47 protein-coding genes (2 of these 47 cut by a window edge) are annotated in these 57,094 nt (G+C 69.6%); 22 read left to right on the top strand and 25 right to left on the bottom strand.

The genetic code is table 11. The features are described 5' to 3' along the window. The 3 genes from F1643_RS02490 to F1643_RS02500 all read left to right on the top strand — a co-directional run. On the top strand, positions 1-192 hold the end of the coding sequence (locus F1643_RS02490) for a TylF/MycF/NovP-related O-methyltransferase (RefSeq protein ID WP_194910426.1). The gene continues 948 nt to the left of window position 1, outside the view; the window shows 192 of its 1,140 coding nt (coding positions 949-1,140); the start codon falls outside the window, past its left edge; the stop codon is at positions 190-192. 164 nt (positions 193-356) lie between these two features. Beyond that, positions 357-1,358, top strand: a complete 1,002-nt coding sequence (locus F1643_RS02495) for an SDR family oxidoreductase (protein WP_194910430.1) — start codon at positions 357-359, stop codon at positions 1,356-1,358. A 58-nt stretch (positions 1,359-1,416) separates the two neighbouring features. Continuing rightward, positions 1,417-3,003 (top strand): PfkB family carbohydrate kinase, encoded by a 1,587-nt coding sequence (locus F1643_RS02500; protein ID WP_255542323.1) that lies wholly within the window; start codon positions 1,417-1,419, stop codon positions 3,001-3,003. A 31-nt stretch (positions 3,004-3,034) separates the two neighbouring features. On the opposite strand, the gene F1643_RS02505 is transcribed toward F1643_RS02500, so the two are convergent. The 4 genes from F1643_RS02505 to F1643_RS02520 are packed head-to-tail and all read right to left on the bottom strand — an operon-like array spanning position 3,035 to position 8,614. After that, positions 3,035-5,299 (bottom strand): GSCFA domain-containing protein, encoded by a 2,265-nt coding sequence (locus F1643_RS02505; protein ID WP_194910431.1) that lies wholly within the window; start codon positions 5,297-5,299, stop codon positions 3,035-3,037. Next, positions 5,296-6,723: a hypothetical protein gene (locus tag F1643_RS02510; protein WP_194910432.1), complete on the bottom strand. Its 1,428-nt coding sequence runs from the start codon at positions 6,721-6,723 to the stop codon at positions 5,296-5,298. The genes F1643_RS02505 and F1643_RS02510 overlap by 4 nt, the downstream gene beginning before the upstream one ends. Then, the gene (locus tag F1643_RS02515; RefSeq protein ID WP_194910434.1) at positions 6,714-7,508 is read right to left on the bottom strand and encodes a hypothetical protein; all 795 of its coding nucleotides are present in this window, start codon (positions 7,506-7,508) and stop codon (positions 6,714-6,716) included. Before F1643_RS02515 ends, F1643_RS02510 begins: the two co-directional genes overlap by 10 nt. Before the next feature lie 11 nt (positions 7,509-7,519). Then, entirely contained in the window at positions 7,520-8,614 is a 1,095-nt protein-coding gene (locus F1643_RS02520; RefSeq protein ID WP_194910435.1) for a 3-oxoacyl-ACP synthase III family protein, read from the bottom strand. A gap of 255 nt (positions 8,615-8,869) precedes the next feature. Here F1643_RS02520 and F1643_RS02525 point away from each other — a divergent pair, with 255 nt between their 5' ends. From F1643_RS02525 to F1643_RS02550, 6 genes are all read left to right on the top strand, one after another. Further along, complete coding sequence (locus F1643_RS02525) at positions 8,870-9,634, top strand: SDR family NAD(P)-dependent oxidoreductase (protein ID WP_194910437.1); 765 nt, start codon at positions 8,870-8,872, stop codon at positions 9,632-9,634. Positions 9,635-9,642: 8 nt separating this feature from the next. Next, positions 9,643-10,284 carry a Rieske 2Fe-2S domain-containing protein gene (locus F1643_RS02530; RefSeq protein WP_194910444.1) on the top strand — a complete coding sequence of 214 codons (642 nt, stop codon included), beginning with the start codon at positions 9,643-9,645 and terminating at the stop codon, positions 10,282-10,284. Continuing rightward, positions 10,281-11,282 carry an RHO alpha subunit C-terminal catalytic domain-containing protein gene (locus F1643_RS02535; protein WP_194910446.1) on the top strand — a complete coding sequence of 334 codons (1,002 nt, stop codon included), beginning with the start codon at positions 10,281-10,283 and terminating at the stop codon, positions 11,280-11,282. Before F1643_RS02530 ends, F1643_RS02535 begins: the two co-directional genes overlap by 4 nt. Next, positions 11,282-11,845 (top strand): GNAT family N-acetyltransferase, encoded by a 564-nt coding sequence (locus tag F1643_RS02540; protein ID WP_194910448.1) that lies wholly within the window; start codon positions 11,282-11,284, stop codon positions 11,843-11,845. Before F1643_RS02535 ends, F1643_RS02540 begins: the two co-directional genes overlap by 1 nt. Positions 11,846-11,919: 74 nt before the next feature. Further along, a complete protein-coding gene (locus F1643_RS02545; RefSeq protein ID WP_194910450.1) occupies positions 11,920-12,165 on the top strand; it encodes a plasmid stabilization protein in 246 nt (81 codons plus the stop codon). After that, positions 12,165-12,584, top strand: a complete 420-nt coding sequence (locus F1643_RS02550; protein ID WP_194910452.1) for a type II toxin-antitoxin system VapC family toxin — start codon at positions 12,165-12,167, stop codon at positions 12,582-12,584. Before F1643_RS02545 ends, F1643_RS02550 begins: the two co-directional genes overlap by 1 nt. 180 nt (positions 12,585-12,764) lie before the next feature. Here F1643_RS02550 and F1643_RS02555 read toward each other — a convergent pair whose 3' ends face one another. The 3 genes from F1643_RS02555 to F1643_RS02565 all read right to left on the bottom strand — a co-directional run bounded on the left by F1643_RS02555 (position 12,765) and on the right by F1643_RS02565 (position 17,390). Further along, positions 12,765-13,913: a sialidase family protein gene (locus F1643_RS02555; RefSeq protein WP_194910453.1), complete on the bottom strand. Its 1,149-nt coding sequence runs from the start codon at positions 13,911-13,913 to the stop codon at positions 12,765-12,767. A gap of 98 nt (positions 13,914-14,011) precedes the next feature. Further along, positions 14,012-14,980, bottom strand: coding sequence for a glycosyltransferase family A protein (locus F1643_RS02560; protein ID WP_194910455.1), 969 nt, complete (start codon positions 14,978-14,980; stop codon positions 14,012-14,014). A 13-nt stretch (positions 14,981-14,993) separates the two neighbouring features. After that, positions 14,994-17,390 (bottom strand): glycosyltransferase, encoded by a 2,397-nt coding sequence (locus F1643_RS02565; protein ID WP_194910457.1) that lies wholly within the window; start codon positions 17,388-17,390, stop codon positions 14,994-14,996. 334 nt (positions 17,391-17,724) lie between these two features. Here F1643_RS02565 and F1643_RS02570 point away from each other — a divergent pair, with 334 nt between their 5' ends. The 9 genes from F1643_RS02570 (at position 17,725) to F1643_RS02610 (ending at position 24,499) form a co-directional block, all read left to right on the top strand. Beyond that, entirely contained in the window at positions 17,725-18,333 is a 609-nt protein-coding gene (locus F1643_RS02570) for an NUDIX hydrolase (protein ID WP_194910460.1), read from the top strand. Between the two features lie 11 nt (positions 18,334-18,344). Continuing rightward, positions 18,345-18,656, top strand: coding sequence for a hypothetical protein (locus F1643_RS02575; protein ID WP_194910462.1), 312 nt, complete (start codon positions 18,345-18,347; stop codon positions 18,654-18,656). Between the two features lie 174 nt (positions 18,657-18,830). Further along, the gene (locus F1643_RS02580; protein ID WP_194910470.1) at positions 18,831-20,759 is read left to right on the top strand and encodes a PhoX family phosphatase; all 1,929 of its coding nucleotides are present in this window, start codon (positions 18,831-18,833) and stop codon (positions 20,757-20,759) included. A 259-nt stretch (positions 20,760-21,018) separates the two neighbouring features. Then, the gene (locus F1643_RS02585; protein WP_194910472.1) at positions 21,019-21,240 is read left to right on the top strand and encodes a hypothetical protein; all 222 of its coding nucleotides are present in this window, start codon (positions 21,019-21,021) and stop codon (positions 21,238-21,240) included. 46 nt (positions 21,241-21,286) lie between these two features. Further along, entirely contained in the window at positions 21,287-21,493 is a 207-nt protein-coding gene (locus F1643_RS02590; protein ID WP_194910474.1) for a hypothetical protein, read from the top strand. A 137-nt stretch (positions 21,494-21,630) separates the two neighbouring features. Then, entirely contained in the window at positions 21,631-22,032 is a 402-nt protein-coding gene (locus tag F1643_RS02595) for a hypothetical protein (protein WP_194910477.1), read from the top strand. 3 nt (positions 22,033-22,035) lie between these two features. Then, positions 22,036-22,416 (top strand): hypothetical protein, encoded by a 381-nt coding sequence (locus tag F1643_RS02600; protein ID WP_194910478.1) that lies wholly within the window; start codon positions 22,036-22,038, stop codon positions 22,414-22,416. Beyond that, positions 22,413-23,354, top strand: coding sequence for a LysM domain-containing protein (locus F1643_RS02605; RefSeq protein ID WP_194910480.1), 942 nt, complete (start codon positions 22,413-22,415; stop codon positions 23,352-23,354). Before F1643_RS02600 ends, F1643_RS02605 begins: the two co-directional genes overlap by 4 nt. Before the next feature lie 32 nt (positions 23,355-23,386). Then, entirely contained in the window at positions 23,387-24,499 is a 1,113-nt protein-coding gene (locus F1643_RS02610) for a hypothetical protein (RefSeq protein ID WP_194910482.1), read from the top strand. 20 nt (positions 24,500-24,519) lie between these two features. On the opposite strand, the gene F1643_RS02615 is transcribed toward F1643_RS02610, so the two are convergent. The 8 genes from F1643_RS02615 to F1643_RS02650 all read right to left on the bottom strand — a co-directional run bounded on the left by F1643_RS02615 (position 24,520) and on the right by F1643_RS02650 (position 35,391). Beyond that, a complete protein-coding gene (locus F1643_RS02615) occupies positions 24,520-26,037 on the bottom strand; it encodes a bifunctional class I SAM-dependent methyltransferase/glycosyltransferase family 2 protein (RefSeq protein ID WP_194910484.1) in 1,518 nt (505 codons plus the stop codon). Then, on the bottom strand, positions 26,034-27,137 hold the full coding sequence (locus F1643_RS02620; protein WP_255542324.1) for a lysylphosphatidylglycerol synthase transmembrane domain-containing protein: 1,104 nt from the start codon (positions 27,135-27,137) through the stop codon (positions 26,034-26,036). Before F1643_RS02620 ends, F1643_RS02615 begins: the two co-directional genes overlap by 4 nt. Positions 27,138-27,480: 343 nt before the next feature. Continuing rightward, entirely contained in the window at positions 27,481-30,216 is a 2,736-nt protein-coding gene (locus F1643_RS02625; protein WP_194910486.1) for a right-handed parallel beta-helix repeat-containing protein, read from the bottom strand. Between the two features lie 158 nt (positions 30,217-30,374). Then, positions 30,375-32,369, bottom strand: coding sequence for a methyl-accepting chemotaxis protein (locus F1643_RS02630; RefSeq protein ID WP_255542325.1), 1,995 nt, complete (start codon positions 32,367-32,369; stop codon positions 30,375-30,377). A 267-nt stretch (positions 32,370-32,636) separates the two neighbouring features. Next, positions 32,637-33,716 (bottom strand): M23 family metallopeptidase, encoded by a 1,080-nt coding sequence (locus F1643_RS02635; protein ID WP_194910488.1) that lies wholly within the window; start codon positions 33,714-33,716, stop codon positions 32,637-32,639. Positions 33,717-33,848: 132 nt separating this feature from the next. After that, positions 33,849-34,475 (bottom strand): DNA-3-methyladenine glycosylase I, encoded by a 627-nt coding sequence (locus F1643_RS02640; protein WP_194910490.1) that lies wholly within the window; start codon positions 34,473-34,475, stop codon positions 33,849-33,851. Positions 34,476-34,478: 3 nt separating this feature from the next. Continuing rightward, positions 34,479-34,766: a YciI family protein gene (locus F1643_RS02645; protein ID WP_194910492.1), complete on the bottom strand. Its 288-nt coding sequence runs from the start codon at positions 34,764-34,766 to the stop codon at positions 34,479-34,481. Between the two features lie 16 nt (positions 34,767-34,782). Continuing rightward, on the bottom strand, positions 34,783-35,391 hold the full coding sequence (locus F1643_RS02650; protein ID WP_194910494.1) for a TetR/AcrR family transcriptional regulator: 609 nt from the start codon (positions 35,389-35,391) through the stop codon (positions 34,783-34,785). Positions 35,392-35,667: 276 nt separating this feature from the next. Between F1643_RS02650 and F1643_RS24305 the strand changes: the two genes are divergently transcribed. Further along, positions 35,668-37,098: a carbohydrate-binding domain-containing protein gene (locus F1643_RS24305; protein WP_194910496.1), complete on the top strand. Its 1,431-nt coding sequence runs from the start codon at positions 35,668-35,670 to the stop codon at positions 37,096-37,098. A 56-nt stretch (positions 37,099-37,154) separates the two neighbouring features. Here F1643_RS24305 and F1643_RS02660 read toward each other — a convergent pair whose 3' ends face one another. Both F1643_RS02660 and F1643_RS02665 read right to left on the bottom strand, forming a co-directional pair. Beyond that, positions 37,155-38,684 (bottom strand): HlyD family type I secretion periplasmic adaptor subunit, encoded by a 1,530-nt coding sequence (locus F1643_RS02660; RefSeq protein ID WP_194910498.1) that lies wholly within the window; start codon positions 38,682-38,684, stop codon positions 37,155-37,157. A gap of 15 nt (positions 38,685-38,699) precedes the next feature. After that, a complete protein-coding gene (locus F1643_RS02665; RefSeq protein ID WP_255542326.1) occupies positions 38,700-41,012 on the bottom strand; it encodes a type I secretion system permease/ATPase in 2,313 nt (770 codons plus the stop codon). Positions 41,013-41,274: 262 nt separating this feature from the next. Between F1643_RS02665 and F1643_RS02670 the strand changes: the two genes are divergently transcribed. Continuing rightward, on the top strand, positions 41,275-42,219 hold the full coding sequence (locus F1643_RS02670) for a hypothetical protein (RefSeq protein WP_194910500.1): 945 nt from the start codon (positions 41,275-41,277) through the stop codon (positions 42,217-42,219). Between the two features lie 85 nt (positions 42,220-42,304). Here the strand turns inward: F1643_RS02670 and F1643_RS22040 are convergent, their stop codons facing one another. From F1643_RS22040 to pseB, 7 genes are all read right to left on the bottom strand, one after another. Continuing rightward, positions 42,305-45,457, bottom strand: a complete 3,153-nt coding sequence (locus F1643_RS22040) for a DUF4347 domain-containing protein (protein ID WP_370540439.1) — start codon at positions 45,455-45,457, stop codon at positions 42,305-42,307. Between the two features lie 452 nt (positions 45,458-45,909). Further along, positions 45,910-46,509 (bottom strand): YigZ family protein, encoded by a 600-nt coding sequence (locus F1643_RS02680; protein WP_206692268.1) that lies wholly within the window; start codon positions 46,507-46,509, stop codon positions 45,910-45,912. Positions 46,510-46,530: 21 nt separating this feature from the next. Beyond that, positions 46,531-48,966, bottom strand: coding sequence for a calcium-binding protein (locus F1643_RS02685; RefSeq protein ID WP_194910502.1), 2,436 nt, complete (start codon positions 48,964-48,966; stop codon positions 46,531-46,533). Positions 48,967-49,021: 55 nt separating this feature from the next. Next, positions 49,022-49,318 (bottom strand): hypothetical protein, encoded by a 297-nt coding sequence (locus tag F1643_RS02690; RefSeq protein ID WP_044553747.1) that lies wholly within the window; start codon positions 49,316-49,318, stop codon positions 49,022-49,024. Between the two features lie 125 nt (positions 49,319-49,443). Further along, positions 49,444-50,940, bottom strand: coding sequence for a flippase (locus tag F1643_RS02695; protein WP_194910503.1), 1,497 nt, complete (start codon positions 50,938-50,940; stop codon positions 49,444-49,446). Positions 50,941-51,193: 253 nt separating this feature from the next. Next, complete coding sequence (locus F1643_RS02700) at positions 51,194-52,459, bottom strand: aminotransferase class I/II-fold pyridoxal phosphate-dependent enzyme (RefSeq protein ID WP_194910505.1); 1,266 nt, start codon at positions 52,457-52,459, stop codon at positions 51,194-51,196. Continuing rightward, positions 52,459-53,523, bottom strand: coding sequence for a UDP-N-acetylglucosamine 4,6-dehydratase (inverting) (pseB, locus tag F1643_RS02705; protein ID WP_206692270.1), 1,065 nt, complete (start codon positions 53,521-53,523; stop codon positions 52,459-52,461). Before pseB ends, F1643_RS02700 begins: the two co-directional genes overlap by 1 nt. Positions 53,524-53,868: 345 nt before the next feature. Here pseB and F1643_RS02710 point away from each other — a divergent pair, with 345 nt between their 5' ends. Then, complete coding sequence (locus tag F1643_RS02710; RefSeq protein WP_255542328.1) at positions 53,869-55,287, top strand: tetratricopeptide repeat protein; 1,419 nt, start codon at positions 53,869-53,871, stop codon at positions 55,285-55,287. Here F1643_RS02710 and F1643_RS02715 read toward each other — a convergent pair. After that, positions 55,284-56,537, bottom strand: coding sequence for a glycosyltransferase family 4 protein (locus tag F1643_RS02715; RefSeq protein WP_194910508.1), 1,254 nt, complete (start codon positions 56,535-56,537; stop codon positions 55,284-55,286). The genes F1643_RS02710 and F1643_RS02715 overlap by 4 nt on opposite strands. A 166-nt stretch (positions 56,538-56,703) precedes the next feature. Between F1643_RS02715 and F1643_RS02720 the strand changes: the two genes are divergently transcribed. Next, positions 56,704-57,094 carry the 5' portion of an aspartyl/asparaginyl beta-hydroxylase domain-containing protein gene (locus F1643_RS02720; protein ID WP_194910510.1) on the top strand. The gene runs 281 nt beyond the window's last position, so the window shows 391 of its 672 coding nt (coding positions 1-391); the start codon lies at positions 56,704-56,706; its stop codon lies off the right edge, out of view.

Raw genomic sequence — 57,094 nt, forward strand, 5'->3', positions numbered from 1 at the left:
TCCCCCGCCGCGGAGATCGGCGTGCTGGAGAAGCTGTTCGACCGGGTGGTGCCGGGCGGCTTCGTCATCTTCGACGATTACGGCTGGCGGTTTTTCCGTATGCAGAAGGAGGCGGAGGACGCCTTCATGGCCGAACGCGGCTACCGCATCCTGGAGCTGCCGACGGGGCAGGGGCTGGTCGTCAAGCGCTGATCCCGGAACGGGAGTGGTGGCGACGGGATGGGGACGGTCCAAACGTCGCAGGGCGCAGCCTCGCATCATTAACAGATGTTGAACGAGTTTCCTGCAGCGTGTCGGCGCACCCTGCGGGAAAGCTGCGGGTAATGATCGGGATTCAGCATGATCGGGAGACAGGAATGACGGTGTCCGGGTTCGATCTGGTGACCGGGGCCGCCGGCTTCATCGGCAGCCATCTGGTGGACGCCCTGCTGGCGTCCGGACGTACCGTCGTCGGGCTGGACAATCTGGCGGTCGGGCGGCTGGCCAACCTCCAGCAGCATCGCGAGAACCCCAATTTCCGCTTCATCCAGGCGGACGTCGCCGACCGGGCGGCGATGCGCGACGCCATCGCCGGAGCGGAGCGGGTGTTCCATCTGGCGGCCCTGGCCGACATCGTGCCTTCGGTGCAGAATCCGGACCGCTACCATGACGCCAACGTGAACGGCTCCTTCGCCGTCGCCGAGGCCGCGAAGGAAGCGGGGGTGCGCAAGCTGGTCTATGCCGCGTCCTCCTCCTGCTACGGCATCCCGGACGTCTACCCGACGCCGGAAACCGCGCCCATCGCCCCGCAATATCCCTACGCCCTGACCAAGTGGATGGGCGAACAGCTGCTGCTGCACTGGGCCAAGGTCTATCAGTTGCCGGTGGTCAGCCTGCGCTTCTTCAACGTCTATGGTCCGCGGGCCCGCACCAGCGGAACCTATGGCGCCGTGTTCGGCGTCTTCCTGGCCCAGAAGCTGGCCGGAAAGCCGCTGACGGTGGTCGGCGACGGCACCCAGACCCGCGACTTCACCTATGTCTCCGACGTCGTCGCCGCCATCGTCGCCGCCGCCGAGCGGGGGCGGACCGGCGAGATCTACAATGTCGGCAGCGGCGCCAGCGTGTCGGTCAACCGGCTGGTCGAGCTGATCGGCGCCGATGGGGTGGAGCATCTGCCCAAGCGTCCGGGCGAGCCGGACTGCACCTTCGCCGACATCGGCAAGATCACCGCCGAACTGGACTGGGCGCCGAAGGTCCCCATCGAGGAGGGCGTCGCCCGCATGATGGACAATCTCGACTACTGGCGAGACGCCCCGGTCTGGAGCAAGGACGGCATCGCGGACGCCACCCGCGACTGGTTCAAGTATCTGGGCCGCTGAAGAAACATCGTTGGAAGGAACCGGCACGCGAGGCGTGCCGCAGGACAGGGTGGGGGACATGACCGTGACTGACCTCGGCGGACTCGCAGAAGGGGCGATGGGAGCCGGACGGCATCGCCAGACCCGCGACAAGGTGAAGACCCTGGAGGATCTGGGCGCCATCGTCGCCGAGGCGCGCGCCGCCGGGCGGCAGGTCGTCCATTGCCACGGCGTGTTCGACCTGCTGCATCTGGGCCATGTCCGCCATCTGGAGGAGGCCTGCACCCACGGCGACATGCTGGTGGTCACCGTCACCGCCGACCGCTACGTCAACAAGGGGCCGGGGCGGCCGGTCTTCTCCGAACTGCTGCGGGCGCAGATGCTGGCCGCCCTGGAGCAGGTGGATTATGTCGCGGTGAACCATGCCCCCACCGCGGTCAACGCGCTGTCCGCCGTCAGGCCCAGCGTCTATGTGAAGGGCTCCGAATACGCCAACGCCGCCGACGACGTCACCGGCGGCATCGTGGACGAGCGGGAGGCGGTGGAGGCCCATGGCGGCCGCCTCGCCTTCACCGACGACATCACCTTCAGCAGCTCCAGCCTGATCAACAAGTATCTCGGCGTCTACGACGCCGAGCTGCACGCCTATCTTGAGGACGCGCGCGACCGCGACCTGCTGCCGGTCATGCTGCGGGCGGTGGAGGCCGTGCGCGACCTGAAGGTGCTGGTGGTGGGCGACACCATCATCGACGAGTACCGCTACGTCATTCCCCTGGCCAAGGCGCCCAAGGAGAACATGATCGCGACGCTCTACCGCGACCGCGAGCTGTTCGCCGGCGGCGTCATCGCCGCCGCCAACCACACGGCCGCGCTCTGCGCCAGGGTCGACGTCCTGACCGCCATCGGCGAGGATGCCGGCGACGAGGCGATGGTCAGGGCCAGCCTGAAGCCCGGCGTCGCCATGGACTTCGTCCGCCGCGCCGGCAAGCCGACCACGCGCAAGACCCGCTTCCTGGAGCCGGGCTACATGCGCAAGCTGTTCGAAGTCTACGAGATGGACGACACTCCCCTCGACCAGGAGGAGGAGGACGCCTTCTGCGCCATGATCGCCGAGCGGGCCGGGGACTATGATCTGGTGATCGCCACCGATTTCGGGCACGGGCTGATCACCGACCGGGTGGTGGAGACGCTGACCCGTCACGCCCGCTTCCTGGCGGTCAACACCCAGACCAATTCGGGGAACCTGGGCTACAACATGATCACCCGCTATCCGCGGGCGGATTTCGTCTGCATCGACGCGCCGGAGGCCCGGCTGGCGGTGGGGGACAAGTTCAGCGACATCGCCATCATCGCCTCGGAAAAGCTGCCGGCGCGGATCGACTGCTCCAACCTGATCGTCACCCAGGGCAAGCTGGGCTGCGTCAGCTACGGCAAGGACCGCGGCACCCACCGCATTCCCGCCTTCACCAACACGGTGGTGGACACGGTGGGCGCCGGCGACGCCTTCCTGGCGGTGACCTCGCCGCTGGCGGCGGCGGGGATCCCGATGGACGTCGCCGCCTTCATCGGCAACGCCGCCGGCGCCATCAAGGTCGGCATCGTCGGCCATCGCCGCAGCATCGAGAAGGCCCCGCTGGTCAAGTTCCTGACGGCGATCCTCAAATAGCCGTCAGGGCCGCCACCTCATCGCCCGCCGGTCATTGCCTGCTGAGCAGCAGGCCGGCGGCCTGCTCGCCGATCCACAACGACCCCGCTTGGGAATAATGATAGCAGTCGGGCTGGAAGAAGCCTTCGATGCCGGCCGCCTCGGTGCGGTGATAGAGGTCGTTGAGATCGACGAAACGGTCCGGCCGCTCCATCGCCTTCCCGCTCCATAGCTCCGTGATGAAGGGCACCGGAGCGGTGAAATCGAATATGATGTTGGTGCGGGCCTCCTCCGGGGGGATGAGGATCTGGTACTCGCCTGCATGCAGCGAGATGCGGTTCTCCTGCCTCCACCGGAAGAAATCCAGATTGCCGTCCGGGGAGGCCTGCCGGAATTTCCGCCTGGTCTGATGCGCCTGCGGGGAACGCTCCGGACAATAGGTCATCGGCTGCAGCATGTTCACCAGCGGAAAGCCGAGTTCTTCGGCAATGCGCTGCGTGACATCGACCGAAAACAGGAAACGCTGGACCATATCGACGGTCCACTCCGACAGCGGGCGGTAGATCCAAGGCGGATTGCGGCCATAATCCTCGCCGACGTCCAACTTGGACACGGTGACGCTCAGATCGAACGGCGGCGGCGGCAGCGTCCGCAGCTGATAGCCGTGCCGCCGCAGGAACTCTCCCTCGTCCTGGAGCAGGGCCGATTCCGGATCCGTCGCGACGAAATGCTTGTAGTGGAGATTGAGCCGGTAAAGAACGTCATTCGCACCGTCCAGTGACAGCGCCCGGTCGATCCGCAGCCCGCGGGTGCCCAGCGCTCCTTTCAGGATTGGCATGAAATCGGCAATCCGGAACACCGTCCAGCCACACACGCCGGCATTCACCACCACCCATTTGCCGGCGGCGGCGCTGTCCAGCCGCTGGGCCATGGGATAGGGCCAGTTGGGGATCATGCAGGTGTGCGACGCTCCGAAACAGGCGGCGATCCGCCGTCCGGCCGCGGCCTTGGCAAGGGCGTCCAGCCACTCTTCCAGCGATTCCAGGACCCGGTGCCGATCGGGCGCCAGGGTGGCAAGCAGATCGCGATAGATCGGGTTCAGCGGATGGCCGGCCGGCATGTAGCTGGTGATGAAGCCATCGAGATAGAAATCGCAAAGCGGTATGCCGAACCCCGACAAGGGATCGCTGCCCCGCCGCCCGTATGCCATGTCCTCCTCGCAGATGATCTCGGGCAGGTTTTCCACCGGAGGCGGAGCGGTGTCCGATGCAGCGGAGGAGGGAGCGGAAGGAACGGTGGAAGAAGGAACAGCGGAAACGGCGGCTTCCGCCGGACCATCCCCCTTCGCTTCGTCCCCGGCCACGAACAGGCTGGAAAAGGCGCGCATGACATGGGCCACGCCCTCCGGCGTCACGCTGCGCCGGTCGGCGGCATAGTAGCGGTCGGTCTGGAAGGTGCCGGTGATGATCTCGTAGGAGGCGAAATAATCGACCTGCGGACGGCGGGCAGCGATGTCGCCGGCGGCCACGCGCAGCACCGACTTGGAATGGACCGTGCTTTGCAGCACGTCGCGCGGCTCCATCGTCGCCACCAGCGGCACCGGCGACACGGTCAGGATGACGCGGGCCCGGGGATTGACCTCCTCCAGACGGTCGAGGAAAGCCTCCAGATGCGCAACGACCTCGCCCACCCCGAAATTGACGAAGGCATGGCGGGCGGGATCGAAACGGCCGCAGCCCCGGCTCCCCGGACAGACCGGGAAGACCGCGCCGTCCTCCAGCGACCGCCAGGCCTCGGTCAGGCCGAGGGTGAAGACGAAGACGTCCATCTCTTCGAACATGCGCCGGGCCGCGGCCAGATGCGCCTCGCGGTCGGCCGCCAGTTCGGCGGGGGTGGCGAAGGCCGCCGGCTGGATGAAGGGGCGGAACGGATCGACCCAGCCGGGGCCGTAGCTCCCCTCCGACCGCCAGACATCCTCGCGCGGGGAAAAACGCCCATAGGCCCGCTCGATCAGCTGGAGCAGTTGCAGGGCGGTGTAGATGTTGGCGAAGCGGGCCGGATAGACACCCCAGCCCGCCGCCCGCCGCTCCTCCTCCGCCAAACCATCGGGACCGGGTTCGGTGACGAGGTAGGTGAAGCCGTTCTCCCTCAGCCAGCGGGCGATGTTCTGGGCGAAGCAGCTTCCGGCACTGGCGACACGGGTGTCGCGGCGGATCGCCGTTCCGACGTCGCTGGCAGGCAGATAGTCGCCGGGCACCGTATCGACGAGCGCACGCTTCCAATAGGCCTGCGGCGGAAGGGCGTCATAGGGGGTCATTCCAGGCACTCTCCTGAAAGCGTTTGCTCGACATCGGCAAGAATGGCGGCCGGACTGTAGAGTCGCAGGCCGCCGGGCAGGTCGAGCGGCGTCAGGTGCACCCCGCCGACCGTCACCCCGCCCCCCGCATGCGGATACACGTCCAGCACCCCGCCGGCCAGGGTCGGAAGCCGCACCGGTCCCGGCCAGTCCCGTCTGGTGACCACCCGTCCGGCGACCAGACGCCCGGCGACCGCCGTCCGCAGATCGGCGCCCGACAGTTCCAGCCACTCCGCCAGAACCGGCTCGGGAGGCGCGAAGAAGCTCGCCTGTTCCGGAAGCGCCAGCCGGCGGTGGGCATGGTCGTCGCGCAGCAGGCGCCCGAGCAGGGCCGCGAGCAGCGGCCGTTCCGCGGCAAGCACCGTCTGGGCCTCGTAGAGCGCGTGGCTGCGGCGCAGCGCGGCCTCGATGCGGCCGGAAAAACGCTCCATCCGCTGCCAGCGATGCTCCGGCGTATCGTCGGCCTGGAAGCGGATCGGCGTGCTGAAGACGTCCATCTGGCGGTCGGTGATCCAGCGCCGCGTCCAGGCGGCCAGATAGGGGACGGTCAGCGGATAGGGGGTGTGCTCCCGGAACTGGTAGCGGCCGCTCACCTCGACGACCAGGAAATCGCGGCTGTTGGCGATGGTGGACAGCTCCTCCGGCGCATAGGCCCGTTCCACATAGTCGAGATCGACGGAGCGCTGCGGCTCCACCGCCTCCTTCGGCGGCGCCAGCAGGAAGGGCTGGGCGAAGAACACCCGCCGCAGGAAGGAATGGGAACCGACACGCCAGCTGACATTGTGGGCGCCGATGGTGCTGAAGCGCGGCCCCCAGAAGCGGATCTGGTCATGGACGTGCATGTGCTCGATCGCCAGCCGCAGCAGCGGCTCGTTGCCGATGGCCATGACCGGTCCGGTTCCCGTCGCGTCGCCGCGCCAGTTCTCCAGGATGGGGACCATCTGCTCCCGGTTGGTGCGGATGCCGGCGAACAGGACGCAGCGCGCCCCCCGCAGGGCCAATGTCGCCAGATGGTCGAGCGAACCGTCGCCCCAGACATGATCGGGCTGGTCGAAGACCCAGGTGGCGCCCCGTGCCCGGCAATCGGCCAGGATCTGTCGGTGGGCCAGATTCATCTGGTTGATCTGGCCCATATAGTCCGGGGTGGCGGCCATCTCCTGCAGCGGCTCGATCCGGCAGGGGATCAGGCGCGTCAGGGCCTGATAGGCCGGATGGGCTTCGATGACCGCGCGGTCGGCCGGCGTGGTGACCAGCAGATGCTCCAGCGGCAGGCGGGCTGCGGCGGCCGGCACGTTGCCGGGCGCCAGCAGGCTGGGCAAATTGACGTCCAGCATGGTCCGGACATAGCGCGCGCCCCAGACGCATTTGGCGATGCTCAGGCGCATGGGACCTCCTCCGCCGGATCGATCATCGACGGCAGCACGCGCCACCAATGCTGGCTGAAGACGGCCGTCCGCCGCCATTCGCCCGGTTCCGGCGGCTGCGCCAGGGCGCCGACGCGGTCCTCGGCCGCAACCTCTGCCAGGCATTCCGGCAGCCGCACCGGCAGCCGGTTCCGGTCCAGATAGTCGCGCAGCCGCTCCGCCTGCCCGGTTGCCAGCAGGGCGACGGCGTAATTGGCCATCGCATGGCGCTGTCCGGGATCGAAGCCCAGGGCGGTCTCGAAGGCCTCCGCCGCCAAGTCGAACCGTCCGCCGGCGGCATGGACGGCGCCGACGTCGTTCCACACCTCCGCTCCCGGCGCCAGGGCCAACGCCATCTGCGCCGCGTCCAGCGCCTCGTGGAACCAGTCCTCGTCCGGCCGGCGCCGGCTGCGCCGGCCATGCCGCCAGGTCTCGGAGAAATCCCCGTGGATCAACTCCATCTCGCGGATCTCGCAGAGCAGATGAGCCTCGGCCAAGTGAGCCGGCCAGAAGCCGGGGGCAATGGTCCGCGCCGCCTGCGCCTCGCTCAACGCGAAGGCACGGTCCATGCCGGTGACGTACCAAGCGAGAGCGGACAGCAGGCGCCACCGCGGGTCATTGGGGAAGCGGGCGGGAAAGCGGACGGACTGGCGGCGCAGGATACCGCCGAGCTTGGCCGCCTGATTGTCGCGGATCAGGCGCGCCGCCAGGGTAAGCTGTGCGTCGAGACCCGCAGGCTCCGCCGCGAATGCCGGATCGAAGGACATCGGGCGTTCCCTCAAACAGCCAGCACCGGATAGCCTTCCGGCAAATCCACCACCTGCGGCTCCGGCATCGGCCCCAGCTCCGCCACCATCGCCCCCCAGGACCAGCCGACCCCGAAGCCGGCCATCAGCGTCTTCACCGGCCCGGCCGCCAATTGCGCCCCCATGCTGTGGCATATCGCCAGCGGGATGGAGGCGGAGCTGGTGTTGCCGAAGCCCTGCATGTCGATGACGAAACGGTCGGCCGGCGCCTTCACCCTTTTCCGCAGATGCTCCAGCATGAAGGCGTTGGCCTGGTGCAGGACGAAACGGTCGATGCCCTCGACGTCGGTGCCGGCATGCTCCATCGCCTCGCGCAGCAGCGGCGGCACGGCGCGCAGCGTGAAGGAGAACACCTCCGCCCCGTTCAGCGTCAGCCGGGAGTCGCGCTCCAGCTGGGCGGCGGCCTCCTCGTCGGCGATCCGACCGGCGGTGCCGACCGGCGGGATCAGGCAATGGCGCTTGCCGCCGGCCTTGACGAAGATGTGCGGCGCGCCGGCGCCGTCGGTGCCGATCACCACCGGGATGGGCGGAGCAGCGGCATCCACCTCCAGGGCGGTGGCCGATCCAGCATCGCCGAACAGCGGCAGGGTGGCGCGGTCTTCGGGGTGCAGGTAACGGGTCGGGTTGTCGCCGCACAGGACCAGCGCCCGCTTGGCCGTCGATCCGCCCAGCAGCTTTGCCGCGATCCACAGGCCGTAGACATAGCCCGAGCAGCCCAGCGGCACGTCGAAGGCCGCGGCACTGGTCGGCAGCCCCAGCCGGTGCTGCATGATGCAGGCGGTGGCCGGCAGCACGTAATCGGCATCCTGCGAGACGAAGACCAGCACCTCCACCGTCGCCGGGTCCCAGTCCAGCTGCTGCATCAGCCCTTCCGCCGCGGCGAGGCAGAGGTCGGACGCGCAATAGGGCGGCGGCAGCACGCGGCGTTCCTGGACGCCGATGGTGGCAGCCAGCTTCTTCATCTCCTCCACCGTGAACATGCCCGGATCCTCGACGAAGGAATGGCGCTGGGGCGGCACCACCGCGCGCAGGCCGGCGATCCGGATGCCGTCGATGATGGCTTTCATGGCAGTCCTGTCCTTCGCGTGTTCAAGGGCCCGGCGGGGGCCTCTTCGGAAATCGGTGGTCGGCACCATAGCCCAAACCATAGCGCACAGTGGCCCCGGATTGGTTTCCGGAAGATTGATTGCGGACAATTGCAGCAGACGGCACCTCCGGCCAGGCACCATCCGCCGTTCAATCGAAAAAGCCGCAGCGGGGAGCGTGTCGCCCCTGTGCTATGGTCCGCGTCCCGACACGCCACCAACCAGGATTCTCCCGCCATGACAGCCGCCTACAACCCCATGGACCTGACCGGCCGCCGCATCCTGGTGACCGGGGCGTCGGCCGGGATCGGCCGGGCGACGGCGGTGGTGCTGGCGAAGCTCGGCGCAAGGCTGGTGCTGAACGGCCGCGACGAGGAACGGCTGGCCGGGACCGCCGACCGGCTGGAAGGGGACGACCATGCCATCGCCCCCTTCGACCTGTCGGATCTGGAAGCCGTGCCGGGCTGGGTGAAGGGGCTGTGCGCCGACGATTCACCCTTCGACGGCATCGCGCATTGCGCCGGCATCCAGACGCTGCGGCCGATCCGCATCTTCTCCGCCGCCTTCTTCGACGAGGTGATGCGGGCCAACCTGGGCAGCGCGCTCGCGCTCGCCCGCGGGCTGCGGCAGAAGGGCTGCCATGCCGAGCGGGCGGCGATTGCACTGATCTCCTCCACCGCTGCGACGGCGGCCTCGCCGGGCAACGTCGTCTATGCCGCCAGCAAGGGCGGCATCATCGCCGCCACCAAGGGGCTGGCGGTGGAGCTGCTGAGCGACGGCATCCGCGTCAACTGCGTCGTCCCCTCCATCGTCGAGACCGAGCTGATCGAGCGCGGCAAGCAGAAGCTGACCGCCGAGCAGTACGAGCATCTGCGCACGCTGCAGCCGCTGGGCTTCGGCCATCCCGACGACATCGCCCACATGATCGCCTATCTGCTCGCCGACACCAGCCGCTGGATGACCGGGTCCATCGTCACGGTGGACGGCGGCCGCACCGCCTGAGGCCCGCCATGCAGAACGGATCTCCCAAAATCTGCCCTGAAAGCCGCTGGTTCCACCTCTGCATGGAGGACGACCTCGCCAGCCCCAACGCCTTCGTCACCACGCGGGTGGGGGCGGTGCCGCTGGTGGCCCAGAACATCAAGAAACGGGTGGTCGCCTTCCGCAACGTCTGCACCCACCGCTTCGCCGTGATCCATGGCGAGCCGTCGGGCTGCAGCCCATTGCGCTGCCCCTATCACGGCTGGAGCTTCGACGCCGACGGCGTGCCGGTGGGGCTGCCCTTCAACCCGACCGACTTCCAGCTGGAGGCCGAGGGGCGCCGGCGGCTGGCCCTGCACCCGGCCTCGCTGGCCCGCTGCGGCCGGCTGGTCTTCGTCCGGGTGGCGGCCGAGGGTCCCTCGCTGGAGGAGGAACTGGGAAGCGGCCCCTTCGCCCGGCTGGCCGCCCTCTCCGACGCCTTCCCCCGGCGCGGCGACGCGCTGGAGCCGGCCGGGGATTGGGAGCGCATCGAGGCGGCCAACCTGCGCCTCCATCTGGCCCCGGACGGCGCCCTGGTGCTGCACAGCGCCGCGCCAGCCGGCGCAGATAGCCGCTTTTCCCGCACCGTCACCCTTTATCCCATCACCGCCGATGCGGAGCTGCCGGCATGAGCGCGCATCCCGTCCAGAGCATCGCCCCCGAGGACGGCACCTTCCTGCCCCACAACCATTTCTGGACCGACGAGGCCTTCGCCCAGGAGCGCGAGCGGGTCTTCGGCCGCTGCTGGCTCTACATGGGCGTGTTCGACGACACGAATGTCCTGACCGCGGAAATGGCCGGGCTGCGCTTCGAGCTGCAGCGCCGCGGCGGGGCGATGGAGGGCGTGTGCCGCGACGGGGAGCGGGTGCGGCCCCTGCAGATCGACCGCTGCGGCGCGCTGGTCTTCGCCCGCGTGGCGCCAAAGGAAGGCGGGGACGGCGGGCCGACCCTGGCCCAGCATCTGGCGCCCTATGGCGAGCGGCTGGCCATGATGTCGGCCAACTGCCTGAACCCGCAGCCACCAGTCGGCATTGCGTTCCAGGCCAACTGGAAGGCGCTGGTCGAGAACACGATGGACGATTTCCACGGCTCCACCGTCCATCCCGACACCATCCACCCCGCGGTCCATCCCGACTGGCAGACCCACCTCGTCACCGAACGCCACGGCGCCAACAGCGATTCCCGCTGGCTGCTGGCCGACGGCACCGTCGGCTGGTGGGCGAAGCTGGACGCCAAGCTGCGCATGCGCCGCTTCGCCGACGAGTCGTTCTACCGCCACACCTTCATCTTCCCGAACTTCTATCTGGCGACCTTCTACGGGGCCACGGTGATCCCGCACCGGATCGACCCGGTCGCCGCCGACGCCTCGGTGCTGCGGTGGCAGCTGTTCCTGCCCACCACCCGGCTGGAGACGGCGCGCGAGCAGGCCTTCCACCGCTCCACCGCCACCTATCTGATCGACTCCGCCGGCGCCGTGATCGCCGAGGATTGTCCTGTCTGCGAGGCGGTGCAGCAGGGCCGGCCCGGCATCGCCGATCTTCCCCACATCACCGGCATCTACGGCTGGCGCGAGCGCCGCATCCTCGACTTCCATCAGGCGATGCTGCGGCAATTGGGAGAGGTTGCCTGATGAGCGGCGCCCTGACCTTCATCGAGCCGACGGAGGAGCACGCCCAGTTGCTGCTCGACTGGCGCACCCGGCCCGACATCGCCAGCCAGATGCTGACCAGCGTGGCTTACGACGTGGAGCGGCAGAAGACGTGGCTGCGGCGCTGTGCGGAACGGGACGACTATGTCCACCGCATCCTCTGCGTCGATGGCGTGCCGGCCGGCCATGTCTCCATCACCGTGACCGAGCGGGAATGGAAGATCGCCACCGTCGGCGTGCTGATGGGCGAGCGGGCAGGGCGGATGGGGGCGGCCCCGCTGAACTTCGCCTACATGCTGAACCACGTCTTCTTCACGCTGGGGCTGCGCAAGGTGGTGAACCACATCCTGGGCACCAACAGCCCCCGCCTGCTGAGAGGCCAGCCGATGATCGGCTACCGCCCGGTCGGCGTGCTGAAGCGCCAGGTGGTGAAGGACGGGCAGGAGATCGACCTGCACATCTTCGAGATGCTGGCCGAGGACTGGCTGGCGGTGCGCGGCCGGTTCGGGGTGTACCAGGATATGGACGGGCGAGAGTGGCGGTAGAGAGGGCAGGACGCTATCATTGAAATCAATGCAATCACTGTCTAACCTTCTCCCGACATGCTCAGGAGCGACCGATGGCCAGCATCACGATCCGGAACCTCGAGGATCCCTTGAAGGCCCGGCTGCGGATCCGGGCCGCCCATCACGGCCGCTCCATGGAGGATGAGGCCCGCCACATCCTGCGCGCGGCACTCACGGAAGAGAACCAGCCGGCGCCGGATCTTGGGGAAGCCATCCACCAGCGGTTCGCGCGGCTCGACGGTGTCGATTTGGCGGAGGTGGAGCGCGCGCCCCTGCGGACACCGCCGAACTTCGACTGATGATCGTCCTCGACACGAACGTGCTCTCGGAACTGATGCGCCCAACCCCGTCCGAAGCCGTACTCCGCTGGTTCGCCGGGCGCTCCGCCGCCACCCTGTTCACGACAACGATCACCCAGGCGGAAATCCTGTTCGGCCTCGCCCTGCTGCCGGAGGGGCGACGTCGGAGCGATCTCCTGATGGCGGCAGAGCAGATGTTTGCCGAAGACTTCGCCGGCCGGGTGCTGCCCTTCGACAGCATGGCGGCAAAAGCCTTTGCGCCCATTGCGGCAGGACGGCGGCAACAGGGCCGACCGACCGGAGCCTTCGATGCGCAGATCGCCGCCATCGCGACATCCCGTGGCGCTGCCTTGGCAACCAGGAACGTGGCGGATTTCCTGGATTGCGGGGTTCCCATCGTCAACCCGTGGGAAAGTTAAGGCCGCTGCCCTGCCGGATCGCTGCCGCCTGCTGACAGTCGCGGTGCAGCAGGGCGATGTTGAGGTCGCGCGCGCCCTACTCGATCAGGAGGCGGAGGAAGGAGGCTTCCCATGGTTGCGAAGGGTAGCCCGCGCCCCGCCGGCCGGTCAGGGCACGGCAGGGCGCAGGTCCCCTCCCCATCACGGCCGGAACAGCGTCGCCTCGATCCCGCGCAGGCCCGTGGCGTCGCAGATGTAATAAGCCACCATGGCGCGGTCGTCCGGCAGCACCGCAGCCCAGGGATAGCCCAGGTCAGGCGCCGGCCCGTCGTCGCGCAGCACCAGGTCCGGCACTTCGTCCGGCTGCTGGCGGCGCGGGTCGTAGAGGCGGGCGCGCACGCCGTAGGGCGCATGGCGGTAGCCGCCGACCAGCAGCAGCCGGCCGTCCGGCAGCGGGCAGGCGTCATAGGGATGGCCGACCACCGCATGGCGCCGCCACGGCTCCCAGTTTTGGCCGAGGTCGGTCGAGCGAGAGGTCGCCAGATGGTCGTCCAGCCCGGTGGTGCGGTGGAAGGCGTGCAGCACGCCGTCGGCATCCAGATAGAGCGCCGTCTCGCAGAAGCCGGCCTTGGCCTCGGGATCGAGAGCGATGATCGCCCGGTGCACCCAGTTCTCCCCCCGGTCGGTGGAGGCGAAGAGGTGGCTGGCATAGGTGCCGGTGGAGGGGTGGTGGGTGTAGCCGGTCTGCAGGATGGTGCCGTCCGGCGCCTCCACCGCCCGGCCGCGCACCGCCCCGCCATGGAAGGGCCGCTGGCCCGGCACGATGTCGGGATGGCCGGGCAGGGGGGGCAGGTCGCGGTGCGGGGTCCAACTCCGCCCGTCATCGTCGCTGTGCCGGCTGTAGCCGCCCCAGAACAGGTAGAGGTCGCCGGTCTTCTGCGGGCTTCCCGCCAGCCCGAAGCCCAGCGCCCGCAGCGCCTCTCCGTCGGCCGCCGGCACCGGGTACCAGCGGAAGCCGGTCAAAAGGATGCGGCCATCGCGCAAGGTGAGCAGGCTGGCATCCTGGTCGGCCGCCTGCGGATCGGGGGGCAGGGCGGTTGCCTCCCCCAGCGGTTCCGCATCGGGGCCGAGCCGCAGCAGGACGGTCTGGGAGCGGGAATCGAGATGGTCGACATGGTTGAACCCGGCCTCTCCCGCCCGGAACGTAGCCCCGCGCAGCCAGCGATGGTCCCGCGCCCGCCGGAAGGCGAGCAGCACCGAACCGTCCCGCCCCGCGGTCAGCGACGGGAAGGACGCGTAGAAACGCGGGTCGCGGTACAGCACGCGATGCTCGACACCGTCCATGGCCATCGGCTTTCCCCTGCCTCCCTACGTCCTTGTGTTCAGGGCAACAATGCAAACGACGTCGTCGTGCCCCGGCAGCATAACGGGACCGGAGCCCGGTTGCCTCAGTTCATCGCCAGGGCCGTGGCATAGCCGAGCTGGTAATACAGCCGGATCATCGCCCGCAGGCTTTCCCCCTCCAGGCTTTCGACGTCGAGGTCGGCCAGCTTGGCCAGATTGACGTTGAAGTCCCAGCGCTGCTCCGCCACCCCATAGTGCCGTTGCGTCAGGCGGTTGGAGACCCCCTGATAGAACATCCGCCGCATCAGCCAGCGTCGGTTCAGCCGGTCCGGATGGATGAAATGGGACACCGTGGCGGACGGCACATAGTAGGCGGCGGCTCCGGCGCTGCGCATCTCCATGAAGACGATGCCTTCATTCGTCAGCAGCCCATCCCCCTTGCGGCCGAGATCGGTCGGGAAGGAACGCCCGTCCATCAGCCGCTTGCGGAAGGCGCAGTTCCCTTCCCCGAACCATTCCTTCTCGCGCAGGAAGCGGGAGTCGCTGTCCCACCCCCAGCGGCACGAGAAGAAATGCATCATGTCGTCGGCCAGCCAGCCGGGCCTGGGCAGGGCGCCGAAATCCGGCTCGACCTCGCCGGCAACGATGCCGACGGCATCACCCAGCCGGTGGAACGGCTCCAGCAACCGCTCCAGCCACCCGTCGCAGGCCCGCTCGTCGTCGTCGATGAAGACGATCAGTTCCCCGGCCGCCTCGGCCACGCCGCGGTTGCGGGCGAAGCTGACGCCGGGCCTTTCCTCCAGGACATGGCGCAACGGCACGCCCCGCAGGGCGAAGGCGGCTTGCCGGCTCTCGACGACCGGCCGTCCCTCCGCCAGGGCGGAATTGTCGATCACCAGGATCTCGTGGGCTCCTGGACTTCCATGAAGAAGATCCGGAGAACCGCCGCCCACCCGCTGCCCTATCAGGCTGTCCAGGCAGGCGCCGAGCAGCTCCGGCCGCCGATGGGTGCAGACGACGATGCTGGCCGCGATCTCCAGGCTGTCGGCGACGGGATGTTGGGTGGTCGGCATGATGCTTCGCCTGTCAGTGATCGGCATGGACGATGCGCAGGCCCGGCAGACCCCAGGCGGTGATGCCCATGTCGCGCGCCATCGCCGCCAGCCCTTCCGTCTCGATGTAGCCGCGATGGCTGTAGGGTGGGAAACACAGCCCCTCGCGGTGAAGGTCCGCGCGCACCAGCAAGGCCGTGCCGCCCACCCCGTGCAGCGGCACGGCCTCCTCTCCCGGAAAATCGCCGAGATAGCGCCGTCCGGCGCCGCGCGGCGGCTGGAAGATGCCGTCGGCCAGATGGCGCGGGTCCTCCGTCTCCCCCTCCAGCCGGAAGCTGTTGAGGTCGAAGGTCCGCCCGTCGGGCAGGACACAATGGGGGACGACGATGTCGCGCCCGGCGGCGAGCAGCCGGGCCGGCAGGTCCGGCGGGTAATCGACCAGATCGGCATCGAGCCACAGCACCCAGTCCTCGTCCCCCAGCGCGCCGGACAGCAGCCGGTTGCGCGAGCGCGCCAGCACCTCCCGCCGCCGCCGCTGGATCTCCGGCGCCCAGCGCGGCCCCTCGGGCCGGAAGCCGTGGTCATGGCGCAGCAGGGTCACCCGGCGGTAGCGCTCCCGCAGCTCCGGCAGCCGGCCGGCCAGCCAGTCATGGGTCCCGTCGCGGCTGTCCCCCTCCAGAAAGCCCAGCGACAGGCGGGACGGATCATGGTCGAGCCGGCCGAGCAGCTCCAGGTAGCGCGGCAGATGGGCGACAGCGTCCTTCACCGGGGTCAGCACCAGCACGCGGTCCTGCCGCGCCGCAACGGTGGCGGGGACAGGGGTGGGGACAGGGGTGGGGACAGGGGTGGGGACAGGGACGGCCCGGCGGTAGGCCTCCACCGGCAGGCGCTTTCCCATCTCCTCCAGCACGGCCCGGCAGCGCCCGCCGTCAAAACGGGCGGTGGCCGTCTGCCAGTGGACCTCGAAATGGAAAGCGGTGAAGGTGTTGCCGCCATGGACGACGTAGGTGTAGAGCCGCGGCAGGTCCATGCGGACGACGCGGGCACTGCGGCGCAGCTGCTCGACCACCGGCGTGTCCTCGCCGCAGCGGAGGGCGGGGTAGCGGGGCATCGCCGCCTTCTCGCACAGGAGCGAGCCTTCCCAGTCCCGTTCGGGGGACACCGCCAGCCGGTCTTCCGCCGGCCACCAGATCATCCAGCGGCCGAGCAGGCAGGCCTGGGCGCCGGCGGCGGCCAGAACCCGCTGCTGCATCTCCAGCCGGCAGGGGTCGTAGAGGTCGTCGTCGTCCCACTGGCAGACATAGCGGCCGGCCGCCTGGTCGACGGCGATGTTGCGCAGCTCGCCCAGCGTCAAGCTGCCGGGCTGGGAGCCGGATGGGGAGGCGGCCTCCACCCGGATCAGGCGGATGTTCGGGCACCCCGCATCGCGGATGGCGCGCTCCAGCGGGTCGTCCTGCGGCAGCGCCGGGCTGTCGCAGACGACGACCAGTTCGCGGTTGGGATAGGTCTGGCGCGCAAAGCCCTCGATGGCGAACTTCAGCAAGCTGCTCCGCCCCCTGGTGACCATCAGGCAGGAGATCAGCGGCTGCCCTTCCGCCCCGGTGATGGGTGAATGAGCCACGGCCGCCCGCTCGCCTTCCGGCCGCCCGTCGGTCACCACCGCCGCGACCTGCCGGGGCAATCCGGCGCCAAGCCCGGCGCCGCGCTCCGCCGCCCCGCGGAACCATGTCCCCTCCCAGTGATGGACGGCATAGGCGTCGCGCGTCGCCCGCTCCCAGAAGACCGGGTCGAACAGGCGGCCGCTCCAGCAATCGTCCTTGGTGACGGGGTAGAGCAGCTCCGGCGGCAGCACCGTCACCGCGGCCGGGCCATCCTCATACCGGGCCCCCTCATAGGCGGCGTGGGCGCGGGTCAGCAGGAAGGGGCCGGTGGCGTCCAGCACGTCCCCGCACTGCCGCGCCTCGACCAGCCGGGACAGCAGATGGTCCCAGAAGGGATGGCCGGGGACGGAGGCGAGGAAGGACGGGCAGAGAATCCGCGGCAGCCCGCGCTCCGCCGCCTTTGCCAGCCGGCCATGCTCCTCCGGCTCCAGCCCGACGATGAAGCTCCGGCCCTCCAGCAGCCCGTCGATCGGGCGCAGGCATTCGAAGTCGAGATCGGCATAGACCCCGCCGAAACGGCGCAGGATCAGGTAGCGGGCCAGGTCGATGCGCGCGATGGGGTCGGCATAGCCGTGGAAGACCGGCAGCAATGCCGGATGCTCCTCCGCCACGAAGCGCCCGATGTCGTCGTCGGTCCAGAACCGGTAGGCGAAGCCGGGATTGCATCCGGTCCAGCTGCGCTGAAAGCCCTGGAGTTCCGGCGGGACGTCACTGGTCTTCCAGGTCTGATGGATCAGGCGCGGAATGGGGGAATTGGATTCGGTCTGCATGGCTCTTGATGGAAATGGACGCAAACCGATAAGCATTTTGCCAAACCGGCTCAATGCAAATAGGCAGTCAGCAAAAATTCATCACATCTCGTTTCATTTTATACACGCATAAGGGAGGTCTATTAACGGATATTCTCTCATTTGACGCTCTGGTGCTTGGTATTTGCAAAATATTATGCCCTGCGCTGGAGAATGTTCTTTCCTGCATCGCGTTCCTAGCCCTTTGCCCCCTCTCCGAGAGGGAGACTGGACGGAAGTGGACGGCTGCTGGTAGGCCTCTCCCCGGCGATCGCGTCGCCGCGGAACGTGCTCCCGTCACAGAACAGGCCCTCCCATGCCCGGACACCGCCCTTACCGCCTCCACCACCCCTGGACCGTGCTGGGCAGCCGCGAGCTGCTCGACGCCGATCCCTTCCTGAAGGTGCGGGTGGAGACGGTGGAACTGCCGGACGGGCGGCGGATCGACGACTATTACCAGTTCGACCAGCCCTCCTTCGCCTGCATCTTCGCCGAGACCGCGGACAGACGGATCGTCACCTACCGCCAATACCGCCACGGGCCGCGTAAGGTCGGTCTGGTCTTTCCCGGCGGCCACCTGTCCCCCGACGAGGCCCCGCTGGCCGCGGCCAAGCGCGAGCTGATGGAGGAGACGGGGATGGAGGCGGAGGCATGGACCGATCTCGGCGCCTACATCGTCAACGCCAACCAGGGCGGGGCCTGGTCGCACATGTTCCACGCCACCGGCTGCCGCCGCGTCGCCGAACCGGTCGCCGACGATCTGGAGGACACCGAGATCCTGTTCCTGACGCAGGCGGAGCTGCTGGAGGCCATCGGCCGCGGCGAGATGCACCTCCTGACCCAGATCGCGCTGGTCAGCATGATCTGGCAGGCCGACATCGCGCGGGTGCTGTCCCGACCCCAATCCCCGGACAAAGCCAGTTGAGGAGGATCCCGATGACCCGTTTCGCCCTGTCCGCTCCGATGGCCGCCCTTCTGTTGACCGGCGCCCTTGCATCCACAGCGGTTTCCCCGGCCGCCGCCGAGCCGATGAAGGGCCGGTACGAGCTGCGCTGCCAGGACCCGCAGACCCGGCAATGGACCGTCGCCGGGCAGGTCGCGGACCCGGAGATCGTCGATCTGCCCGCCACCGGCGGCCAAGCCGGCGGAAAACCCGGAGGACGCGAGGTGCGCGGCACCGGGGCCGACGGCAAGCCGGTGGTCCTGCCCATGCCGTCCGACCGCACCTGCATGCTCAGCGCGCGCTGACCGACGGATGGTCGGCACCCCATCGAACGGGGGGCGACCGTCAAATTGTAACATCCCCGCGGTAGCCTCCCGCCGCTCGCCAATAACAAGGCTGCGTCGTCCGGCACCCCAAACGGCCCGGCGGCGCGGCCACGCCAGCCGCTTGCCCTGATGAGGGTTCGGGAGAGACCAGTCATGACCAATCCGTCCGCCAATCTTCCTGAGACGTCGCGCCGCTCCGTGCTGCGCGCCCTTGCCGGGCTGCCGCTGCTGCCGGTCGCCGGCATCGGCGCCGGGGAGCTGCTGTTCGCCTCGGGCGCCGATGCAGCCGCCGCCAAGGGCGCGCCGGTCGCCGTCGAGTTCGTCGGCATGGCCGCTCCCACCACCGCCGCCGCGCAGGCCAAGACCATGGTCGAGTCCAGCATGGTCGTGACCTGGGCCGACGGCACGAAGCAGAGCTTCGCTCTCGGCTACCAGCCGCTGTTCATCACCGGCGATCAGGTTCCGGACGGCAAGGGCGGCACGATCCTGGCCGGCGGCTATACCGACATCGACGGCAAGCCGATCCTCGACCGGTCGATGGCGACCCCGGCGCAGTTCTTCTCCGACTGCCCGGACGGCTGCAACCTTTTGGCTCCGATCCCCGGCGCCAAGGTGGCCGGCGTCACCGGCAACACCCTGTTCGCCGTCGTCCAGTTCGAATATGCGAGCCGCGATTCCAAGGACGCCTCGATGTACGGCAAGCTGCCGTCGCCGATCGCCGTCCTGACGCTGGACCAGAACAAGGAAACCGGCGCGCTGAAGCTGGTGCAGTACCACAACGTCGACACCAGCCCGGCGCACGGTCTGTGGATCACCTGCGGCGCCAGCCTGTCGCCCTGGAACACCCACCTGTCGAGCGAGGAGTACGAGCCGGACGCGACCGCCCTCGACGACCAGTTCCGCGCCTACAGCAAGAACCTGTTCGGCGACGAGACCAAGGCCAACCCCTATCACTACGGCCACATGCCGGAAGTGTTCGTGAACCCCGACGGCACCGGCACCATCAGGAAGCACTACAATCTCGGCCGCATCTCGCACGAGCTGGTGCAGGTGATGCCGGACGAGCGCACCGTGCTGATGGGCGACGACACCACCAACGGCGGCCTGTTCATGTTCATCGCCGACAAGGCCAAGGATCTGTCGGCCGGCACCCTCTATGCCGCCAGGATGGAGCAGGAAGAGGGCAAGGACATCGACAAGGGCGGCGCCTTCGCGCTGAAGTGGGTCAAGCTGGGCCACGCCACCAGCGCCGAGATCGAGAAGCTGGCCGACAGCCTGAAGGCCGCCGACATCGTCGAGGTGAAAAAGGAGGATCCGAAGGACCCGTCCTTCACCGCCATCGGCTTCAACGGCAAGCCCCAGTGGGTCAGGTTCAAGCCGGGCATGGAGAAGGCCGCCGCCTTCCTGGAAACCCACCGCTACGCCCCGACCGTCGGCGCCACGCTGGCCCTGTCGAAGCTGGAAGGCGTCACCGTCAACGCCAAGGACAAGACCGCCTACATGGCGGTGTCCTACATCTACAAGTCGATGAGCGACGGCAAGAGCGGCATCAAGGTGAAGGCGATCAACGCCGGCGCCGTCTACCAGCTGCCGATGAAGGCCGGCCAGACCGACCTCGCCGGCGCCGCCATCGCCAGCGACTGGGTGCCGGTGCATTTCAGCCCGGTCCCCGCCCTGGTCGGCCGCGACCTCGCCACCCCGGACGCGCTCGGCAACACCGCCGACGCCGACCTGATCGCCAACCCGGACAACCTGAAGTTCTCCGAGAAGCTGCGCACCCTGTTCATCGGCGAGGACAGCGGCAACCACGTCAACAACTTCCTGTGGGCCTACAACGTCGACACTAGGCAGCTGGCCCGCCTGCTGTCCTGCCCGGCGGGGGCCGAATCGACCGGCCTGCAGGCGGTCGACGACGTCAACGGCTTCTCCTACATCATGAGCAACTTCCAGCACCCCGGCGACTGGGAGAAGGGCCTGCACGACAAGGTCAAGGACAGCGTCGCCAGCCTGATCGACGATGCCTACCGCAACCGCCGCAGCGGCGGCGTCGGCTACATCCACGGGCTGCCGCAGGCGGTCTGATGGGGTTGGCCCGATCGGGGCCAACCGACAGTGAAGGACGCGGCTGGGCAACCGGCCGCGTTTTTTCATGTCCAATCTAAAGAAGTAATCCTACCGCAAAATCGTAAAGCGGCGTTCGGCGGCGTTTTTCTTGGAAGTGGTAATCACCAATCGACCTGGGACCAATCGGTGATCTTAACACCTCGTTAACTGGCCGGATGTCTCAATAAGCTCATCAGAACGGGCAAAAGCCTCCGCCACGAATACAGGGATCGCCGCCATGTCCAAGACCGATTGCGCTGCCGAGATCTTCAATTCCTCCGCTCTGCACCTGGATGTTGTCGATGAATTCATTGCCATCGCCCAGTCGAAGCTGAACGGCGCCACCAGCGAATTCACCCGCGACAGCCTGACCGACCTGCTTGCGGGCCTGACCGAGCAGCGCGAGACCTACCGCGCCGTGCTCGCGACTGTTCAGCCCGTCACCGCGCTCGCCGCCTGATCCTGCCGTTCCTTCCGCCTTCTCTCTCACGCGAAAGACCGCCATCATGACCGCCCCGATCGCCAAGGACGTCCTCGCCTCCGCCACACTGCACCTGGAAGTGCTGGAGGAGTTCATCGGCGTCGTGCGCCGCAAGCTGGCGGAGACCTCCGACACCTTCGCCCGCGACAGCCTGACCGACCTGCTGCTGAGCCTGACCGAGCAGCGCGACAGCTACCAGGCCCTCGCCATGCCGGCGATCGTCAACGCCTGACGGCTGGGCGTTGCCGCCTGACGGCGTTGCGATGCCGAATGATATGGACGGTGAACGGAGTGGACAGGCGCGGTTGCTTTTGTGAATCTCCCGCTTGCCCGTTTTCACCCCGACCGGCCAAAGGGTTCCAAAGGGTTATGGATCCGCTTCCGTCCTCGACCGAAGGACGCCTGCTCCTCGCGGCGTTTCTCCTTCTCCTGACCCTGATCGGCCTTTCCGTGCTGGGAGAGCGCACCCTGCCGCTGTTCGGCGGCAACCGCGATCTTGCCGCCCGGGCCTACAAGACGCTGTTCGTCGGGCTGGGCGGCGGCATGCTCGCCCTCGCGGCCCCGGCGCTCGTCACCGGCTTTGTCGGCCGCTTGCGCGCCCTCTTCACCCGGATCGAGGCCAAGGGCGCCATCGCCGACGCCATCCTGCGCGACCGTGCGCCGGATCTGGCGCAGACCGCCGGCTTCACCCTGATGGCGCTGTTCCTTCTCGCCGGCGGCGTCGCCGCGCTGCTGGTCTGGACCGGCATCCTGTGGCCGGGCGAGCGCTGAGCCATGCTGCGCATCTCCGACCGCCAGCAGGGGCAGCTCCACGCCGCGCGCGCCGACGCCTTCCATGACCGCTTGCGTGCCGCCGCGGCGGCGATGATGGCGCGGGAGGCCCCCGAAATCCCGGCCGGGGAGGTCGCCGCCCGGATCGAGGCGGCGCTCGCCGCTGCTTCCGCCCACGGCATGGAGACCGAGCGGCAGATCACCCGCTACGTCCACATCCTGGCGGCCTTCCCGGCCGACCATGCCCGGCGGGAGGAGTTCGCCTGGCTCGGCGCCCTGTTGGAAGGACCGGGGCTGGACGGGCCGGGCGACGCCGACGCGCGGCTCGACCAGATCACCGCCGCGCTGACGGCGGCTCCTCGCATGGCGGGGGCCACACGATGACCGTCCATACCGTCCAGCGCGGCGAGACGCTGTCCGCCATCGCCCGGCGCAACGGCACCACCGTGGCCGAGCTGCAGCGGCTGAACGGCATCTCCAACCCCAACATGATCGCGTCGGGCCAGCGGCTGGTCGTGGCGCCGCCGCCGGCCCCGCCGGCGGCCCCCGCCGCGGCCCGTGCAGGACAGGCGGCGGCGCAGACGGCGGCGCCTGCGCCGCCCGGCGCGCCGGTCGCCCCCTGCCCGAAGAAGCCGCTCTTCCTGAAGCGGGCGGGCGGCGACGACAATGTCAGCGCGCTCTACGCCATGGCCGACGGCGAGGCGAAGCGCCAGGGCCTGCTGGGACAGGCCAAGGGCGAGGTCGGCGTCGGCATGGTGAAGATGGAACATGCCGGCCATCTGGGGAACCGCTATGTCGGCGGCTCCCACAAGATGGAGAACCTGACCGCTGAAGCGAAGGCCGCCGGCGGCATCGTCCATGGCATCGGCGGCACCGCATCGGCCAAGGCGGTGATGGTCTCGCAGGAAGGCACGCTGTTCGCCGGCACCGACAAGAACAACCCCTGGGCCGAGGGCGGCGGCGAATATTCGCTGATGCAGGCCGAAGCCAAGGCCGACGGGTTGATCGGCTCCGACGGGCGGCGCGCCGGCATCGCGCTGGGCGCCAAGGCCGGTGCGGCGGCGGCCTCCGGCGACCTCAAGGGCGAGATCAACATCCCGATCCCCTTCACCGACTACACGATCAGCCTGCGCGGGAAGGGCGGCGCGTCCGCCGGCTCGGTCGGGGCCGGGGCGTCCGCCCATGCCTTCAAGGATCTGGAGACCGGGCGCTACCATATGGGTCTGGCGGGCGAGGCCGCGGCCTTGCTGGGCCTGAAGGCCGATGTGGACCTCAGCGTCGGCCCCCGCTACACCGGCCGGGAACGGAGCGCCGGGCCATGAGTCCGGCCGGCCTCGCGACGGGAGAGTAGACCATGGACCCCAGACTGCCGACCCTGCTGACGGCGCCGCTGTCGCCGCGCCCGGTGATCGAAGCCACCTATCTGGACGTCCTGGTCCGCGACGGCCTGCCGGCGGGAACCGGCTTCTCCATCGCCCTGCCGCGAGGCTGGGCGGTGGAACGGACGGCCACCGCCGCTCCCGGCCCGGAGGCACCCCTCGTCCCGCTGGCACGCTTTTATCCGGGGGAGCCGGATGCGACGGGAGCGGCGGAGGGGGTGGAACTGGTGGTCTGGGCCGCCTTCCTGCCGCGCGAGATTCACGGGGCGGATTGGCTGCGCGCCTGGATGCGCTCGCAGGGCTACCGCGAGCTGGATTTCCGCCAGGCGCCTTCGCCGACCGGCATGATGGGCGACGCGCTCGCCGCCGGCCGCCATGACGGCGGCTTGCGCCTGCACCGGCTGCTGACGGTCAAGGACGGCGACCTGCTGTTCCTGATCGACGGGCGCATGATGCAGGGGGGACCGTCGCGGGGCGGGCAGGCCGACCATCGGGTGATGCAGGAGATCGTCCTGCTCGCCACCATGCGCTTCCGGCTGGCCGAGCCGACCGGCCAGACCTTCGCCGAGGGGTTCGAATGGACGGAGCTGAAGGGGGCACACGCCGTCCGCTTCCTCGCCTCTGGCCTGTGGCGGGAGACGCCGGGCGGCGACGCCCCGCCGGACGGCGCCTCCCTGGTGCTGGACCATGTCGGGCCGGACGGCTCCACCGGCCGCGGCAGCCTGATCGCGGTGCTCGGCGCCGCGGAAGCGACCGCCGCCGCCGCCCTCGCCGCCGCCGCGGAGATCGAACGGACCACGCTCGCCAAGCTGGCCAACCAGGGCTTCACCCTGTCCGCCGATGCCGAGCGCATCGCCGAGGAACGGACGGCGGAGCGCAGCCTCCTTCTCCACCGCCGCAAGGCCCGCCGGAGCGGGACCTCCATGACCATCCTCGCAGCCCAAGTCGCGCTCAGCGAGACCGGGGGGGCGGATGCGCACAGCCTGCCGGTCTGCCTGATCCTGCTCTCCCCCGACGAGGACTCGTCGTTCGAAGCCTGGGCGATCAACCGGCGGGCCTTCGAGATCGCCCTGTCGACGGTGCGGTAGGGCGACGGTGCGCTGAAGGCTTAGAACGCCTTCAGCTTCTTCCAGGCGAAGACCACCATGCGGGCCAGCAGCCAGCCATGGGTGAAGCGGGAGATCTGGGTCTCGCCATAGCTGCGGTCGGCGTAGCGCACCGGCACCTCGACGATCTTCAGGTTCTGCTTGGCGGCGCCGAAGATCAGGTCGAAATCGCCGAAGGGATCGAAGTCGCCGAAGTAGTGGCGGTTGGCGACGATGGTCTCGTAATCCTCGCGCCACAGCACCTTGGTGCCGCACAGCGTGTCGGTGAAGCGCTGGTTCAGCAGGAAGGAGAAGATGCGCGCGAAGGCCCGGTTGGCCAGGAAGTTCAGGAAGCGCATCGCCTCCGGCGCCATCGGGTAAACGAGCCGCGTGCCGTTCACGAACTCGCCGCGCCCCGACACCATGGCCTGGTAGAATTTCCCCATCGTCTCCGGCGGCACCGTCAGGTCGGCGTCGAGGATGATCAGGATGTCGCCGCGCGCCACGGCGAAGCCGGCGCGCACCGCGTCGCCCTTGCCCTTGCCGGGCTGCTTCATGACCTTGATGTCCCAGTCGGGATAGGCGTCGCGGACGCGCAGGCATTCATCAAAGGTGTTGTCCTGGCTGTTGCCCTCGACATAGATCACCTCGATGTCGGGGGCGAAGCGGGGCAGGCGGCGGATGGCGTTCTCGATGTTGCCGCGCTCGTTGCGGCAGGGGATCAGGATGGTGACCGAGGCCGGCTTGCCGTCGACGGTGACCTCCTCCACGGTGGGCTGCGGCCGGGCCACGACATAGTTGCGCACGCACAGCCGGCGGATGCCGGGCAGGGGCGCGATGTAGCGGTTGACCAGCGTGCCCAGCCCGAACAGCCGCTTCGGGATCAGCTGGCGCCATTCGCGGCGCACCGGCTCCCAGCCGGCCAGATCGAGCAGGTTGACGATGTCGCTGGTCGACAGCCAGTTCTGCTGGCCCTGCGGCATGCGCATTCCCAGCTTCTCCGCCGCCCACAGGATCGGCTCCCAGACGCGGGAATGGTAGCTGACGATGATGCGGGTCTTGGGATTGGCGACCCGGCGCAGCAGGCGCAGCGTCTCCTCGATGTCGTCGAGGAAGCCGATGGTGCCCGACAGCAGGATGTGGCTGAACGGACCCTCCACGGCGTCGATGGTCGCCGGGTTCTCGGCGTCGGCGGCGATCAGTTCCAGCTGCGGGTGGCGGGCCTTCGCCGCCTCGATCGTCGCCGGGCTGAGGTCGATGCCGACGCCGCGCGACGGCTTGAGCGCCGCCAGCGTGTCGCCGACGCCGCAGCCGATCTCCAGCACGGTCGCCCCTTCCGGGATCAGGAAGCGCAGATAGGCGCGGTCGGCCTCGTGGAAGGCGCGGTTGCGCTCGGCCCAACGGTCGCGCAGGGGGGCCATGGCGTCGAACAGCCCGCGGATGCGCTCCTGCCGGGGGGAGAGCGCACGCGGCGTTGCGGCATCCGGGGCGGCCTTCGGAGCAATGGTCCGGTCGAGCGTCGGAAGGGGCTGGTCGGTCATCGGGTGGAATCCGTGGAAAGGGCAGCGGGCACTGCGATGCCCGGCTGGACAGGATCGGGCCGGGAGGCGGTCTCGTTGCGCAGCAGCAGCCAGAACAGGCCGCCGGGCAGCGACAGGACGGCGATCGACAGCCCGATCAGCAGCGAGACCAGAAGCGCCGCGCCGGCATCGAAGCCGAGCAGCGCGAAGCCGGCGACCATCGCCCCCTCGCGCACGCCCCAGCCGCCGAGCGAGACGGGCAGGGCTGCGGCGACGATGGCGGCCGGCACGATGGCCAGCCCGTCCAGCCAGCCGAGCGGCAGGCCGACGGAGCGGGCGAACAGGATGGTGGCGCCGATGGTGGCGAGATGGACGCCGACGCTGTGGCCCAGCGCCGCCCAGGCGGCAGGGTTGCCGGCCATGGCGCGCAGTTGCGCCACCGCCCCCCAGGCGGTCCGCACCAACCCACCGTCGCGCAGCCGCTTCGGGATCGGCAGCCGGTCGCGCGGGATGCGGCCGGCCAGCAGAAGCAGCCCCATGGCCACGGCCAGGACAAGCGCGCCGGCCAGGACGGTGCCGGCGACGGCGGGCGGCGCCACCGCCGCCAGATGCGGCAGCCCGACCAGCCCGATCAGCACCACGCCCAGCAGCGCCATCAGCCGGTCGACCAGCAGGGCCAGCATCACCGGGCCGGCCGGATGGCCGAGCCGCCAGGTGAACCAGCCGCGCAGCAGGTCGGCCCCCACCGATCCCGGCAGGATCTGCCCCAGGAAGCCGCTGGCCATCTGCAGGCGGAAGGCGGTCCAGCGGGTCAGCCGGAAACCGGCGGCCCGTCCGACCGCCCGCCACCGCTGCGAGGCGAAGGGCAGGGTCAGCGCCTTCACGGCGAAGCCGGCGGCGAACAGCCACGGGTCGGCGGCCGACAGGCGCGCGACGATGCCCTGCCAGTCGGCTCCCGCGGCGAGCGCGCCCAGGATCGCGACCGTCACCGCCAGCTTGACCAGCAGCGGCCACCGCCGTCCGGCCGGTTTGCCGGGCCCCTTTCCCAGCGGGTCCGTTCCCAACGGATTGGGCTCGGCCGGCTGGGCGAAGGGGGTGTCGAGAAGAGCCTGAGCCATCATCCCCGCATGGAAATCCGGGTGCCGCGGGACAGCGGCGCCGAACGGGCCGTTTTAACGGCTCACGCCCGGCTTGTCACCCAATCAGGCGGGAGATGCTCGGTCAGCGCATTTGGAGGTGGTCCGCCGCGAAAGCCCCTCTCCCCCTGCGGGGCGGGATCGGCCAAACGCCGAAGGCGTTTTGCCGACCCGCGGGTTGGGGTGAGGGGTCACAAGCCATTAATTTCCCCGGCCGTCGGCCGGCCCCCCTCATCCCGCCCCGCAAGGGGAGAAGGGCATCCGAAGAGCAACGTCGTCGTTCGATTTCCCATATGCAATCTCCGCGGGAGAGGGGCCGGCTCCCCGCTCACCCCATCCCGGATGCGGCCAGCATCGCGCTTTCCGGCAGCATCCCCGCCGAACGGGCCGACGAGGAGGCGGGACTCAGCGTCCGGCCCTCCAGCCGGCCGTTCTGGATGTAATGCCGCATCGCCGCCGTCAGGTCGCCGCCGGTGGCCGCGGCGACGTCGCCGTTGGCCGCCAGATAGGCCGACGCGTTGAAGCCGGTGCTCCGCCCCTCCGTCCGGCCGGCGCCCAGGTAATGCAGCCCGGCCCGGGTGGTGTCGGTGCCGAAGGCGGCGGCAAGGTCGGCGTTGGCCGCCAGATAGGACAGCGGGTTGAAGGTGACCGTCCGCCCCTCGGCCCGGCCGCCGGTGATGTAATGCATCGCCGCCGCCGTGCGGTCGGTGCCGAAGATCGCCGACAGGTCGCCGTAGGAGGCGAGGTAGGCCAGCGGGTCGAAGCTGACCGTCCGCCCCTCGGCCCGGCCGCTGGCGATGTAGTGCATCGCCGCCGCCGTCCGGTCGGTGCCGAAGATCGCCGACAGGTCGCCGTAGGAGGCGAGGTAGGCCAGCGGATCGAAACTGACCGCCCGGCCCTCCGTCCGGCCGCTGGTGATGTAATGGGCGGCGCCCGCATCGCCGTTGGTGCCGAAGACCGCCGACAGGTCGCCATGGGAGGCGATGTAGGCCAAGGGATCGAAGCTGACCGTCCGTCCCTCCGCCCGGCCGCTGGCGGCGTAATGCGCCGCACCGGCGGCGGCGTTGGCGCCGAAGAGCGCCGACAGGTCGGCGTAGGAGGCGATGTAGGCCAGCGGCGAGAAGGCCGGTCCAGCCGCGGCGGGCGCGCCGCCCGTGCCGGTCGACGGCGAGTCACCGCCTCCGGATCCGCCGCCGGCACCGGGGGCGGGGATCCCCGGCACCGTCAGCGGCGCGCTGCCCATCCGCGCCCAATCCAGGTCGCGGATGCCCAGGGAAAGACCGAGCTCCGCCGCGGTGCCGCTGCCGAGCCGGAAGTCGCCGGCCGACGGGTCGACGAACAGGCCGGACGACACCCTGTCGCCGCCGTTCAGCCCGCGCGTCCCCTGCAGCAGGTTGCCGGTGACGCTGTAGGCGCCGGGGGTCCAGAACTCCCAGTAATCGGTCCCGGTGGAGGAGGAGATGACGTTGCCGGTGACGCTGTTGTTGGCCAGCAGTCCGATGTTGCCGGCGCTCGGCACCCATTCCAGCCGGATGAAGCGCTCGCGCGGGTTGGACAGGACGGCGAAGTTGTTGGTGACGCTGTTGGAATCACCGCCATGGATGAAGACGCCGGCCCAGCCGGTGTTCTGGATGAAGTTGTCCTGGACGGTGACGCCGTTGGCCATGTCGTCCAGATAGATGCCGAAGCTCTTGTGGCGGTCGAGCCAGCCCGACCCGTCGGTCGCCAGCCCGCCGACGTTGCGGATGTCGTTGCCGCGGATGATCGTGCGGGTATCGACGTTGGACCGCCCCAGCATCTCGATGGCGCCGCCGTCGGCGGTCTCGGTCATCGTGTTGTAGATGCGGTTGTATTCCACCACCGTATCGGTGTTGACGGTGGCACCGTCCCAGTTCTTGATCGAGATGCCGTAGCGCGTGCTGTTGCGGATGTCGTTGCCGGAGATCAGCGTGCCGCTGGTGCCGTAGAGCTGGATGCCGGCCACGTCCTTCAGAACCTCGCCGATGCCGTCGATGCTGTTGGCGCTGATGCGGTTGCCGTTGCTGCCGTAGGCGAGCTTGATGCCGCCGGCCCCCAGATGCTCCATCCGGTTGGCCTCGATCGCGTTGCCGGACGACCCGGCCAGCGTCATCGCGGTGCCGGCATTGACGAAGCGGTTGCCGGCGATGCTGTTGCCGGACGCATTCGTCAGCGTCAGGGCCGAGCCGTCCCAGGTGGTGTCGGCGAAGGTCAGCCCCTGCAGGGTGACGCCGCTCGCCCCGTTCAGCGACAAAAGCGTGCCCAGCCGCGCCACCACCGCCCCCTGGGCCAGCAGCGCGCCGGGGTCCTGCGGCTTCACCACCAGCCGGCCGGTCTCGGCCTGCCAGGCGAATTCGCCGGCATCGCGGATGAAGGCGTCGTCGTTCAGCAGGCGATAGGTACCGCCGCTGCGCAGGGCGTATTTCGCGCTCTGGGTAAAGGTGACGGTCCGGCTGCCGGCATCGGTGGAGGCGACGCCGACGATGTTGTCGGACAGCCGCTCGGTGTCGAAGGTCTGGACCATCGTGCCGGGCTGGACCCCGGCGGCCAGCACCGCCGCCATCGCCCCATCGCCAGCCCCGACGCGCAGGCTGGTCCGGCTGGCGCCGCCGGCCGCCGCCTCCAGCACCGACCAGCCGGATTTGGCATCGCCGCTGTTCCAGTCGCCGGTCTGCGCCACCTTCTGCCGGACCCCGCCGATGAAGAGGTCGAGGCCGGTGGCGGATGTCGGCGCGGCATAGAGCCCGCCGCCGATGGCGGTGAAGCCGCCGACCCGCTCGCCGCCGCTGAAGACCGGCGTCTCGCCCGGATAGGCCATGATGCGGACGCCGTTGTCGGCCCCGGTCAGCGTCACCGTGCGCGCCATCGCATAGGTGCCGCCGCGCACATAGGTGTCGCGGATGCCGGTTGCCCGCATCGCGCCCTGCGCGCGCTCCAGCGTGGCGAAGGGACCGTCGGTCCTGTCGGCATTGGGTGCCGCCAAACGCCCCGACCAGGAATCGTTGCCGTTGGTCGCGACGTAGAAAGCCTGCTGAGTGTCTGTCATTGCCGGATTGCCTTGCCCATACGAGGCAATCACACGGCAGAAAGGCTTAACGTTTCTCCTTTCGAGCATCCTCTTTTGTGGGAAGAACGCGTGTTAATTTTATGATAACTTCCGCCGGGGCCGATTTGACTCTTGCGCTTCTTCTGACACCTTCCCGATCAGGCCGCGCGGATGCCGGCCAGGAAGCTTTCGACTTCGCGGCGCAGTTCCACCGCCTGCCGGGACAGCGCATCGGACGCGGTCAGCACCTGGTCCGCCGAGGTGCCGGTCCGGCCGGCCATGTCGTTCACCTCGACGATGGTGCCGCTGACCTCCTCGGTGCCGCGCGCCGCCTGCTGGACGTTGCGGGTGATCTCGCCGGTGGTGGCGTTCTGCTCCTCGATGGCGGCGGCGATGGTCGAGGCGATCTCGTTCATGCTGGCGATGGTCCTGCCGATGTCCTCGATGGCGGTCACCGCCCCCTGGGTGGCGCCCTGGACCCCGGCGATCTGGGCGGCGATCTCCTCCGTCGCCCGGGCGGTCTGGTTGGCGAGCGTCTTCACCTCCGACGCGACGACGGCGAAGCCCTTGCCGGCCTCCCCCGCGCGCGCCGCCTCGATGGTGGCGTTCAGCGCCAGCAGGTTGGTCTGTTCGGCGATGCCCTGGATCAGCTTGACGACGTCGCCGATCCGTCCGGCGGCATCGGCCAGTCCGCGCACCGATGCGGTCGTCTCGCCGGCTTCCTGCACGGCTTGCGACGCGACCGCGTTGGAGCGGGATACCTGACGGCTGATCTCCTGGATGGAGGCGGCCATCTCTTCGGTGGCGGCGGCGACCGTCTGCACGTTGGCCGATGTCTGTTCGGCGGCCGAGGCGGAGGACGCCGCCTGCCGGGTGGTCTCGGCGGCGATGTCCGCCATGCCGCGGGCAGTATCGCCGAGGGTGGCCGATGCGGCCGACACCCCATCCAGCACGTCCGTCACCTTCCGGTCGAAGGTGCGGATCAGGCCCTCCACCACATGGCTGCGCAACTCCTTCGCAGCCTGCTCGCGCGCCTGCTCCTCCTCCAGCCGCACGCGCTCCACGGCGTTGTCCTTGAAGATCTGCACGGCCTTGGCCATGTCGCCGATCTCGTCACGGCTGGCGCGGGCCGGAATGTCGACCGTCAGGTCGCCGCCGGCCAAGCCACGCATGGCGGCGGTCATCGCCCGGACCGGACGGGCGATGCTGCGGCCGACAACCCAGGCCGCCAGCAGCCCGACCAGCAGCGCCACGCCGGCGAAGCCCAGGTTCAGCGTCATCGTCCGCGTCATCGCATGTTCGGTTCCGCTGAGCAGGTCGGCCCGCGCCTCGGCCTGCATCCGGACCGTCCGCATGGCCAGATCCTTGAACTCGTTGGCTTCCTTGGTCATAACCCCGTTGACGAGCCGGTCGACCTCGATCGCCGCCGACCGCAACTCCTCGAACTGGTTGCGGTAGCGCTTCGCCAGTTCCGCCGTCTCGACCGCCAGACGCCGCCGCTCCGGATTCTGGAGATGCCCGTCCAGAACGGCTGCGGCCTTCTCGAACCCCTCGGCGTTCCGGCGGAAGCGGTCCGCCACCTCGTCGCGCGGGTCGGCGAGGAAACGGGTGGCCTCCAGCCGGGCCAGCATCAGGGACTCCTGGGCGATGCCGGCATAGGCGGCCGCTTCGAGATCGCCGTCCGCCATGGCCGAGCGGATGATCCGCGACAGGTTTTCCCGCGCCGTCCGTCCGGTCGGGTCCATTTCCTTCTCGACCAGATCGTCGCGGCGTTCCCGCACCGGCTCCATCCTGTCGAAATTGGCCCGGTAGGAGGCCAGCAGCACGCTCATCCGTTCCAGATTGGCCCGCCGTTCGGGATGCGCGTTGGCCTGGATGACCTGGGGAAGAAGCTCCGCCAACTGCTTCTGGATCTGCCGCGCCGTCTCCTTGGCGTCGTCATTGCCGGTGTAGATGTAGGAGATCACGTTGCGGCGCATTTCGGACAGGTCGCCCTTGACCGTCTCGATGTTCAGCGAGTTGCTGCTGATGGCAGCATATTGATCGAACCCGCTCCTTGCCGACAGCAGGCCGGATGCGGCCAGTCCGGAAATGGCGGCAATGATGACGAGAAGCACAAGAAAGCCGGCTGCAATACGGGTCGCCACTTTCATCCGGTCAAAAATCCCGATATTCTTCATGGATATCCCCATATTGCTTCAGACGCTTTACAGTCTGGAGGGAGAATTCGGCAAATTCTCCGAAGCCGCCCATTCGCGAGCGGCAGCAACATAGGCCAAAGTCATATATCAATCATCAGTTTTAAAATTTTTCTTTTATAGAAGAATATTTGTTTAACGGTTATACGAACTTATACTTAAGAAACGTGAAGATCATTGCCTGAGTTCAACAGAACTCTTCGGTTGATTATCTGCCGCGATTCATCGCACCTCCACCCGCCTCTCCTCCCGCAGCACCGTCTCGTCGCCATGGCGGAGCGTCACCGTCACCCGGTAGGGGCCGGGCGCCCAGGGACCGGGGGCGGGCTTCTTCACCTCGGTGCCGAAGAACAGCACGGCCAGCGGGCGCGGCACCGCTCCTTCGCTGCGGAACAGGCGGCGGCCGTCGGGGCCGGTCACCTCCAGGGTCACGCGGTCGCCCTGCCGCCCGCCCATCAGCTCCGCCCAGACGCCCAGCGTCGGCGTGCCGGCCGGCAGGGGTTTGCCGTCATTCCCCCCGCCATAGCCGCCGTCCCGCGCCACCTCCGCCTTCGGCGCCTCGGGCGCCAGACCGGCGCCGAGCAGGGCGCTCGGCCGGTAGGCGAGCGTCCGGCGCGCGTCGCCGCTCCACAGCGTCTCTGGAGGAAGGGCGGCAGCGCCCTTCCCGGCGGCACCCTGGTCGGCGGCGCAGGACGGCGCCTCGCCGCTGCCCACCTCCTTGCCCGTATAGGGATCGAGCGTGCGGCCGTCATGACGGATGCCGAAATCGACATGGGGAAACTCGGTCTTGCCGGACAGCCCGATCTGGCCCAGCGGCGTGCCCGCCTCCACCCGGTCGCCCGGCTTGACGATGACGCTGCCACGCTTCAGGTGGCTGTACTGGGTTTCCCAGCCGTCGCCATGGTCGACCACCACCGCATTGCCCGCATCATAGCCGGCCGGCGCGCCGCCGCTCTGCCGGATGCTGACATCCTCCATCCCGTCGCGCACGCGGGCGACCGTGCCGGGAGCGGCGGCCACCACCGCCACCCCGCGCCGCATCGCCTCCAGGTCGGGCAGGCGGAAATCCGTCCCCTTGTGCCCGTCATAGGTCAGCCGGCCGCAGGCGAAGTCCCGCATCCCCGGTCCCGGATCGGCATCGACATAGTTCTGGACGAAGCAGTCCGTCCCGATCCGGCAGCGCACCGGGAGTTCCAGCCTGGGCGCGTCGCGAAGAGGGATGGCAGGGGACTGAGCAGTTCCGGCGGACGGCAGGAACACCAGGGCGGCGAATCCCCAGCGATAATGGACCGGCACCCTCATCCACCCCCCTCGCACAGCACTGCTCCCTCTTGCCCGACCGTCCTTCAACAGGTGGGGCGCTGGAGGGAGAGGGCCAGCCCCACCTCCATTCCACATGCCCCACTTATGCGCCGTCGCATAAGTGGGGGAGATTCAGACTCCGCCGGTCTTCCAGCCCGGTCGCTGAAATCCGGCCCTGGCCCGTTCCACCTCGCCATGGATCGCACAGTCTTCGACATGATCGTTGATCAGCCCCATCGCCTGCATGAAGGAATAGACCGTCGTCGGACCGACGAAAGACCAGCCGCGCTTCTTCAGATCCTTCGACAGGGCGATCGACGCCCGGGAGGCGGAAGCGGTCTGCGCCGGCGCGCATTCGTCAGGCGACGGCTCGAAGCGCCAGACATAGGCCGCCAGCGACCCTTCCCGCTCCACCAATTCCCGCGCGCGCCGGGCGTTGTTGACGACCGCTTCGATCTTGCCGCGGTGACGGACGATGCCTTCGTTCGTCATCAGGCGCTCGACGTCGGCCTGCGTGAGGGCGGCCACCCGCTCGTAATCGAACCCCTCGAACGCAGCCCGGAAATTCTCCCGCTTGGCAAGGATGGTGCGCCAGCTCAAGCCCGACTGGAAGCCTTCCAGACACAGCTTCTCGAACAGGCGGCGGTCATCGCCGACCGGAAAACCCCATTCGGAATCGTGATAGGCGAAGAACTCGGGTGCCGCCGCGCACCAGCGGCATCGCGGCCTTCCGTCCGGTCCGGGAATTGTCGCGCTCATCGGTTAAGCCTGCAGAAACGCCAAACGGTCGTCGACGCGACCCGGCGTGATTTCGAGGATGTCGGCATCGACCACCTTCTCCGCCACGAAGGGATCATCCCGCAGACGCGCGTCCAGATCGTCGCGCGATATGTTATGGGCGAGAACGGCACCGCCGGCACCGCCGGGAAGGCTGCCGGTCAGCAGAAAGACGCCGTCCCCGAACCCGCGCCGGATCCAGGCGTTGTGCCCATCCATATGCTTGGCGGCCTCCGCCCTGTTCGCGGAAAACCTGAGCGTGACGACGAACATGCCGGATGGCTCCTTTTTAAGGTTGAGGGGGGGGGGAAACAGGGTCGAGGCGGCTTGCGCCGGGGCGCTGCGCCTCCAGCCAGACGCACATGTCCTCGACCTCGCGCTGGACGAAGGCGTCGTCGCGGAAGGCCGTCGCCAGCGTCGCGACGCCCTGGCTTCGCATCAGAACATGCATGGCGAGCGCTTCGGCGTCGGCGTCACGCCCAAGGGCCGCGAACTGGCGGGCCAGCCAGTCGCGGAACAGGGCGAAGAGCCTGGTCGCGTCCTCCTTGGCGGCGTGATCGAGTTTGGAAAGCTCGTTGCAAAGCGTGCCGACCGGGCAGCCGTACAGCATGATCTTCGCCCGGTTCATGATGAGGATATGGATGAAGCTGCGGATGCGCTCCACCGGATTGTCCGTTCCGGCCTCCCAGGCTTCCAGCATCCGGCCGGTGTTGGTGAGACGCAGGGCGATCACCGCATCCAGAATCTCGTCCTTGGTCTTGAAGTGATAATAAAAATTGCCGCGGGACAGCCGGACGGCCGCGGCGATGTCGGCGAAGGACGTGGCTTCGAATCCCTGCTCATAGAAGAGCCGGTCGGCAGCCTCCAGGATCTGCTGACGTGTGCCTGCTGCGCCCATCGGTTTTTCATTCCGTACCTGAGTGCCATGCGCCACCCAATGCTTCGAACCGGGATCGGGCAGGAAAGCGGCGCAGCTTTCTAGGTCAATTGACCTAGAAAATTTTTAGGACACTCGTCCGACAAAGTCAATGAGATCGGCTTTTCCGTCCGTCGGTATCTCCATATCGCCGGTACGGCCCCAAAACCGCCCCGTCCTTATCATCCGAAGGCCACACCGCCAGCCCTCATACTCCGCCCCGCTTTTCATCGACGGCAGACAGCGGGGACCGACAGCATGGCGAACAGCACCCATACCGGCAGCGGCAAGACGGTCGTCGTCATCGACAGCGGCTGGTCGCCGACCTGGGAGACTGCCGCCTCCGTGGTCTACCAGCACGACTACGCTGACAATGACGGCGATGCGCGCAACCCCAACGCCGACACCCACGGCGCCCTGGTGACCTCCCGCATCCTGTCGCAGGCGCCGGACGTCGGCATCATCGCGCTGAAGGTGATGCCGGACAACTCCACCACCGCGTCGGGAGCAGCGATCGAGCAGGCGCTGCAATGGGTCGTCGCCCATGCGTCGGACCACAACGTCGTCGGCGTCAACCTGTCGCTGGCCGGCGGCTCCGCCTCGTCGGAGATGACGACCATCCTGTCGGACGAGCTGGCGAGCCTCGCCGCCAAGCGGGTGCTGGTGTCGGCCGCCGCCGGCAATGCCGGGCAGAACGGGACGGCGACCGACGTCTCCTATTTCGCCGCCGACCACAACACGATCTGCGTCACCGCCTCCACCGGCGACGGGGCGCTGCCGGGCTGGGCCCAGCGCAATCCGGGCATCACCGACCTGTGCGCCGACGGCACCGACATCCGGCTGACCGACCTGGCGGGGCGGACGGTGACGGCCAACGGCTCCTCCTTCGCCGCCCCGACGGTGACCGCCGCGGTGGCGCTCGCCCAGCAGGAAGCCCTGGCGCTGCGCGGCAGCGCCCTGACCCAGGACGAGTTCCTGTCGCTGGCGAAGCAGACCGGAACGCCGCTCGGCGCCACCGGCTACACCGACCTGAACACCCAGGCGATGCTGGCGAAGATCGGCCAACTCTACGGCGCGCCGGAGACGCCCGGCACCGGACCGGGCGCGCCCGCGACCACCGCCGCCACCATCCTGGTCAACGCCAAGGGCACGGCCGCCGCCGGGGTCAACGCCCACTTCACCCTTCTGGTCGACGGCCAGGCCGTCGGCAGCGCCACCGTCGGCAGCGCGGCGAAGACCTACGCCTTCACCACCAGCGTGTCGGCCGACAGCGCCCACAAGGTGCAGATCCGGTACGACAACGACGGCTTCGCCGGCGGCCAGGACCGCAACCTGTTCGTCGACAGCGTCAGCGTGAACGGCCACGGCTATGCCGCCACCGACGCCGCGGTGACCTACGACAAGGGCGCGCTCGACGGGCGCGACGTGGTCAAGGGCCAGAGCGGGATGTGGTGGAACGGCACGCTGGTCGTCGTCGCCGACAAGAGCCTGTTCGGTACCAAGGCTCCGTCCCAGGCGCAGTTGGCAGAGCTTCAGGCCGGCGACCTGCTGGGCCATGCCGTCTCGGCCAACGCGGCGTCGCATGGGATCGCCGACGGCGCGGGCTGGACGCCGGAATTGCTCCCGGCCTTCGAGGACGCCGCCCACGGCCTGCACGCCTGGTACGACGCGCATGACATGGCGGCATAAACTGGAGATCCCCTCTCCCCGGGGGGGGAGAGGGGGGATCCCTGGAGAGGGAACTTCTACCGCTCGTGCATGGCTTCCTGGGCGCTGCGCGAGAGGGGGGAGAGCAGGTAGTCGGCGACGCGGCGGCGGCCGGTCTTGACCTCGGCGGTCACGGTCATGCCCGGCTGCAGCCGCGTCTCCTTGCCGTCGACCTCCAGCGTGTCGCGATCCAGCGCGATGCGGGCGGCATAGACCGCTCCCCCCTCCGGCGCCTTGGCGCCACTCTTCTCCGTTCCCTTGTCGGCCTGCTGCTGCACGGCGTCGCTGGACAGCGAGGCGACGCGGCCGGGGATCAGGCCGTATTTGGTGAAGGAGAAGGCCTCCACCTTCACCTCCGCCACCTGTCCGGTCTGGACGAAGCCGATGTCCTTGTTGGGGATGAAGGCCTCCACCTCCAGCCGGCTGTCCTCCGGCACGATGACCATCAGCGGCTGGGCGGTGGTCACCACGCCGCCCACCGTGTGCACCGCCAGCTGCTGGACATAGCCGTCCACCGGCGCGGTCAGCCGCAAGAGATCGACCTGCTGGTCTGCCTTGGCCAATTCCTGATCCAGCGAGGCGGCCTTGCGCTCGGCCTCGGCCAGTCCGGTGTAGAGCTGGCGGCGGAACTCGGCCTCGGTCTGGCGGCGCTGCTCGGCGGTGGCGGCGATGGAGGCGTCGGCCTCCGTCAGCTTGATCTTCTGGACCAGAAGCTCCTGCTCCTGCCCAACCAGATCCTGCTGGAGCTGGAGATACTGGAAGCGGGACGAGGTGCCGCGCTGGGACAGGTCGAACAGCGCCTCCGCCCGTTCGCGGATCAGCGGCAGGGTGGCGTTCAGCTTGGCGATGGTCTGCACCACGGTGGCGCGGTCGGCCTCGCGCCGGGCGTGCTCGCGGTCGAGCGCGGCCAGCTTGGCGCGCTGCTCGGCGATCTGGCTGTCCAGCAGCTGGCTCTGCATCCGCGCCAGCTCGGCCGACAGCCCGGCGGGAGCGGCGAAGACGGCGTCGGGGTTGCCGTTCACCACCTCCAGCGCCGCCCGCAGCCGCGCCACCTCCGCCCTTGCCGCCGACAGGTCGGAGCGGATGCGGTCGCGGTCGGCGGTCGCCCCGGTCGGATCCAGTTCGATCAGCGTCTGGCCGGCCTTGACCAGCTGGCCGTCCTCGACGGCGATGGCGCGGACGACGCCGGTCTGCATCGGCTGGACGGTCTTGGTCCGGCCGCTCGGCACCACCCGGCCCTGGGCCACCGCCACCACGTCAACATGGCCGAACCAAGCCCAGGCGCAGGCCGCGGTGAAGGCCAGCATGATGACGGCGGTGAAGGTCCGCGCGGTGGGCGAGGGCGGCCGTTCCAGGATCTCCAGCGCGTCGGGCAGGAAGTCCATCTCGTCGCGCCGGCGCTTCTGGGTTCGCCCCTGGGGCCGGGTCGGCGGGCGCGGCTCGCCGGGGGTGCCCGGCACGTTGGCGGGCGGCTTGACGCCGGCAGGGGTGGCGGGCGCGGCGGGGTTGGAACCATTGGGATCGGGGATGGCGGAGGTGGCCTTCACCGCGGCGTTCGTCTTGCTCATGGCGCTCGTCCCCCCTCAGCCCGCGGCCCGTTGTTCGATCAGCCCGTCCGTTGGCGGCGGGTTCCCCCCCGGCAGCTGCCCCATCTGGCCCCCCATCTGGCCGTGGAACAGCGTGGCGTAGCGGCCGCCGCGGCGCAGAAGCTCGTCGGGCGCGCCGTCCTCGACGATGCGGCCGCGCTCCACCGTGACGATGCGGTCGGCGATGGCGACGGTGGACAGGCGGTGGGCGATGATCAGCACGGTGCGGCCGGCGCAGATGCGGCGCATGTTGGCCTGGATGATCCGCTCCGATTCATGGTCGAGCGCGCTGGTCGCCTCGTCGAAGATCAGGATGCGCGGGTTGGTGACCAGCGCGCGGGCGATGGCGATGCGCTGCCGCTGCCCGCCCGACAGGCTGGCGCCGCGCTCCCCCACCACGGTGTCGTAACCGTCGGGCAGCTCGACGATGAAGTCGTGGGCGCCGGCCAGCTTCGCCGCGGCGACGACGCGGCCCATCTCCATGGTCGGGTCGGTCAGCGCGATGTTCTCGCGGATGGATCCTGAGAACAGGACATTGTCCTGCAGCACCACGCCGATCTGCCGGCGCAGCCACACCGCGTCGGCGGTCGACAGGTCGGTGCCGTCCACCATCACCCGCCCGCGCTCCGGCACGTGGAAGCGCTGCAGCAGCTTGGCCAGCGTGCTCTTGCCCGAGCCGGACGTGCCGACGATGCCGACCACCTGTCCCGCCGGAACATGCAGCGATACGTCGCTCAGCGTCTCCGGCCCGTCATGGCGGTAGCGGAAGGTGACGTGGTCGAAGGTCAAATCGCCCTTGATCGCCGGCATGGCGGCGCGGCCGGGGCTCTGCAGCGGTTCGGGCGCGGTGTTCAGGATGTCGCCGATGCGGTGCATCGACAGCCGCACCTGCTGGAAATCCTGCCACAGCTGGGCGATGCGCAGCACCGGCTGGACGACACGGCCGGCGAACATGTTGAAGGCCACCAGCTCGCCCACCGTCAGGCTGCCTTCGATCACCAGCTTGGCCCCCAGCCACAGCACCAGCATTGTCGAGATCTTGGAGACGAACTGCACCGACTGGCTGGCGATGTTGTTCAGGTTGCCGGCGCGGAAGCCGGCGCGGACATAGCCGGACAGCTGGTCCTCCCAGCGGCGCTGCATGCGCGGCTCCACCGCCATCGCCTTGACCGTCTCGATGCTCGACACCGTCTCGACCAGGAAGCTGTGGTTCTCGGCGCCGCGGGCGAACTTCTCGTCCAGCCGGCGGCGCAGGATCGGCGTCGCCACCAGGCTGATCAGGATGTAGATGGGGAAGGAGGCCGCGACGATCGCCGTCAGCATCGGGCTGTACAGCAGCATCACGCCAAGGAAGACCACGGTGAACAGCAGGTCCAGCACCAGCGTGATGGTGGAGCTGGTCATGAAGTTGCGGATCGTCTCCAGCTCGCGCACGCGGGCGACGCTGTCGCCGACCCGGCGCGCCGCGAAATAGCCCATGGGGAGCGACAGCAGCCGCTGGTACAGCTTGGCCCCCAGCTCCACGTCCAGCCGGTTGGCGGTGTGGGCGAAGGTGTAGGTGCGCAGGCCCCCCAGCACCGCCTCGAACAGGATGACGGCCAGCATGCCGACCATCAGCACGTCCAGCGTGCCCAGGCTGCGGTGCACCACCACCTTGTCGACCACCACCTGGAAGAACAGCGGCGTCACCAGCGCGAACAGCTGGATGAAGAAGGAGGCGAGCAGGACCTCGCCCAGGATGCCGCGGTATTTCCAGGCGACCGCGCCGAACCAGCGGGCGTCGAAGCGCGGCTGGCCCATGCCCATCGTGCCCTTGCGCCCCAGGCAGATCAACCGGCCGCTCCACAAGGGCTCGAACCCTTCGCGGTCGAGGATGCGGGTCTGGTTGGTCGCGGCGTCATGCACCAGCACGCGGCCGTTGCCGGCCTTGGCCAGCACCAGGAAGCCGCCGTCGGGGCCGGGGACCAGCGCCGGCAGCGGCGTGCGGTCCAGCCGCTCCCATTTGGTCTTCACCACGCGGGCCTTGGCGCCCAGTCGGTGGGCTTGGCGGACCAGACCGGTCAGGTCGGGGGATTCGCCGCCGCAGGCATGGCGCACGCCGTCGTAATCGGCCGGGATGCCCAGCATGCGCAGAGCCGAGACCAGACCGGCGATGCCGGGATCGAGAGGCGGGCCGGGCCTTGGACCAGGGCTGGGGCCAGAATGGGGGCCGGGTTGGGAATCCTCGGCCTGCGGCTGCCCTTTGGAGGAGAGGGGGGAGGAGGGGTCCCGCGCCGGATCGGCCGGCGATCCGTCTCGCATCTGTTCCATGAAGGCTTCCCGGTTCCGAAACTCTAAGGGGTGGCGCCGAACGGCTGCGGCCAACCCAAGGTGTGCATCGCGCCGACGGGCGGCCACCCGAACGATGGGGTACCCCGCATCGTTGGTGGTCAAAGGGGTTGATGGCCGAAAAAGCACCCCCCTCCGGACGGCGGCTTTTCCTGGACCGGATGGCGCGCTTGGGAGTAGGCATGCAGGCAACGCCGGGCCGACGGGACCGGTGCCGTTTCCCCTTCGCCGGACGCACCCCGCCTTGTCGCCGATCTCCCAGCTGCTGCGCCTTCTGCTTCTGCTGCTGACGCCCATGTGGCTGTCGCTGGCGGTGGAAGGGCTCGGCCTGCACGGGTCGCTGATGTCCGGCCTGCGCCGCACCCCGCAGATCGACAGCGCCCTGGCGCCGCCGACCGGCTGGCGGGAGCGAAGCTATCTGGCCGCCAATCCCGACGTGGTCGCCGCCATCCGCAGCGGGCAGGCTTCCAGCGGCTACGCCCATTACGTCCAGCATGGCCGCGCCGAGGGGCGCACCGGCGGCTTCGTCGAGCTGGGCAAGGAACCGGCCAAGGCGGTCCCCCCTGCGAAGGCCGCCAACCGGCCAACCGGCCAACCGGCCGCCGCCCAGCCCACCACCGCCCAGCCCGCGGTTTCACAGCCTGTCGCCTCCCCGGCTCCGGCAGTTCCCGCCGCTCCGGTCCCTGCGGTGAAGCCCGATCCCCGGGACGACGCAGCCCCCGCCCAGCCGGTCAGCTTCCAGCCTGCGGCGCGCTCCGGAACCCAACGCCCTGACGCTCAACGCCCCGAGGCCCAGCGTCGTGTGGAGCGGATCCGCACCGCCAATGGCGGGGACGGGCTGCGCGTCGTGCTCGACCTCGACCAGGACCCGCGTTACGAGACCCCGGTGCGGCGCCCCGACGGCCGGCTGGAGGTGAGGCTGCCCGGCACGCTGTGGCAGGCTGCCCCGTCCGGCCGCCTGCCGGCGACGGCGCTCGGCTACCGGGCCGAGCGGGACGGCGGCGGCACCCGCCTGCTGTTCAGCGACGAGGATGGCGCGGGCGAGGACGACGCCAAGGGCGGGGCGGTGCGCCTGCTCGCCGTCTCCACCTTGGCCCCGGACAAGGACCGCGGCCACCGGCTGGTGATCGACGTGGCGCTGCCGTCCATGGCGAAGGCCGAGCGCGCTAGGACCGCCGGCGGCCGCTGACCGGCCGGACCGACGGAAAGCGGCGCCGGGGATTGCCCGGCGCCGCCATCCTTCCGCAAGACCCGATCCCGAACCTCCCCGCCGTTCAGGCGGGAAGCTCCGTCCGCTCCCGGCCGGACAGCCCGCCGTCGCCCACCGCCAGCATGCCCGACGCCGTTCCGGAGGATGCCGGGTCGTGGAAGCCGCTGCCGATCCCCAGCGCCTCCGACCCGGTCATCCCCGCCGCCAGCATGGTGACGGCGATGGGCGCCATCTCCATGGCTGCGGGGCTGGCGGCAGGCGACAGGGCCGCCGTCTCGGTCGAGGTGCTGCGCTTGATGTAGGCAAGCTCGATCGCGGCGTCGCTGGTGCCGAACTCCGCGGCGATCTCGGGATTGCTCGCCAGATAGGCGGCGGGGTCGAAGGCGGTCAGCGACCGGCCCTCGGCGTAGCCGATCTGGATGTAATGGATCTCGGCCGCCTGGACGTCGGGGCCGAAGGCCTGGATCAGGTCCGGGTTGCTGGCGATGTAGCGCAGCGCGTCGAAGCCCTGGGCCGGCCGCCCCTCCGACAGGCCGTTCTGGATGTAGTGCCGGGCGGCGGCATCGGGATCGGCACCGAAGGCGAGCGCCACGTCGCGGTTGGCCGCCAGATAATTGTAGCCGTCGAAGGTGACGCTCCGCCCCTCGGCATAGCCGTTCTCGATGAAATGCCGGGTGCCTGCGTCGGCGTTGGTGCCGAAGGCGGCGATCAGGTCCCGGTGGGAGGCGATGTAGGACAGGCCGTTGAAGTTCGGCTGCCGCCCCTCGGCGCGGCCGAGCTCGATGTAGTGCCGGGCCGCGGCATCGGCGTCGGTACCGAAGGCGGCGATCAGTTCGGGGAAGGAGGCGGTGTAGGCCAGCGGGTCGAAGGTGACCGTCCGCCCTTCCGCCTGTCCGCTTTGCAGGTAATGCCGGGTGCCGGCCTCGGCATTGGCACCGAAGGCGGCGATCAGGTCCGGGTGGGAGGCGATGTAGGCGAGCGCGTTGAAGCCGGCCGGCAGCCCCCCGGCGGACGGCGCTTGGGGGGTGGAGGCGGGGTCGGCCGACGGGACCGGCGTGGGGACCGGAGTGGGGTCGGGGGTTGGAACCGGGGTAGGGGCCGGCGGGGGAGCCGGTGGGGAATCGGGAACGGGATCCGGTGACGTGACGGGCGGCGGGGGAGGGGGAGGGGGGGGAGGCGAAACGGCCTGAACGATGGTGACGCTGCCGCTGCCGCCGGCCTGGAACTGGGTGGCGTCGAAGCTCCCCGTCAAGGTCACGGCCAGACCGCTGGCGAGGCGCAGCACGGTGGAGCCGGCGGCCGTCTCCACCTCCATGCCCGCAAGGTCGGCGCCCTCCATCACCAGACGATCGCCGATGGCGGCATCGGTGACGGTGACGGCACCGGTGGTCCCGGCGGCGATGCGGATGACGTCGCCGCCGCCATTGCCGGTGACGGTCGTCCCGGCCCCGACCGTCAGCTCGTCGGCCCCGGCGGTGCCGGTCAGGGCGACCTGCGCGAAGCCGGCGGCCGCCGACAGGTCCACGGTTGCCCCATCGCCGGACGCCGCCACCGCGAGCGCGTTGCCGTTGCCCGTCAACGCCAGCCCGGCCAGCTGCGAAGCCGCGAGCGTCAGGGTTGCGCCGCTGCCGGTGACCTCGACGGCCTCGATGCCCGACAGGGCCACCGCCGACAGGTCGGCGCTGCCGGCGATGCGCAGGGTGTCGGACGCCGCACTGCCGGCGATGACCTCGAATCCGGCCGCCTGCGCGCCCGTCAGCGTCACATCGTGCGCCCGGCTGCCGGTCAGCTCCAGCCGCTCCACACCGGCCAGCGTCATCCCCGTCAGGTCGATCATGGGGGAGGCGACGGCGGTGTAGTATTCCAGGTCGTAGCCGTTGAAGCTGGTCAGGTTGTCGGACCGGACCTCCAGCGTGTCGGTGCCGGTGCCGCCGTCGAAGCCGACGGTGCCGGCGTCATACTGGCTGACGACGATGTAGCGGTCGTTGCCGGCCTCGCCGAAGATCGTGTCGGCCTGGGTCTGGGCATAGCTGCCGGCGGTGACGATGCCGGCCAGGATGGTGTCGTCGCCGTCGCCGCCGTGGATGGTGTCGCGTTCCCAGTCGCCCTTCAGCAGGTCGTTGCCGGCATCGCCATGGATCAGGTCGGCACCGCCGCCGCCGGCCACCGTGTCGTCGCCGAGTTCACCATGCAGTTCGTCATTGTCGGCGCGGCCGTAGATCAGGTCATTGCCGCCGCCGCCGAAGACGCTGTCGTTGCCGTCGCCGGCCTCCAGCGTGTCGTTGCCGGCCCCGCCATGCTCGACGTCGTTGCCGCCATGGCCCCAGAACCACACCGCCGTGTCGCCCGCCGTCAGGCTGTCGGCATATTCCGAGCCGATCCAGCGCTGGATGTTCTCGAAGGTATCGCCGGCCGCCTCGCCGGTGTTGTTGGCGCCGTTGGTCAGGTCCAGCGTGAGGCCGGCGGTGGCGTCCTCGTAGGTGACGATGTTGAAGCCGCTGCCGCCGACATAATGGTCGGCGCCCAGCCCGCCATTCATGGTGTCGCCGGCCGCGACGCCCGTGTTGCCGCCGCCGACCAGCGTGTCGTTGCCCAGCCCGCCGACCAAGCTGTCGTTCCCGCTGCCGCTGGCGATGCTGTCGTTGCCGGCCCCGCCGTCGATGATGTTGCCGGTGTCGTCGCCGACCAGCGTGTCGTCGCCGTCCGACGGGGTGCCGCTGTAGGCCAGCCGATGGACCCAGTCGCCGGTGCCGGAGAAGGGCAGGGCGGCGGCGACCGGCCCGGTGGTCACGTCGAGGTCCCAGGAGGCGCCCAGCGACGGATGGCCGACCGGATGGCTGGCGGCGGCGACCCGTGCGCCGGTCGCCCGGGCGAGCGCCGCGGCGAAGCGGCCGCCATCGGCCCCCACGTCGCAAGCATGGATCAGGATCTCCGTGTCCGGCGCCTGGGGCCAGGAATGCCTGTCCGCCTTTGCAGCAGACTCCCCAGCGTGCTCAAACGCCGCGACGTCGAGCGGACGGGCGCCCAGGCGGACCACGCCCGGCTCGCCATGGGCCAGCAGATGGATGGCCACGGGCCGCCCGGCGAGCGCATCGGCCAGGGCCTTCCCGCCATCCCCATCGGCCGCCACCCGAACGACGCGAATGTCCGGGCGGCAGCGGTCGAGCAGCCGGTCCAGATCCGCGAGGCCGGCGTCCGCAATCAGTACGTCGCGCACAGATGGTCCTCCTTGACGGCGGCAGGGCGGCATGACCGGGACGGAGGCATTTCCCGCCGGCTGCCGGCACGCAACCGCACTCCGGTGATGATTTGTTGGGCCAATCGGCCGTATTCACCCAAATGTGAGGAGGAAACCGCCGTTCACAATTCGATAAGTCGGGGTATCACCGGCTAGAACGGGCGATCCTTCCAAGTAAAACGGAAGGAGGAAGGCCGGATTTCATCGGATGATTTCGGCACCATCCCCCGTTCAACGGGGAGTGCTCAAAATTGTCACCCTACACGAAACAGCCCCTTTTGACTCACGAGAAAGGGGTGGGTTTCCTATCGGTGGGGAGATCGGGAAACCCCCGCGACAAGGTTCCAAATCATCAACCCATCATTATAATTCATGATTTTATGGCATGAAAAACACATAAACTCCCTTATGGAAAACAGCCACGCTTCCGCTTATCCGCGATCTCCGACAGGCCCGATCACAGCCTGCCCGCGGGAGAGGTCGGTGACCATGCGGGTGAAATCCTCCACACGGTCGCGGGGCAGCGTGACGCGAAGCTGGACGCCGTCGGCGGTGAAGCCCGTGATCTCGACCTGGGTGCCGGGAAAGGAGCCGAGGCTGGAGCGGACCCGCGCCTCCTCGGCGAAGGCGCAGGCGATGGACAGGGTGGCATAGTCGACGATCGGCTCGCGCTCCGCCGCCTTCAGGCAGCTGGCCGCCGTGCCGCCATAGGCGCGCACCAGCCCGCCCGCGCCCAGCAGGATGCCGCCGAACCAGCGGCTGACCACCACCGCCACGCGATCCAGTCCCTGCCCTTCGATCGCCTGCAGGATCGGCCGCCCGGCCGTCCCGCCGGGCTCGCCGTCGTCGCTGAAGCGGTAGATGTCGCCGATCCGGAAGGCCCAGCAATTGTGGCCGGCATCCGGGCTGCTGCCGGCGGCGATGACGCGGCGCGCCTCCTCCTCGCTGCCGGCCGGGGCGGCGTGGGCCAGGAAGCGGCTCTTCTTGATCTCCTGCTCGAACCGTTCGGTCCTGACGAGGGTGAACATCATGGGGGGTGGCCGCCCGCGCGCCTACAGCACGAAGTCGAAGGCGGAGAAGGTATAGTTGGCGATGTTGACCTGGATGCGGAAGTCGGCCGCCCCATCGCCGTTCACCTCGCCCTCGATCAGCGTGACCGCGCCGGAGGCCTGATAGCGCAGCTGGCCGGCCGCGGTGAAGCCGGCGGCGCCGACGAAGGTGAAGGCGTCGTTCTCTGTGGTGCCGGTGACGGCATCGATTTCCGAAACGTCGATGCGGTCGCCCTCGGCCCCGACGGTGGCGTAGCTCGCCAGCCCCTGCAGGGCCTGCTGCGCCACGACGGCACCGTTGAAGGTGATGATGGCGTCGGGGGCGGCCAGGGTGGATTCGTTCAGGTTGCGGATGGAGAAGACATCCGCCCCCGCTCCGCCGTCCATCAGGTCGGCGCCATGGCCGCCGACCAGCGTGTCGTTGCCGGCGCCGCCCAGCAGGACGTCCTCATAGACGGTGGTGGTGTCGGCGGCGTTGACCGAGATCTCGTGGCTGCGGTCGGAATAGACATCGCCGAACAGCACGTCGTCGCCGCCGCCGCCGCGCAGCACGTCGCCGCCCAGCCCGCCATAGAGCGTGTCGTTGCCGACGCCGCCGTCCAGCCAGTCGTTGCCCGCCCCGGCGTCGAGCCAGTCGTTGCCGTCCTCGCCCAGCAGGGTGTCGTTGCCGACCACGTCGATGACGTCGCCGCGCAGCAGATCGTCCCCAGCCCCGCCGAACATCAGGTCGTTGCCCGCCCCGCCCTCCAGCTGGTCCAGCCCGTCGCCGCCCAGCAGGGCATCGTTGCCGGCATTGCCGAACAGCGTGTCGTTGCCGAGGAGCCCGGCGATGGTGTCGTTGCCGGCCCCGCCGCCGATGGCGTCCCCCATGATCCCGCCCACCAGATAATCGGCGCCGGTGGAGGCGGAGGTCGAGACGGTCAGGCCCGTCAGCGACGGCTGGGAGAAGCCGACCAGAGATCCCACCGGATAGACCCCGTCGGTGGCCTGCAGCATCTCGATGCCGGTCAGCGTGTCGGTGCCGTCGGGACCGCCGACCACGAGATTGCCGTTGGCATCGATGGCCAGCGAGTAGGAGGCGAGCGCGCCGGTCAGCACGAAGCTGTCGATCCCGGCCAGCCCGTCCACCGCGTCGGTGATCGGGTTGCCCAGCGCGTCATAGGCGGCGCTGCCGCTCAGCGTGTCGTTGCCGGCCGTCCCGGTCACGACGACCGGCACTCCCTGCGGCGTCCCGAGCGGTGTCGCCTGCGGCTCCAGGAGTGCGGCGGCGGCCGGCATGGCCAATCTCATGGAAACGGCCCTCATGGACGCCACCGGGGACCGGCTGGGGGGCACCCGCAACGGCCGCCCCTCGCCGAGGCCGAAGGCGAGGTAATGGAGCTTGGCCGCAGCGGCGTTGCCGCCGGTGGCCGCCGCGACGTCCGTGTTGGCCGCCAGATAGGCCGCCGCGTCGAAGGTCACGCTGCGCCCCTCGCCCCGGCCGTGGCGGGCATAGTGGACCACCGCCGCCGCCGGATCGATGCCGATGGCGGCCAGCACGTCGGGGTGGGAGGCGAGATAGCCGTAGGGATCGAAACCGGCGGTCCGCCCTTCGCGGGCGCCATAGGCCAGGTAATGCCGAACGGCGGCCCCGGCATCGACGCCGACCGCCGCCAGCACGTCGGGATTGGCGCCCAGATAGCCCAGCGGGTCGAAGCCGCCCAGGCTGCGCCCCTCGTTCCGGCCGTTCCAGGAATAATGGGCGGCGGCGGCCACCACATTGTCGCCGAAGACGGCGGCGAGGTCGCGGTTGGCCGCAAGGTAGCTCCGCGCGTCGAAGACGAGCGCCGCCGGGGCGGCGGTGCGGCCGTCGATGGTGATCAGCTCGACGTCGGTCAGCGTATCGGCGTTCCGACTCGACACCACGGCATGGCGCCGGCCGCTGCCGTCGAGCGCCACCACCACCGGCGTCTCCGCACGGTAGGCGCCGCCCTGCAAGGCATAGCGGCGCGGATCGGCGGTGTAGACGGCACGGTCGATGCCGCCGCCGCCGTCGAAGCTGCGTCCGCCGGGCACGCCGAGATACACGCTGTCGTTGGCGTCGGCCCCGGCGAAGCCGTCGATCTGCTGGAAGATGCGGGCGCCGAGCCGGTCGAGCGTTCCGCCCGTCAGCGCGACGTCCAGCCCCTCGATCCGGTAGCGCAGGACGCCGGCCGCATCGCGGTCGCTCAGGCCGGTGAAACGGACGCCCGCCCCCGACCCGCTGCCGGCGGCGACATAGTCGAGCGCGATGGCGTGCGCCCGGCCGGCGACCGTGCGGGCGACGGTCTGGCTGCCGGCGCCGGCGGCGAGGGTGGAGGCTTCCGGCACGGTGGTGAAGGCGTCGGCGACGAACCCGTTCGCCAGCCGGGCCTCATCCAGATCGAGGGCGAAGCCCTGCCCCGCCACCAGCCGCGCCATGCACGCCCCCTAAAAACCCCCGCAGCAAGACGGCACTGTCCGCCGGACGGCCCTGTCAGATGACCTGGAGATAGGCCGGGTCGAGCGCGCCGTGGCGGAACGGGATCCAGTCCTTGTGGTCGGCGCGGTACTGCAGGCCGTAGGGGTTCTTGAAGAAGATCTTCTGCAGCGGCTGGCCGCCTTCGGCGCGGGTGCGCTCCAGGTCGATCAGCGGCGAGGAGGCGAACACCTTTTCCCACAGCTCGGTGTTGTCCACCTCGCGGCCGGCGTTCTTCACATAGTCGCGCGCGGTGTCGCTGAGCTGCCAAGCCTCTTCGACCATCGCGTAATAGTCCACAGTACCCTCGGCCATGGCCTTCGAACTCCAACCAGCGTTGCACAGAGTTTCCGCTCACATAGCGCATTTCCGGCGGCAAAGGAACCACCCGCGCACCGTGGCGGTCGAGCGCGGCCGCAAGCCCGCGACCGGCCGTTATATTACGTCCGGTCCGCCGCGGTTCCGTCGATCAGCCGGGCGGCGCGGGACTTGCGCAGCGGGGCGGACAGCTTCTCCCAGGACCGCGTGCGCAGCAGCCGGCCGGCGACGCCCAGGCCGACGGCCAGCAGGCCGGTCAGGCTGATCGCCGCCCCCACCGGCCCGCCGACCAGCAGCCCGGCCGTTCCCGCCACCCCGGCCAGCAGCGCGCGCAGGCCGATGGTCAGCGCCACCGCCCCCGTGCCCGGCGCCACGCGCGGCAGCAGGACCAGCAGAAGCCCGCAATCGACCGCCGTGCGCAGGCTCCAGGCCGCGGCGGCGCCGACGGCGCCGTAGCGCTCGGCCAGCAGCCACAGCACGCCGAGATAGACCGGCAGCTCGGCCAGCTGCAGCCGGGCGGTCACGTCGACGCGGCCGACGCTCTGGATCAGGGTGTTGGGCACATAGGCGGTGGCGTTGAAGAAGACGCCCAGCATCAGGATCGACAGCACCGACGCGCTGTTGGCGGCGAAGGCCGGGCCCAGCCACAGCTCCAGCGCCGTCTCGCCGCCGACGATGGTGGCGGCCTGCATCGCCAGGAACACCGCCAGCGTCAGGTGGCCGCCGGCGTCCAGGATGCGGCCCAGCGCCGGCGGGTCGCGCCGGAACAGGCTGGAGGCCAGCGGGAACAGCGCCAGGGACAGGGCGCCGGGGATCACCATCAGCCGCGACAGCAGCTCGAACGGGGTGGTGTAGAAGGCGACCATCGCCGCCGGCACCAGGCTGAGCAGGATGAAGCGGTCGGCATAGAGCATCGCCGGGCCGACCAGATTGTTCAGCATCATCCAGGCGCTCATGGTGAACAGCCCGCGCAGGCTCTGGCGGCCCCAGCGGATGGGGCGCAGCAGGTCCGGCATCTGGCGCACCGCCAGCACGCCATAGCCGACCAGCCCGATGAAGCGCCCCACCGCGATGGCGGCGATCACCGGCACCAGGCTCTGGCTGAAGGGCAGCACGCAGAGCGGGCTCAGGTAGTTCAGCACCCCCACCGTCATCCGCACCAGACTGATCGGGCGGAAGCGCTGGTGCGCCTCCAGCACGCCGCGCAGGCCGGCGGAGACCAGCGCGATCGGCACGATGGCCGCCGCGATCAGCAGGCTCAGCCGGATCTCGTCCGGCGAGGTGCCGGTATCCAGCTGGAACCGGTCGGCCAGCAGCCCGGCGCCCAGCGCCACCGCCCCGCCGGTCAAGAGGCCGATGGCCCCCATCAGGGCGATGGCCGGCCCGGCGATGCCCGCCGTGCCGCCGACGCCCTGGTCGGCTCCGGGTTTGTTTTCCGGATCTCCTGCATGGCCCGCATGGCCGATCCGGTCGGCGACGACCTGCACCAGCGACCGTCCCAGCCCGAGGTCGAGCACCCCCAGATAGCCGAGCAGTGCCCAGATCAGGGTCAGCGCGCCGAAACGCTCCATCCCGACGGCGGAGATGAGCAACGGAATCGACACGAGGGCCGCCAACATGGGGAGGCCTTCGCCAAGCAGATTCCAGAGCGTGTTGCGAAGCAAATTCGGAGGTCCGTACGCGAAGCACTGTGGAGCGGCGCTCGGGATGACCCGACCCCGGCCATGCGGCTCTTCAGCCGTTGGACCTAGGCCTATGCCGTCCTGACGACGCCATTGTTATCCGTCCATCCTGTCCAAAACGCTAACGGAATCGCTTGGGCGAAACGGTCCGGACCCTGATCTTCCGTCAGGATGGCCGGCTGGACATCCGTCAGGACAGGACCCGTTCCAGCGCCGCGGCGACCCTGTCGACGTCGCCGTCGGCCATGGCCGGGAACAGCGGCAGCGACAGCGTATGGGCATAATGGGTCATGGCGCCGGGCAGGGCGAGGTCGCCGTAGCGGCGGCGCCAGTAGGGTTGGCGATGGACCGGGATATAGTGCACCTGGGTGCCGATGCCCAGGCCGCGCAGGGCCGTCATCACGGCCGAACGGGTCCGCCCCCCAGCATCCAAAGCATCATCCGAAGCAGCATCGAAGTCGATGCGCGCCGCGCACAGGTGCCAGGCCGGCCGGCACCAGGGCACCGGGACCGGCGGCCGCACCAGCGGGGCCAGCGGCGCCAGCCGCTCCGCATAGAGCGCCATCAGCCGCGCCCGCCGCTCCACGAAGCGGTCGAGCCGGCCGAGCTGGCTCAGCACCAATGCCGCATGGATGTCGGAGAGGCGGTGGTTGAAGCCGGGCTCCGCCATCTCGTAGTACCAGGGGTTGGGCTTTCCCTCCGCATCCAGCGCGGCGTCGGGATCGGCGAAGCCCTCCCCCGGTTCGGGCATGCGCATCATGCCGTGGTTGCACAGGCGCCGCACCCGCGCCATCAGCGCCGGATCGCCGCCGGTGACCGCCCCGCCCTCCCCGGCCGCGATGGTCTTGACCGGATGGAAGGAGAAGACGGTCAGCGACCCCGCCTCCACCTCCGCGCGTCCGGCGCCGACCGGCGTCTCGCCATCCGGGGACAGATCCACCGTGCCGATGGCGTGGCAGGCATCCTCGACCAGCGCCAGCCCCTCCGCCTGCGCGAGTGCCGCCAGCCCGGCCGTCCCGGTCATCGGGGCGGTCTGCCCGGCATAATGGACGGGGGCGAGGGCGCGGACGCGCCAGCCGGCCTTGCGGCCGCGGGCGATGGCGGCCTCGGCCTCGGCCACGCCCATCAGGCCGCTGTCGGGATCGACGTCGGCGAAGGCGACCTCCGCCCCGGCGTGGCGGGCGGCCGACGCCGTGGCGAGAAAGGTGTTGGACGGCACCACCACCGCGTCGCCCGGCCCGATGCCGAGCGCGGCATAGGCCAGCCGCAGCGCCGCGGTGCCGTTGGCGCAGGCAACCGCATCGGCCGCCCCCACCCGCGCGGCCAAGGCCCGCTCGAAGGCCGTGACCGCCGGGCCCTGGGTCAGCCAGTCGCCGCGCAGGACCGCCGCCACCGCGGCGATGTCCTCCTCCTCCACCGACTGGCGGCCGTAGGGGAGGAACGGCATCTCCGCCATCAGGGCGCTTCCGCCAGCAGGTCGCGCAGCCGCTCGCCGTCCAGCCAGTCGTCGTTGCCGTCGCTGGCATAGCGGAAACCGTCTGCCACCGGACGGGCGTTCAGCCGCTCGTACGGCGCATGCTGCCAGAAGGCGAAGGCCGGCTCGATCACGTAGCGGTCGGCCAACTCGTAGGTCTGGCGGGAATCATCCTCGGTGATCATCACCTCGTGCAGCTTCTCGCCCGGCCGGATGCCGACGATCTTCTGCGGCAGGTCCGGCGCCATGGCGCGGGCGAGGTCGGCGATGCGCATGCTGGGGATCTTCGGCACGAAGATCTCGCCGCCCTGCATCATGGCGAAGCAGGACAGCACGAAATCGACGCCGTGCTGCAGCGTGATCCAGAAGCGGGTCATCCGCTTGTCGGTGACCGGCAGATGGTCGGCGCCATCGGCGATCATCTTGCGGAACAGCGGGACGACGCTGCCGCGCGAGCCCACCACGTTGCCGTAGCGCACCACCGCGAAGCGGGTGTCGAGCGCGCCCGACAGGTTGTTGGCGGCGATGAAGATCTTGTCCGATGCCAGCTTGCTGGCGCCATAGAGGTTGATCGGGTTGGCCGCCTTGTCGGTCGACAGCGCGACGACGCGCCGCACCCCCATCGACAGCGCCGCCCGCACCACGTTCTCCGCCCCGTAGACGTTGGTGTGGATGCATTCCATCGGGTTGTATTCGGCGGCCGGCACATGCTTCAGCGCCGCGGCATGGACGCAGAAATCGACGCCGCGCATCGCCAGCTCCAGCCGCTCGCGGTCGCGCACGTCGCCGATGAAATAGCGCAGCGTCGGCGCCCACTCCGCCGGCATGCGCTGCTGCATCTCGTACTGCTTGAACTCGTCGCGGGAGAAGATGATGACCCGGCGCGGCTCGGCGTGGCGCATCACCGTCTCGACGAAGCGGCGCCCGAAGGAGCCGGTCCCCCCGGTGATCAGGACCGACCGGCCGTCCAGCATGCGCAGCCCCGCCTCCAGCCCGGTCCCGGACAGGGCGGACTCCTCCGATCCATCCGCCGGAGTCCCTGGCATGGCCCCGCCCGCTTTGCTGGAGTGTGTCGTCACCGCCGGTTCCGTCCATTGAAGCCGCATCGTTCGAAACCGCCGGGCCGGACCCCGCCGGCCGGATGCTCCGGGGCGGGCGCCGCATCGGGATCGAAATGAACCCCGACCGTAACCGGTGCTTTCTGACAATCGGGTTAATTCAGGATGCCCCCCGGCGCAAGGCCCGTCGGGAAGGGAGGGGGCCGGGCGGCACCGTCGGCCGGCACCTCCCATGCGCGACACAGTTTGGTGGATGTCGCGCCTTGCGGGTGGCGAACGGCCTTCTCTATAGTTTCCCGCCGCCCTTCCCTTCTTCACTCCGCTGGCCGGTTCATGACGAACACCCCCCTGTCGCCCCTGCCGCCGGCTCCCCCCATGACGGGCCTCCCGCCCTTCCCCGGCGCTTTCCCGGGCGCCCCCTTCGCCGCCCCGCTCCAGCCGGCCCCCCAGCCGCCGCCCCGGCCGATCGAGTTCCGGCTGGCCGAAGATCCGGCCGACACCGAAGGCTGGGTCATCCGCGGCAAGGTGCTGAACCGGCCGGGCCTGCGCGGCATGGCCGCGGACAGCAGCCGGCGCGCCCTCCTCCTCGATCCCGGCCAGGGCGCCGCCTGGGCCGAGCAGGCGCTCGCCCTGTCCCATTGCGGCCGGCATGCCGAGGCGCTGCACGCCATCCGGCGCGCCCTGGCGCTCGCCCCCGCCGATCCCGACGCCATGTTCCGGCTGACCGTGACCCTGCAGCGCCGCGGCGACTTCCCCGCCTGCCGGGAGGCGCTGGAGCGGCTGATCCGCCTGCAGCCGGAGTATCCCAGCCACCGCTGGGGCCGCGCCCAGATCCGACTGCACGAAGGGGAGTATGAGGAGGGCTTCGCCGACTACGAATGCCGCTACTGGCTCGACGAATACCAGTTGCAGGCCTACCGCCCTCATCCGGGGCCGCGCTGGACCGGCGAGCCGCTGGACGGCAGGATCGTCATGATCACCACCGAGCAGGGCTTCGGCGACACCATCATGATGGCGCGCTACCTGCCGCTGCTGAAGGGGCTGGGCGCCCGCCGGGTGGTGGTCGAACGCGCCGACGAACTGCGCCGCCTGTTCGCCGGGATGGAAGGGGTCGACGCCTTCGTGCCGCGCGACGTGGCGCCGACGCCGATCTACCATGTCCACAGCTCGATCATGAGCCTGCCGCACCGCTTCGGCACCACCGCCGCCACGGTGCCGCCGCCGGCCCGCCTGACCGTCCCGGAGGAGGCGCGCGCCAAGGCCGCCCGGCTGCTGGGGCCTCGCGACGGCCGGCTCAGGGTCGGCATCGTCTGGTCCGGCAACCAGGGCTTCAGCGACAACCACATCCGCGCCGCCGGGCTGGAGCGCTTCCTGCCGCTGCTGTCGGTTCCCGGCACCGTCTTCCACAGCCTGCAGAAGGGGCCGCCGGAGGCCGAGCTGCAGGCCCTGCCCGATGCGCCCATCACGGCGCTGGGGCCGGAGATGCAGGACTTCGCCGACACCGCGGCGGTCCTGGAGGCGTTGGATCTGGTCATCATGACCGACAGCTCGGTCGCCCACCTCGCCGGCTCGCTGGGGGTGCCGGTGTGGAACCTGGTGCAGCATGTCCCCTATTGGGTCTACGGCCGCACCGGCCCGACCACCCCCTGGTACCCGTCGATGCGCCTCTACCGCCAGGGCCCGGACGAGGACTGGACGCCGGTGTTCGAGGCGGTGCGGGGGGATCTGGAGAGGATGGCGGCGGGCCGTTAACCCTCCCTCTTCCGCCCCGCCTGCACGTCCTGCAGCAGGCGGATCTGCGCCGGCAGGCAGACGGTGGCGAGGTCGAAGCGCTCCACCGCAGTCCGCCTTGCGGCGGCCGACAGGGCGGCGCGCAGCTCCGGGTCGTCCAGCACCGTTTCCACCCGGTCGGCGAGCCCCATGTGATCGTAGAAATCCGTCAGCAGCCCGTTCACCCCGTCCTCGATCACCTCGGCGACCGGCGGCGTGTCGGACCCGACGATCACGGCGCCGCAGGCCATCGCCTCCAGCATCGACCAGGACAGGACGAAGGGGAAGGTCAGGTAGATGTGGGCGCGCGAGACGCGCAGGACCGACAGGTACTGCTCATAGGGCAGCTTGCCCAGAACATGCAGCCGCGCCGCCTCATGCCTGGGCGCGCCGGCGGCGTCCAGCATCGTCTCCCGCCACATTGTCTCGCGCCAGGTGCCGCCGCCCTCGGGCGGGGCGCCGTAGCTGACCTCGTCGCCGCCGACCATCAGGATATGCAGCTTGGGCCGGCGCCGCAGCAGCTCCGCCGCCGCCCGCATGAAGGTGGGAAAGCCGCGATAGGGCTCCAGGTTGCGGGCGACATAGGTCACCACCTCGTCCTCGCGCGACAGGGTGCGGCCGTCGGGCAGGGTGACGGTGGCGGCCGGATCCGGCCGGCAGACCGCGGTGTCGACCCCGTCATGGATCACCGAGATGCGCGGGCGGAAGGCATCGGGATGCTGGTGCCGCTGCCACTCCGTCGGGCTGACGCCCCAATCCATCGCGTCCAGCCCGGTCAGCAGGGTGGCGTTCTTGGTGCGGATGCGGCAGCGCGTCTCCAGCGTCACCGGCCGCTCCGGATCGAAGCCGACGTCGGAGCCCTCGGCCCGGTAGAAGAACTCGCAATAGAGCAGCAGCCGCGCGTCCGGAAACAGATCCTTCAGGAACAAGGCCTCGCCCCAGCCGGGATGGGCGCAGATCACGTCGGGGGTGAAGCCTTCCTTCTGCAGGGCCAGACCGGCGCGCACCGCGCCCTGCCCGTGCAGCACCTGCCCCTCGAACATGCGGATATAGGGATGGGTGGCCTCGCCCGGTTCGCGCGTCGGCCGGTAGAGCGCCAATTGCGCCCCGGCCGGCAGCTCGCGCCGGACCTTGCCGATGAAGGCGACCTGATGGGCCGGATCCGCCGCGAAATGGCGGACGAGATGCTTGTACTGGCCGGGGGTGTTCTGGTGGACGAACAGGATCCGCATGGAAGGACGATGTCCGGAAGACGGAGAACGGGGGCGACAGCCTGCAACCATCCATCGCCGCTGTCGATGCATAAGACCATCCGCTCGATCGGGACGCCCCGACTGGCACATCTCCCGGAAAAAGTTTAAGAACTGAACGGAACCACAACCGAACGGCTCGCCCGCCATGCAGTCCCGCCCCCTCCATCCCTGGCAGCAGGTCACCGCCGGCAGCGGCCTGATGCTGCACGCCCCGCTGACCGTCCGCACCGACCCGGCGCCGCTCCAGCGCGAGTTCGCGGCCCTCGACGCGGCGACGGGGGACGAGGGGCGCATGTTCATGGCCGGCGACGGCAGCTGGTCGTCGATCACCCTGATCGAGGAGGGGCTCGGCTCCGACAACCTGCGCGCCACCGGCCGGCCGACCCCGGCGCTGGACATGATGCCGAGCGCCCGCGCCCTGCTGGAGGGGCTGGGTTGCCGCATCCTGTCCTGCTACGTCCACCGGCAGGAGCCCGGCGGCCTGCTCCGCTGGCATTACGACGGCGCCGGCCTGCACCAGCCCGAAGCGCGGCTGA

Source organism: Azospirillum sp. INR13, from assembly GCF_015390205.1.
GTDB lineage: Bacteria > Pseudomonadota > Alphaproteobacteria > Azospirillales > Azospirillaceae > Azospirillum.

What these genes read in the sequence shown, in the direction of transcription:
- F1643_RS02495 (WP_194910430.1), top strand. Translation starts at nt 357, where the DNA reads ATGACGGTGTCCGGGTTCGATCTGGTGACCGGGGCCGCCGGCTTCATC.
- F1643_RS02500 (WP_255542323.1), top strand. Translation starts at nt 1,417, where the DNA reads ATGACCGTGACTGACCTCGGCGGACTCGCAGAAGGGGCGATGGGAGCC.
- F1643_RS02505 (WP_194910431.1), bottom strand. Translation starts at nt 5,299, where the DNA reads ATGACCCCCTATGACGCCCTTCCGCCGCAGGCCTATTGGAAGCGTGCG.
- F1643_RS02510 (WP_194910432.1), bottom strand. Translation starts at nt 6,723, where the DNA reads ATGCGCCTGAGCATCGCCAAATGCGTCTGGGGCGCGCGCTATGTCCGG.
- F1643_RS02515 (WP_194910434.1), bottom strand. Translation starts at nt 7,508, where the DNA reads ATGTCCTTCGATCCGGCATTCGCGGCGGAGCCTGCGGGTCTCGACGCA.
- F1643_RS02520 (WP_194910435.1), bottom strand. Translation starts at nt 8,614, where the DNA reads ATGAAAGCCATCATCGACGGCATCCGGATCGCCGGCCTGCGCGCGGTG.
- F1643_RS02525 (WP_194910437.1), top strand. Translation starts at nt 8,870, where the DNA reads ATGACAGCCGCCTACAACCCCATGGACCTGACCGGCCGCCGCATCCTG.
- F1643_RS02530 (WP_194910444.1), top strand. Translation starts at nt 9,643, where the DNA reads ATGCAGAACGGATCTCCCAAAATCTGCCCTGAAAGCCGCTGGTTCCAC.
- F1643_RS02535 (WP_194910446.1), top strand. Translation starts at nt 10,281, where the DNA reads ATGAGCGCGCATCCCGTCCAGAGCATCGCCCCCGAGGACGGCACCTTC.
- F1643_RS02540 (WP_194910448.1), top strand. Translation starts at nt 11,282, where the DNA reads ATGAGCGGCGCCCTGACCTTCATCGAGCCGACGGAGGAGCACGCCCAG.
- F1643_RS02545 (WP_194910450.1), top strand. Translation starts at nt 11,920, where the DNA reads ATGGCCAGCATCACGATCCGGAACCTCGAGGATCCCTTGAAGGCCCGG.
- F1643_RS02550 (WP_194910452.1), top strand. Translation starts at nt 12,165, where the DNA reads ATGATCGTCCTCGACACGAACGTGCTCTCGGAACTGATGCGCCCAACC.
- F1643_RS02555 (WP_194910453.1), bottom strand. Translation starts at nt 13,913, where the DNA reads ATGGCCATGGACGGTGTCGAGCATCGCGTGCTGTACCGCGACCCGCGT.
- F1643_RS02560 (WP_194910455.1), bottom strand. Translation starts at nt 14,980, where the DNA reads ATGCCGACCACCCAACATCCCGTCGCCGACAGCCTGGAGATCGCGGCC.
- F1643_RS02565 (WP_194910457.1), bottom strand. Translation starts at nt 17,390, where the DNA reads ATGCAGACCGAATCCAATTCCCCCATTCCGCGCCTGATCCATCAGACC.
- F1643_RS02570 (WP_194910460.1), top strand. Translation starts at nt 17,725, where the DNA reads ATGCCCGGACACCGCCCTTACCGCCTCCACCACCCCTGGACCGTGCTG.
- F1643_RS02575 (WP_194910462.1), top strand. Translation starts at nt 18,345, where the DNA reads ATGACCCGTTTCGCCCTGTCCGCTCCGATGGCCGCCCTTCTGTTGACC.
- F1643_RS02580 (WP_194910470.1), top strand. Translation starts at nt 18,831, where the DNA reads ATGACCAATCCGTCCGCCAATCTTCCTGAGACGTCGCGCCGCTCCGTG.
- F1643_RS02585 (WP_194910472.1), top strand. Translation starts at nt 21,019, where the DNA reads ATGTCCAAGACCGATTGCGCTGCCGAGATCTTCAATTCCTCCGCTCTG.
- F1643_RS02590 (WP_194910474.1), top strand. Translation starts at nt 21,287, where the DNA reads ATGACCGCCCCGATCGCCAAGGACGTCCTCGCCTCCGCCACACTGCAC.
- F1643_RS02595 (WP_194910477.1), top strand. Translation starts at nt 21,631, where the DNA reads ATGGATCCGCTTCCGTCCTCGACCGAAGGACGCCTGCTCCTCGCGGCG.
- F1643_RS02600 (WP_194910478.1), top strand. Translation starts at nt 22,036, where the DNA reads ATGCTGCGCATCTCCGACCGCCAGCAGGGGCAGCTCCACGCCGCGCGC.
- F1643_RS02605 (WP_194910480.1), top strand. Translation starts at nt 22,413, where the DNA reads ATGACCGTCCATACCGTCCAGCGCGGCGAGACGCTGTCCGCCATCGCC.
- F1643_RS02610 (WP_194910482.1), top strand. Translation starts at nt 23,387, where the DNA reads ATGGACCCCAGACTGCCGACCCTGCTGACGGCGCCGCTGTCGCCGCGC.
- F1643_RS02615 (WP_194910484.1), bottom strand. Translation starts at nt 26,037, where the DNA reads ATGACCGACCAGCCCCTTCCGACGCTCGACCGGACCATTGCTCCGAAG.
- F1643_RS02620 (WP_255542324.1), bottom strand. Translation starts at nt 27,137, where the DNA reads ATGATGGCTCAGGCTCTTCTCGACACCCCCTTCGCCCAGCCGGCCGAG.
- F1643_RS02625 (WP_194910486.1), bottom strand. Translation starts at nt 30,216, where the DNA reads ATGACAGACACTCAGCAGGCTTTCTACGTCGCGACCAACGGCAACGAT.
- F1643_RS02630 (WP_255542325.1), bottom strand. Translation starts at nt 32,369, where the DNA reads ATGAAAGTGGCGACCCGTATTGCAGCCGGCTTTCTTGTGCTTCTCGTC.
- F1643_RS02635 (WP_194910488.1), bottom strand. Translation starts at nt 33,716, where the DNA reads ATGAGGGTGCCGGTCCATTATCGCTGGGGATTCGCCGCCCTGGTGTTC.
- F1643_RS02640 (WP_194910490.1), bottom strand. Translation starts at nt 34,475, where the DNA reads ATGAGCGCGACAATTCCCGGACCGGACGGAAGGCCGCGATGCCGCTGG.
- F1643_RS02645 (WP_194910492.1), bottom strand. Translation starts at nt 34,766, where the DNA reads ATGTTCGTCGTCACGCTCAGGTTTTCCGCGAACAGGGCGGAGGCCGCC.
- F1643_RS02650 (WP_194910494.1), bottom strand. Translation starts at nt 35,391, where the DNA reads ATGGGCGCAGCAGGCACACGTCAGCAGATCCTGGAGGCTGCCGACCGG.
- F1643_RS24305 (WP_194910496.1), top strand. Translation starts at nt 35,668, where the DNA reads ATGGCGAACAGCACCCATACCGGCAGCGGCAAGACGGTCGTCGTCATC.
- F1643_RS02660 (WP_194910498.1), bottom strand. Translation starts at nt 38,684, where the DNA reads ATGAGCAAGACGAACGCCGCGGTGAAGGCCACCTCCGCCATCCCCGAT.
- F1643_RS02665 (WP_255542326.1), bottom strand. Translation starts at nt 41,012, where the DNA reads ATGGAACAGATGCGAGACGGATCGCCGGCCGATCCGGCGCGGGACCCC.
- F1643_RS02680 (WP_206692268.1), bottom strand. Translation starts at nt 46,509, where the DNA reads ATGATGTTCACCCTCGTCAGGACCGAACGGTTCGAGCAGGAGATCAAG.
- F1643_RS02685 (WP_194910502.1), bottom strand. Translation starts at nt 48,966, where the DNA reads ATGGCGCGGCTGGTGGCGGGGCAGGGCTTCGCCCTCGATCTGGATGAG.
- F1643_RS02690 (WP_044553747.1), bottom strand. Translation starts at nt 49,318, where the DNA reads ATGGCCGAGGGTACTGTGGACTATTACGCGATGGTCGAAGAGGCTTGG.
- F1643_RS02695 (WP_194910503.1), bottom strand. Translation starts at nt 50,940, where the DNA reads ATGTTGGCGGCCCTCGTGTCGATTCCGTTGCTCATCTCCGCCGTCGGG.
- F1643_RS02700 (WP_194910505.1), bottom strand. Translation starts at nt 52,459, where the DNA reads ATGGCGGAGATGCCGTTCCTCCCCTACGGCCGCCAGTCGGTGGAGGAG.
- pseB (WP_206692270.1), bottom strand. Translation starts at nt 53,523, where the DNA reads ATGCCAGGGACTCCGGCGGATGGATCGGAGGAGTCCGCCCTGTCCGGG.
- F1643_RS02710 (WP_255542328.1), top strand. Translation starts at nt 53,869, where the DNA reads ATGACGAACACCCCCCTGTCGCCCCTGCCGCCGGCTCCCCCCATGACG.
- F1643_RS02715 (WP_194910508.1), bottom strand. Translation starts at nt 56,537, where the DNA reads ATGCGGATCCTGTTCGTCCACCAGAACACCCCCGGCCAGTACAAGCAT.